A 44,001-nucleotide genomic window follows, 5' to 3' on the forward strand; every position below is an offset into this window, starting at 1 on the left:
AAACCCCTTCCGCATCGGCCGCTGCCAGCACGGCGCGCGTCAGCGCGGCCGCCGGCGCGCTCATGGCGGCCAACGGGTCGGGACGTTTCGACCGGCTCATCGCGAGCGCCCCGATCCCCGGGGATGCTTCGCCTCGACCGTTTCCCGCAGGCGCGCCCGGCTCACGTGGGTGTAGATCTGGGTCGTCGAGAGATCCGCATGGCCGAGCAGCGTCTGCACGGCGCGCAGATCGGCGCCGCCCTCGAGCAGGTCGGTCGCGAAGGCGTGTCGCAGGACGTGGGGAGACACGCGGTCGGTGGGAATCCCCGCGCGACGGGCGATCCCGCGCAGGCGCGTGAAGAAGTTCTGGCGGGTCATCGCCTTTGCGCGCTGGGTCAGGAAGAGCGCATCGGGATCGCGGGGCGCGCGCTTCGCGAGCGCGGGGCGCGCCGTTTCGAGATAGGCATCGAGGGCCTCGAGGGCGAGCTCACCCAGCGGCACGACCCGCTCGACGTTCCCCTTCCCCACCACGCGCAGCCAGCCTGCGCGGCGGTCCAGGGCCGAGGTGGGCAGCCCCACCAGCTCGCTCACCCGGAGACCCGCCCCGTAGAGCACTTCGAGCATGGCGCGATCGCGCAGACCCAGCGGGCCTTCGGGCGCTCCGGCGGCCTCGATCAGTGCCTGGGTCTCGTCGTCGCGCAGCACCTTCGGAAGCGGCGCGTCGAGCTTCGGCGAAGCGACGCCGCGAACCGGATCCTCGGCGAAGGCCGCTTCGGCCCCGGCGTGGCGCAGGAAGCGGCGGACCGCGACGAGCGCGCGTGCGCGCGAGCGCGGCGCCAATCCCTGGGCCTGCAACGAGGCGGAGTAGGCCTGCAGCGCCGCGGGCGTCACCGCATCGGTGTGCGCGATACCCGCCCCGGCCAGGAAACCGAGGAAGCGGCGCAGATCGCGACCGTAGGCCTCGATGGTGCGGGGCGAGAGTCCGCGCTCGAGGGCCGCATGACGTAGGTACGCCTCGACCCCTACCTCGAGCTCCGCTGCCGGGCGCCGCTTGCCAGACCGGGAAGCGCTCATGACGCGCTTCCCAGGACCTCCAGCAGATCCCGCTCGAGTGCCGCGAGCGCCGCGTCGTCCTGGATCTTGCCGCCGTCGGCGTTCTTCAGGTAGAAGGCGTCGGTGACCTGGTCGAGCACCTTTCCGGCCTTGGAGATGTAGACCTCATAGCCGTGCGCGGTGATCACCCGTGTGAGGTCGTGCAGCAGGCCGAGTCGGTCGTTCGCTGCGACGTCGACGATCGTGTAGAAATCGGATTCGTCGTTGGTGACCGAGACGGTCTCGACGCTCTTGACCGGCGTGGTGGTGACGCCCACCGGACGCCCGCGTCGCTTCAAGAGTGCGGCCACGTCCTCCTCTCCGCCGAGCACGCGGCGCAGAGAGGTCAGCAGATCGTTCCAGACTTCCTGGCGGGCGGTCGGGTCCCCCTTCGGCGTCGCGATCCGGTAGACCTCGAGCGCCATGCCCGCCTTCGTCGTGTACGCATGGGCGCCCAGAATGTTGATGTGGTGGGCCGTCAGCACCCCGGCCACGTTCGTGAACAGGCCCGGTGCGTCCTGCATGCACAGGATGAACTCGGTGAAGTCGCCGCGCATCTCGCGCACGCCATGGTGGAAGGGAGACTCCCGGTCCCAATCGAGGGCCACGCGCGCATGCCGCGCGATCTGGGACGGGGTGTGCGCCGTGAAGTAGCGACGCGGCAGCATCCCGAAGTAGTCCTCGATGATCACGTCCTCGACGCCCTGCTTGCGCAGCTCCTCACCGGCGGCAGCCCGACGCTTCTCGACGCGACGCTCGATCAGCTCCATCGCGCGCTTCGGATCGTCCGCGCCCGTCTCGAGCAGCTCGCTCGTGCGGGTGAAGAGTTCGAGGAGCAGGCGGCCCTTCCAATCGGTCCAGGCCTTCTTCGACGACGCGCGGATGTCGACGACCGTGAGCAGCAGCAGCAGGCGCAATCGCTCGCGGGTCTTGACTGTGCGCGAGAACTCGAGGATGAGCTGCGGGTCCGAGAGATCGCGGCGCTGGGCGATGTGGGACATCACGAGATGCTCGTCCACCAGGAAGACGACCAGATCGATGAGTTCAGGGTCGGCCCCCATCCGCTCCAGACACGCCCGCGCGCGCACCGCACCCTTCGGCGAGTGGTCGCCCCCGAGGCCCTTGCCGATGTCGTGCATCAGGCAGCCGAGGATCAGCGGCAGCAGATCGCCGGTGTCGCGCACGAGAGCCGTGGCGACCGGAAGCTCCTTCTCGAGGTCGCCCTTCCACAGCCGACGCAGCTCCTCGACCAGGAAGATCGAGTGCACGTCGACGGTGTAGGTGTGATACATGACGTGCTGCCAGCGACAGACGATGTGGTCCCACTCGGGCAGATACGCACCCAGCAACCCGACCTCGTTCATCGTCGTCAGCGAACGCGTCACCCGGCGCTGATCGCGCAGGATCTTGAAGAAGGCCTCGCGCGCTTCGGGAAGCTGCCGAAATTCGTCGTCGACGAGGTCGAGATTCTCGCGAATCAGCCGGCGGGCCTTGCGGGTGATCGGGACATCGTAGTCCTGCGCCACCTGGAAGGTCCGCAAGAGCAGCAGCGGATCCTCTCGCAGCTGGCGCGAGTGGGGGATCTCGAGCTGACCGTCGGCGATCCGCAGCCCCTCCTCGACGTACTGGACGCGGCGCCGGCGCGGGCGCCGGCGCACCCGTGCGAGGGACTGCTCCATCACCAGCGAGGCGCAGTTCAGGACGTTGCGCGCGTGGCGGTAGTACTCGCCCATCAGCTGTTCGACCGGCAGCTGGTGGCCGTGCTCCTGGAAGGAGAGCGCCTGGGCAACGTGTTCCTGCAGGTCGAAGCTCATCTGGTCGTGCTTGCGGCCGACCTGGAGGTGCAGCTCGTTGCGAATGCCCCAGAGGAAGTCGAGGGCCGTGTTGAGATCGCGGGTCTCCGTGTGGGTGAGCAAGCCCTGATGCAGGAAATCCTCGCGACTGCGCGCGCCCGGCACCGCCGCCTGCATCGCCCAGTAGGCCGCGTGGTAGTCGCGCAGCCCCCCCGCCCCTTCTTTCACGTTCGGTTGGAGCAGGTAGAGCGAATCCCCGAACTCGGTGTGTCGCTCGTGGGTCGCGACGATCTGCTGGGAGATGAAGCCCTCGGGACGGTTCAACAGCTTCGACTGCACCAGCCGCGCGAACTCGTGGAAGAGGATCCCGCTACCCGCCAGGAAGCGTGGAGCCAGGAGCGCGGTGCGCACCGTCGTGTCGTCGCGCGCGAGCTTGATCGTTTCGGCGATCGTGCGCGTGGCGCCGCCGACGGTCACCTGGGAGTCCCAGAGCCACACCTGCAGGCGTTCGGCCACCGCCTTCACATAGGGGGTGACCTTGTCGCGGTAGAGGAAGAGTAGATCCACGTCCGAATGGATGTTCATCTCGCGGCGGGCGTAGCCCCCCACGGCCACCACGCAGAACTCGCTCGGCCCCTCGCCGCCTTCGTGGAAGTACTGGCCTTCGGAGAGATCGAAGAGTCGGCGAATCAGGGCATCGACCTGGTCGCTGTGGGCCTCGTTGACGGCCGTACCGCCCGCGCCGCCGGCGTGGAGATCGCGCAGGTGGTCCTTCGATTTCGCCAGGAACTCGCGCGCGGCGATCGGCACCTCCTGCGGTGCGATGGCGATCGGGAGCCAGTCGTGGACGTCAGGCGAACTCACCACGAACTCCTCACCGCGAGCGCGGCCGTGTCGTCGCGGTACTCGACCAGGGCATCGGCGATGCCCTCCGCGACGGCGTCGATGTAGCCCGGGTCGCGCAGCCGTTTCGACTCCCCGCGGTGGGTGACGAAACCCGACTCGACGAGCACCGCCGGCATCCCGGAAAGGAACAGCACATAGAACGGGCCCTTCTTGACCCCGAGATCTTCGACCGGGCGGTACTGCTTCGGCAACCCGGTGATCAGCTCGTTCTGCACGTGCTCGGCCAGCCGCTTCGAATGTGGCGACACCTCGGATACCCGCAGGCGCGCGAGGGTGCGCTGCAGATCGTTCACCTCGGATCGCGGTACGCCGTTCTCGCGCGCCGCCACCGTCACGCTGTGACGCTCGTAGTTCTGGTCGAGGTAGTAGGTCTCGATGCCGTTCGCCGACCGCCGCCGCGAGGCGTTCGCGTGCAGCGACACGAAGAGGTCGCCGCCAGCGCCCTCGGCGATCGCCGTGCGCTCCTCCAGGCTGAGCGCCTTGTCGCTGTCGCGGGTGTTCACCACCCGAAAGCCGCGCTCTTCGAGCTTCGGCTGCAGGGCCCGGGCGAGCTTCAGGGTGACGTCCTTCTCGCGCAGGCCCCCGATCCCGATCGCGCCGGGATCGCGTCCGCCGTGGCCCGCATCGAGCACGATGGTGCGCACCTGGCGCAGATCGGTCGGGAGCCGCAGCCCTTCGTCGCGCAGCGATGCGTCACCCTTGCCGCGCCGTCCGTAGACGTCGATCACCAGTCGATCGGGGTGGCTCAGGAGGAGCACGCGGTGGCGCGCGTGGGTCTCGAGGTCGAGCACGACGCGAATCGCTGTCTTCGTGTTCTGACCGATCCGGATCCCTTCGAGGAGCCCATCGCCGACGGGCCGCGCGTTCTCGTAGTCGCGTCCGACCCACACGCCCTCGAGGTCCATGTAGAGGCGCTCGGGTCGACCGTCCGCCGGCGGTAGCAGCCGGGCGTTTCGCTTGATCCGCACCTCGTCAGTGAGCTCGACGACGACGCGCGTGTAGTCCGGGTAGGACCAGTGTCGGAGCTCCGCCACGTCCGAGAGCCCGGGCGGCCGCTCGACGCCCAGACACAGGAGCGCCGCGAAGGTCAGGAGCGCGAGCCGCCCGGCCCTCACGACGGTTCCTCCTCGGACAGCTGTTCGCGCCAGCGTGCCAGGAGCGTCAGCGCCTCGACGGGCGTGGTCTCGTCGACCGCGAGCGCGCGCAGCTCCTCGAGGACCGCGTCGGCCTTCGGGTCCGGGGCCGCCTCCTGGAAGAGTCCCAGCTGCGCGTCGGCCGATTTCGGCTCGGGGGCCAGGCGCGCGCGACCCGAGTTCTCGACGCCCGTCGACTCGAGCTGCCCGAGGATCTCTCGCGCGCGCTCGAGCACGCGGCCAGGCAACCCGGCCAGGCGCGCGACCTGGATCCCGTAGGAACGACTCGCCCCGCCTTCGACCAGGCGGCGCAAGAACACCACCTCGTCGTTCCACTCACGCGCGGCGAAGTGGGCGTTCACGACGCGGGGGTGACTGGCAGGGAGATCGGTGAGCTCGTGGTAGTGGGTCGCGAAGAGTGTGCGGGCACCGACGCCCGGGGCGTCGTGCAAGTATTCGGCGACGGCCCAGGCGATCGACAGGCCGTCGTAGGTGCTGGTGCCGCGGCCGATCTCGTCGAGGATCAGCAAGCTGCGCGGCGACGCGTGCGCCAGGATCTCGGCGGTCTCGCGCATCTCGACCATGAAGGTCGACTCGCCCCGGGCCAGCCGGTCGCTTGCGCCGACGCGCGTGAAGACGCGATCGACCACGCCGATCCGCGCCGACTCGGCGGGAACGTAGGACCCGAGCTGAGCGAGCAAGACGATCAGCGCCACCTGGCGCAGGTAGGTGCTCTTGCCCGACATGTTGGGGCCGGTGAGAACCACGATCTGGCGCGTCTCCGGGTCGAGCTCGGTGTCGTTGGGGACGAAGGCCTCGTCGCCACGCGCCACCAGGAGCGGCTCGATCACCGGGTGACGACCGCCGTGGATCTCGAGCTGGGTCGTCTCGTCCACTTCGGGCCGCGTCCAGCCATCGCGCCGGGCCACCTCCGCCAGTGAGGCCAATGCGTCGAGCTCGGCGACGGCGTCGGCCGCGCGCCCGATCTCGTCCGAGGCCACCAGCACCGTCTGGCGCAGCTCCTCGAAGAGCTCGCGCTCGAGGGCGGCCGCGCGCTCGGTGCCGCCCCGCACCTCTTGCTCGATCTCGCGCAGGGCCGGTGTCGTGAAGCGTTCCGCGTTCGCCAGGGTCTGCTTGCGCTCGTAGTCGTCGGGCACGCGATCGAGGTTCGTCTTCGTGACCTCGATCGAGTAGCCGTGCACCGGGTGGAAGCGGATCTTCAAGTTGGCGATGCCCGTCCGATCGCGTTCGGCCGCCTCGTGCCCCGCGATCCAATCGCGTCCCTTGTGCACACCGCCGCGCAGGCCATCGAGCTCGGCTCGATAGCCGTCGCGGATGTACCCCGTCTCGAGCGCACCGCGAGAACCGCGCGGGAGCGGCGCGACTTCGTCGGCCAACGCAGAGCGCAAGAGCCCCGCCACCTCCGGAAGCGCACGCGGCACCGGGAGCGCCGCCGGCCGCTCTCCTTCGAGGAGCGCATCCCCTTCACCCGCGGTGTCGGAGACCGCCGCTTCGAGGGCCGGGAGCGCTTCGAGCGACGCGCGCAGCGCCACGGCGTCGCGCGGGGTCGCGCCGGGGCGCGCCACCTTCGAGAGCAGGCGCTCCAGATCGCGCACGCCAGCGAGCGCGTCTCGCACGCGACCGCGCAACCGATCGCGATCCGCGAGAAACGCCACCGCATCCTGCCGCGCGCGAATCCGCTCGGCGTTCACCAGTGGGTAGGCGAGCCAGCGGGCCAGACGACGCGCGCCCAGGGGCGTGCGTGTCTCGTCGATGCGGTCGAGGAGCGTGCGCGCACGCGTCCCGTCCTCGCTGTTCTGCAGCAGCTCGAGGTGCGCGCGGGTGGCCTCGTCGAGCACCATCGCGTCGGTCAGGGCGTAGCGCCGCAGCCGCGAGGTCTGGCCCAGCACGAAGGGCTGATGCCGACCGACGTAGTGCAGGAGCGCCGCCGCCGCGCGGGAGGCCGGGTCCTCGGCATCGGCTTCGAGCCCTTCGGGATGAGCGGGCGCCTGCGCCACCTCGTAGTCGACCGGCTCGCAGGGCGAGAAGGCCGCGTCGGGAAGCTCGCGGGCGAGCGCCGGTTCCACCTCGGGTCGGTCCGCCGGCACCAGCACCTCGCGGGGCCCGAGCCGGACGAGCTCTTCGCAGAGCGCCGCGGGGAGGGTCTCGCCGGAATCCGCCGCGACCTCGGTCGCCCGCAGGTCCCCGGTGGAGGCATCGAGCACGGCCAGGCCCGCCGGGTTGCCCGGCACGACCGCCGCCAGACACAGCTCCCGACTCGCTTCGATGCTCTGGGGGTCGCTCGAGAGGCCCGGCGTGACGACTTCGACGACGTCGCGCTTGACCAGCCGCTTCCCGCCCACCGACCGCGCGTCCTCGACCTGCTCGCAGATCGCCACCCGATAGCCCTTGGACGCGAGCTTCGCGAGGTGCTGCTCGGCCGCGTGCACCGGGATGCCGCACATGGGCACCGCGTCTTCCTTGTTCTTGTCCCGGGTGGTGAGCGCGATGTCGAGCAGCGGCGCCGCGATCTCGGCGTCCTTGAGGAACATCTCGTAGAAGTCGCCCATCCGGTAGAACAGGATCTCTTGGGGATAGCGCGCCTTGATCGCCAGGAACTGGCGCATCATCGGGGTGTCGAGCGCCGACTTCGCCTTGCTCACGACAGGAAGTCCCGCTGGAAGGTGCTCTTCTCACTCCGCAGGAGTCCGCGCCGCTCGAGCACGTCGAGGAGCTCGGCCGTAGCCTTCGAGCTCTCGCTATCGCGGCGTTCGCTGATGAGGAGCCGGCCGAGCGCCGCCCGGGTCTCGAGATCGTCGGGGCTGCGCTCGAGGACGCGACGCAGCTCGGCCAGCGCCTCTTCCGTCTCGCCGCGCGCCGCCAGCGTGCGCGCCAGGGCGAGGCGGGCGTGGACGTCATCGCCACGTTCTTCGATCAGGCCGCGCAGGTAGGCCTCGTAGTCGCGGGGCTTGTCGAGCGCGGCGTAGGCCGACTCGATCTGGGGGTAGACGAGTGCCGCGCTGCGCCGATCGATCGCCGGGACCTTCGACCAGGCGGCGAGCGCCGCCTTCGACTTGCCGCGCTCGGCCTCGAGCGAACCCAACACGATCCAGCCCCGCACCGACTGGGGGTTGGTGCGCAACGCGCGCCGCACCGCCTTGCGCGCGTCGTCGTTCCGGCCCTCGGCGAGCGCCGCCTCGGCCATGTCGACCCAGAGACGCGCGCGCTCGACCGCGGCGTTCGTCTTGTCGAGCTTCGCGAGCCGCTTCTGGGCGGCCAGGGCGCGCGGGTAGTCGCGCACCGCACCCGCCAACGACACCAGCGCACGCAGCGACTCGACGTGCTTCGGATCTCGCGCCAGCACCTCTTCGTAGGAAGCGATCGCCCGCTGCAGGAAGCCGCCCTGACGGAAGTCGGCGGCCAGGTCGGCCATCGCCGTGATCGTCTGCTCGGGCGTCAGATCCTGACGCAACAGCAGGTTCTGGTGGACGCGGATCGCGCGGCCGATCTCACCCCGCATCCGATAGAAGCGCGCGAGCGCCAGGTAGGGCTCGACTCCCGTGGAGTCGAGTTCGACCACCTGGGTGAGCAGCTCCTCAGCGCGCTCGTGATCGCGATCGAGCACGGCGAGCAGCGCAGCTCGCGCCGCTTCGTCCGCGTCGCGCGGGAGACGCCGCCGGGGGCGCCTGCGAAACCAGTCCCGGACGGAAATCAGCGACTCCCGTCGCCGGCGGCCGCGTCGGGCGCCGCCGGGGCACCAGAGCTGTCCTCGGCGAGGGGGAGGTTGCGCAGCTGGTGGATCTCGGACTCGAGCCCGCCCACGGTCTTGCGGTAGCGACGCTGGACCATGCCGGCGCGAACGCCGAAGAAGAACCAGCCGAGCCCCGCGAAAGCGAAGCCGAGCCCGAAGGCGCCGATCAGCGCCTGCCAGATCGGGATCTCGAGGATGCCCCAGAGGTAGTGCACCGCGACCCGGTTGGCGTTCTCCGAAGCGAACTGCCAGCCGAGCACCATCACGGCGCCGATCAGGCCAAGACCGATCAGACGACGCACCCAGCGCATGGAAACGGTCACTCCCGGGGGGCGGAAGCGGAGAGCGGAACTAGGAAGTGGGCGACTCCGGAGAAGAATGGCGCCCCACGTCCACCATCTCCTTCAGCTCCTTGCCCACTTTGAAGAACGGAGTCCGCTTGGCGGAGATGTGTACGGGCTCGCCCGTCTTCGGGTTCCGGCCCTCACGGGCCTCCCGCACCTTCACCTGGAAGCTCCCGAAACCGCGGATCTCGATGCGCTCGCCCTCCTTGAGAGCACTCGCCATCGAATCGAAGATCGTGTTGACGACGATCTCCGTGTCTTTCTTCGAGATGTGCGGCGTCCGTTCGGCCACCGCCTCGATCAGTCCGCTCTTCGTCATGTCGCTCTATTCCTCTCCGTCTGTGCCCTCGGTTCCATCGGTCTTCTGGGCAAGCTTTTCGGCGAGGAGGTCCCCCAGCGTGGTCGTCTGCGTCGCAGACTGCTGGGCCGCCAGCTTCTTCAAGGACTCTCGCTGTTCCTTATCGGTCAGCGCCTTGATCGACAGAGAGATCTTCTGCTCCATCGGGTCGACGCGGGTGACGAGCGCCGTCACCTCCTGACCTTCGGAGACCACATCTGACGGGTTTTCCACCCGCTCCTGGGCCAGCTCCGAGCTGTAGATCAGCCCTTCGATGCCGTCCTCGAGTCGGACGAAGGCACCGAAGTCCGCCACGTTGGTGACGGCGCCGTTGATCTCACTGCCGACCGGGTACTTCTGCAGGATCTCGTTCCAGGGGTTGTCCTGGAGCTGCTTGATGCCCAGAGAGAACTTCTCGTTCTCCTTGTCGATCTTCAGCACGGTCGCTTCGACCATGTCGCCCTTGTTGAACTTCTCGCTGGGGTGCTTGATCTGCTCCGTCCAGGAGATGTCCGACACGTGCACCAGACCGTCGATGCCCTCTTCGAGGCCGATGAAGACGCCGAAGTTGGTGACGTTGCGGACCGCGCCCGAGACCTTGGTGCCGACCGGGTACTTCTCCTCGATCACGCTCCAGGGGTTGGGCTCGATCTGCTTCATGCCCAGCGAGATCTTGCGATCGCGCTCGTCCACGTCGAGCACCACGGCTTCGACGCTGTCGCCCACGGCCACGACCTTCGACGGGTGCTTGATGCGCTTCGTCCAGGACATCTCCGAGACGTGGATCAGGCCCTCGATGCCCGGCTCGAGCTCGATGAAGGCACCGTACTCGGCGAGCGAGACGACCTTCCCTTCGATGCGCTTGCCGATCGGGTAACGCATCGACGCGTCGATCCACGGATCGGGCTGGATCTGCTTGAGGCCCAGCGAAACCCGCTCGTTCTCCGAATCGAACTTGAGGACCTTGACCTTGATCTCGTCGCCGACGTGGAAGAGCTCGCTCGGGTGGTTGACCCGGCCCCACGACATGTCCGTCACGTGGAGCAGGCCGTCGATGCCACCGAGGTCGATGAACGCGCCGTAGTCGGTGAGGTTCTTGATCACACCGTCGACGATCTGACCGGGGGCCAGCGTCTGCAGCGTGGTCTCGCGCATCTTCTTGCGCTCGCTCTCGAGGAGCGCGCGGCGCGACAGCACGATGTTGGCGCGTCGCTTGTTGAACTTGATGATCTTGAACTGGAGCTTCTGCCCGACCACGTGCTCGAGGTTGCGCACGGGTCGCAGGTCGACCTGGGAGCCGGGCAGGAACGCCTTGACGCCGATGTCGACGGCCAGGCCGCCCTTCACGCGCGATAGCACCGTGCCTTCGACGGGCTCGTCGGCCTTGTAGGCCTTGCTGATGTCGTCCCAGACCTTCAGCCGGTCGGCCTTCTCCTTCGAGATCACCACGCGACCGTCGTCGCCCTCGGCCTGCTCGAGCAGCACGTCCACTTCATCGCCGGGGCCGACGAGGACGGTGCCGTCGTCGTCCATGAACTCCCAGGCGGCGACCAACCCCTCGGACTTGAAGCCGATGTCGATCTGCACGTGGTCGTCGTCGATCGACAAGACGGTGCCCTTCACCACCTCGCCTTCCTTGATCGCTCGAATGCTGCTTTCGAACAGGTCGGCGAAGGACTCGCCGGTACTCAGGTTACTCATAAGCGTTTACTTGGGTGTCTCCGTAGAGTCGCCGCGCGCCCGCGCGGCGTTGGGTACGTCGGAACCAGCGGCCGGCTCCTCGAGGAGCGGCGCCGGGAACAGATGGGAACGGGCGGCGGAGAGTAGCCGGAAAAGTGCCTCCGCGTCGCCTGCTTCCAGCGCTCGGGCCAGGTCCTCGAGGGCCTGGCCGGTAGCGGCCACCGGGGCCGCCAGCGCCTTGTGATTCTGGGACAGGATATCGGCCCACAGGCCGGGATCGCTGCGGGCGATCCGGCTGAAATCCCGGAAGCCGGCCCCCGCCACCTCGGCGGCGGCGCCCGGTGCCTTCTCCAGGCTGGCCGCGTAGGCGTAGGCCAGCAGATGGGGCAGATGGCTGATCCAGGCCACCTCGGCGTCGTGGGCGGCGGGCCCGCGGCGCACCACCTGGGCGCCCAGGGCCTCCCAGAAACCCGCCACGCGCGCCGTTGCCTCCCCATCGGCCTCGGTGACGACGCACACGGCCCCGTCCAGGAGGTCGGGCCGCGCGTGCTCCATCCCGGTTTCGTGCCCACCGGCCATCGGGTGGGATCCGACGAACTGGGCACCCGGGGGGAGGATCCCAGGCAGGGTCTCGACGAGCGGGCCCTTCACGCTGCCGACGTCAGTGACCAGGCAGCCGGCGCCGAGGCTCGGCGCGAGGGACTCGAGGACCCGCGGCATTGCGCCCACGGGCGTCGCCAACACGACCAGGTCTGCGTCGCGGCCGGCGACGTCGAGCTCTGCGATCGCATCGACCGCGCCGAAGCGCAGGGCCTGGGCGCGGGCGTTCGGGCTTCGCGTGGCGCCCACGACGTGGTTCGCCACCTCGCGCTGCTTCGCGGCCCAGGCGACCGAGCCCCCGAGGAGGCCCAGCCCGACCACGAGCAGTCGCTCGAAGGGCGCCGTCACGCTCCCTCCTCGCGCAAGCGAGCCAGGGTCTTCACCAGGCGCTCGTTCTCTTCGGGCAGCCCGATGCTCACCCGGATGTGGTTCGGCATGCCGAAGCCGGCGAGGGGACGCACGATCACGCCCTCACGCTGCAGCCGCTCGAAGGCGTCGGCGCCGGCCTCGACGAGCACGAAGTTCGCGTCGCTCGGCCAGACCCGACAGCCCAACGCGCCCAGCTCGCGGGTGAGGTAGGCGATGCCTTCGTCGTTCAGCGCGCGCGTGCGCTCGGCGTGGTCCTCGTCGTCGAGGGCCGCCACGGCGGCCGCTTCGGCGAGGCGGTTCACATTGAACGGGTGACGCGCGCGGTTGAGGTAGTCGATCAGCTCCGGACCCCCGAGGCCGTAGCCCACACGCAGACCGGCGAGTCCGTAGATCTTCGAGAAGGTCCGCATCACGAGGGTTCCCGGCCGGCGCGCCACCCAGGACAGGGCGTCGGGGAAATCCTCGCGGCGCACGAACTCGCGATACGCCTCGTCGACGAAGAGCACCACGTCTTCGGGCAGCGAGGCGACGAAGGCGTCGAAGGCCTCTGCCCCCATGCTCGTGCCGGTGGGGTTGTTCGGGTTGCAGACGAACACCACGCGGGTGCGCTCGGTGATCGCCGCGCGCATGGCGTCGAGATCGTGGGCGAAGTCGCCGTCGAGGGGCACGGCTACCGGCGTCGCGCCCATACCCTGGATCACGATCGGGTACATCGCGAACGACGGCCAGGCGTAGACGGCCTCGTCCCCGGGTCCGAGGAAGGACTTCGCGACGAGCTCGAGCACTTCGTCGCCACCGCAGCCGAATACGAACTGGTTCTGCGCCACACCGAAGTGCGCGGCCAGGCGCGCGCGCAGCTCGAAGCAGGCACCGTCGGGATAGCGGTGCGACTCCTCCAGGGCCTCACGGACGGCGGCGATCGCCTTCGGGGACGGTCCGAGCGGGCTCTCGTTCGACGCGAGCTTGATCGCGCCCTCGATCCCGAGCTCGCGCTCGAGCTCTTCGGGCGGCTTCCCCGGCTCGTAGGGCGCGAGCGCGCGGATGTGGGGCTTCACGACACGTTCGAGGGTCATGCGACGCTCCCGGCGAGGGGGGTCCGAGCGCGCGGAAACGACCCGAGCACCCGTGACGTGTGGGCCACCTGCGACGCCACGTCCAGCGCGCGCTGGACGGCCGGATCGGATTGATGTCCCGCCCAATCGATGAAGAAGTAGTACTCCCAAGGCCTCCCCTTGATCGGCCGGAGCTGGATGGACGTGAGGCTCACGCCCTCCTGCGCCATCGGCTCGATCAAGCGGAGGAGCCCTCCTGCTTCGTCGCGGCGGATCGTGAACACCGCCGAGGTGAGGTCGTGACCACTGGCCGCCGGCGGATCGCCGCCGATCACCAGAAACCGGGTGGTGTTGTCGTGTCGATCCTCGATGCCTCGCGAGATCACCTCGAGGCCGTAGGTCTCGGCGGCCAGGGCAGTGCCGATCGCGGCGACGCTGCCGTCCTCGGCGGCCAGCCGGGCGGCGGCCGCGGTGCTCGCGGCCTCGACCCGCTCGGCGTCGGGCAGCGCCTCCTCGAGCCACCGCCGCGACTGGGCGAGGGGCTGCGGGTGCGACACCACCCGGCGTACGTCTTCGAGACGCCCGCTCTTCGAGACCAGCGTCAGCGACACGCGCACGACGCGCTCGGCGCACACCGGCACCTCGTGCTCGGTGAGCGCATCGAGGGTCTGGGTGACGACGCCCTCGGTGCTGTTCTCGACGGGCGCCATGCCGTGATCGACCCGCCCGCTCTCGACGGCGCGAAACACGTCGCCGATCGTCGGTACCGGGTGGTAGTCGACCATCGCGCCGAATTGTTCGCGCGCCGCGAGGTGAGAGAACGTGCCCTCCGGGCCCAGGAAGGCGACGCCGACCCGGGTCTCGAGGGAGCGGGTCCCAGAGATGATCTCGCGGAAGACGGGGCCGATCCCATCCGACGGAAACGGACCGGGGTTGCGCGACTCGAGGGCTTCGACGATGCGGCGCTCGCGGCTCGGTTCGTAGACCCCGGTGTTGTGGTTCTGCTTGAACTCGCCGACGCGCCCGACGAGGGTCGCTCGATCGTTCAACAGCGCGAGAATCGCGTCGTCCACGGCGTCGATGCGCGCGCGCAGGTCGGCGAGCGCCGACGCGGCGGGCGCGTCAGAGGCAGTGGGGGCAGTGGACTCTGCTGAAACCGGGTCTCGTCGAGACATGGAGCCATCCGAGATCGCCAAGCGGAGACGACATGCCGCCGGGCCGCGACGGTCCAGGAGCCGAGCGCCCTGGCAAATGGAGGGCCGAGCCGCATCCGAAACGCCGATCGGGGCGCTAACCCCTTGAAAAACCAGGCGGGAAGGTAGTCGAGGCCCCTCCCCCTCGCAAACCGGGCTGCGTCGATTCCCGTTGCGTGTCAGGGACTTGGAGGCGTGTGCCGGCTCGCTCCCCGGGTCCGGAGTCGCCGGGGTGACTTCCCCTCGACTTTGGCGCCTCGTTGCACCTCGAGAACCCGGAAATCCGAGGCGGCAACGCGATCAAGGGCCGCTTCTGCCGGGTCGATAGGAGACCTGCGTGGAAGGCGAGTCCGAGCCGGAAATCACCGAGAGCCAGCGCGAGGGCCGCCCGGCGGCGTTCGCGAGTCTGGCGCATCAGATCGTGGTGTTCGTGTTCACCGCGACGTTCGTCACCGCCATGCTCGCGAGCTGGGTCGCGATCCAGTCGAGCCGCAGCTCGCTCCGCGAGACCGCGGACCGGCTCTACGGCGTCTCGCTGCGACAGGCGAGCGAGCGAGTCGAGCCGTGGCTCGTCGCGATGCGTGCCGATCTGCGTTGTCCGCCGGCGGGCCAGAGCGCAACCCCGCAAGCACCGTGGGTGGGGCAGGCCTCGTTCTACACGGAACCGACGCCGACCGATGCCTGGGGCGAAGTGCCGCAAGGTGCGCAGGCGGCGCTCCGGGCCGACACGGGCATCGCGCTCGTGACGCTCGCCGACGGGCGCCTCGGCGTCGCCCTCGCGACGTTGCCCGCTTCCCGTGAACCGGGCTGCGTCGGGATCGCCCGCTTCGATGCGCTCGCCCCGGTGCTGGCCCTCGCCCTGCCGAGCGACGACGCCGCCTTCGTCCTCACCGACGCGAGCGGCCGCGCGCTCCTCCAGACCGGCGACACTTCATTCCTCGGCAACGCCGAGCGACTCCCGATCGAGAACTGGGGCCAGGAGCGTCTCCGCGAGACGCGATTCGGTAGCGAGGAGATCCTCGCCGCCACGCGCAGTCTGGCGCCCTGGGGCTGGCGCATCGCCATCGTCGCTTCGACGCGTTCGCTCTACGCGCCCCTGGTGGCGTCGATCCAGCGCGTGCTCCTGATCGACGCGGTGGTCATCGCCTTGTTCTGCGTCTTCGCCTACCGGGTGACGTCGCGCGTGACCGGTCCGATCGGGCAGCTGTCGGCGGTGGCCCGTCGGGTCGCAGACGGCGAGACCGCCCTCGAGATCCCCGAACCGCCGCAGCGCGACGAGATCGGGATCCTCACCCGCGCCTTCAACGCGATGCTGCGTCGCCAGCGCGAGTACCAGACCGAGATCGAGTCGACGAACCGGCGCCTCCAGGACCGCTACGCGGCCCTCCAGCAAGCGACCGAGGTGTTGAACCAGCTGTCCATCACCGACGGCCTGACCAAGCTCCACAACCACCGCTTCTTCCAGGATCATCTGACCCGGGAGATCCGACGCGTCGAGCGCGCCCGAGAAGACCTCGCGATGTTGATCATCGACATCGACGACTTCAAGAAGCTCAACGACCAGTACGGCCACGCGGGCGGTGACGAGGTGCTCGCGCGAATCGCGGGCATCCTGAACGCCGCCGTGCGCGGTGGCGACCTCTGCGCCCGCTACGGCGGCGAGGAGTTCGTGATCCTCGCCCCGAACACGGACATCGAAGGCGGCTACGCCCTCGCCGAGAAGACCCGCATGGCGATCGAAGAGACCGACTTCCTGATCGACGAGGCCTTCGAGGCGCTCAAGGTCACGGTGTCGATCGGCGTGGCCGCCTACCGGGGCGACCGCAAGGCGTTCTTCGGCAAAGCCGACCAGGCGCTCTACCAGGCGAAGGCCAACGGCAAGAACTGCGTCGTCGTTCACCCGGACGACCTCGCCTAGCGCAAGGGCGCGCGAACAGCGCGACGCCGAGGGGACGCGGGCTATGCTCGTCCGCGTGAGCGTGGTCGTGGGATTGACGGGTGGGATCGGTTCCGGGAAGAGCACCGTGGCGCGGATGTTGGCCGCGCTCGGCGCCACCGTGATCGATGCCGACGCGATCGTCCACGAGCTCCAGGCGCCGGGCATGCCGATGGTCGCCGAGCTCGCCGAAGCCTTCGGGCCCGGCATCCTCGACTCCGAAGGGGCCCTCGACCGCAAGGCTCTCGGCGACATCGTGTTTCGCGACGAGGCGGCGCGCGAACGCCTCGGGCAACTCGTCCACCCGAAGGTCGGCCAGGAGTTCGCACGACGGCTGCAGGCGGCGCTCTCCGAGGGCGTGCCGCTCGTGGTGCTCGACATCCCGCTGCTCTACGAAGGGCGCGAATCAGGCCGCGGCAGTGGCGCCGCCTCGAGCGCCGAAGCGGTGATCGTCGTCTGGATCCCCGAATCGGTGCAGATCGAGCGCCAGATGAAACGCGACGGCTGTGATCGCGCCGAAGCCGAACGCCGGGTCGCGTCCCAACTCTCGCTCGAGCGCAAACGCGAACTCGCCGACCACGTGATCGACAACTCTGGCAGTCTCGAGGCCACCGAAGCGCAGGTGAAGGCGCTCTACGCGCGGCTTACCGGAGCGGCGCCTTCAGCTCGCTGACGAAGGCCGCAGCCGCGTGCACCGCGGCGTCCGGACTGCTGGCCCGCTCGATGCGATCGACGATGGCGCTGCCCACGACGACCCCGTCGGCGAAGCGCGCGACGTCGGCGGCGTGCTCGGGGGTCGACACCCCGAAGCCGACGCAGACCGGGATGTCGCTGTAGGCGCGCACCGCCTTCACCTCGCCCTCGAGGGACTGGGACATCGCGCCGCGCGCCCCCGTCACGCCGGTGAGGGAGACGAAGTAGAGGAAGCCACCGCTCTCGGTCGCCAGCTTCTCGAGCCGGTCCGGCTCGGTGGTGGGCGACGCGAGCAGGATCGGGTCGACGTCTCGCGCCCGAAGCGCCGCGTGGAAGCTCTCGCCCTCTTCCGGCGGCAGGTCGACGATGATCAGGCCATCCACGCCTGCCCCGTGGGCCGCTTCGGCGAACGCCTCTTCCCCCATCGAGACCAGATTGTTCGCGTAGCCCATCAACACGAGAGGGATCTCGAGATGCGGACGCACGCGCGCGACCAGCTCGAGCACCTTGCGCAGGGTGGTCCCGCCGGCGAGCGCGCGCTCGCTCGCGCGCTGGATCGTCGGTCCCTCGGCCATCGGGTCGGAGAACGGCACGCCCAGTTCGATCGCGTCGGCACCGGCCTCCGCCATCGCGACGATCAGGGCCCCCGTGGTCGCGAGGTCCGGATCGCCCGCGGTCACGAACGGCACCAGGGCCTTTTCGCCCCGTGCACGTAGCGTCGCGAAGCGTTCGGAGAGACGGCTCATCGCACGCCCCGCATCACGACACGCTCGCGTCGCGCTGCCGCAGCAGATCGCGCACCTGGGGCGCGTCCTTGTCGCCACGACCGGACAGGTTGATGAGGATCTGCTGCTCGGGGCCGAGCTGCGGGGCGAGCTTGCGCGCGTAGGCGACCGCGTGGGACGACTCGAGCGCCGGGATCAACCCTTCCGTACGCGACAGGTAAAGGAAGGAGTCGAGCGCCTCCTCGTCGGTCGCGGTCACGTACTCGGCGCGACCGCTGTCGCGGAGGTGAGCGTGCTCCGGGCCGACGCCCGGGTAGTCGAGACCCGCCGAGATCGAATGGGCGGGAAATACCTGCCCGTCGTCGTCGAACAGCAGCAGGCTCTTCATCCCGTGCAGGACCCCCGGCTGACCGGCCTGGAGCGCCGCGCCGTGTCGCCCGGAAGAGAGGCCCTCCCCCGCCGCCTCGACGCCGATCAACCGCACGTCGGTGTCTGCCAGGAACGGATGGAAGATGCCCATCGCGTTCGACCCCCCACCGATGCAGGCCAGGATGACGTCGGGCAGGCGCCCGGTGATCTCGACCATCTGCGCGCGCGCCTCGATGCCGATCACGCGCTGGAAGTCGCGCACGATCGTCGGGTACGGGTGCGGTCCCATCACCGAACCGATGCAGTAGTAGGTGTCGCGTACGTTCGTCACCCAGTCGCGCAGGGCTTCGTTCGTGGCGTCCTTGAGGGTCTGGGAACCGCTCGTCACCGGCCGCACCTCGGCGCCCAGCAGCTCCATGCGGAAGACGTTGAGTGCCTGGCGCTCGACGTCTTCCGCGCCCATGTAGACGACGCATTCCTGACCCAGCAGCGCGGCCGCGGTGGCCGTCGCCACCCCGTGCTGGCCGGCCCCGGTCTCGGCGATCACGCGCGACTTGCCCATGTAGCGGGCGAGCAGGCACTGGCCGAGCACGTTGTTGATCTTGTGCGCTCCCGTGTGGGCGAGATCCTCACGCTTCAGGTAGATGCGCGCGCCACCGAGGTCCGCGGTCATGCGCTCGGCGAAGCTGATCGGCGTCGGCCGTCCCGCATAGCTGGACAGCAGGGAATCGAGCTCGGACGTGAAGGCCTCGGTCGCCGTGATCCGGGGGTAGGCCTCGGTGAGTTCGTCGAGTGCGGCGATCAGCGTCTCGGGAACGAAACGCCCGCCGTAGTCTCCGAAGCGCCCGCGCGCATCCGCCTGACTGTCGAAACCCGGGTCCTTGCCGCTCATTCTGCCTCGGGGGCCTCCGCAGTTCGCACCGCCTTCACGAAGCGGGCCAGCTTGTCGGGATCCTTGCGGTGCTCGGCGCCTTCGACCCCGGACGCCACGTCGACGCCCCAGGGCAGCAGGTCCCCGAGATCCCCCAAGGCCCCTCCCACGTTATCCGCGTCGAGGCCACCGGCCAGGATGACGTCGTGACCGCTCTCGAGCAGCGCCGAAGCGTCGGCCCAGTTCCAGGCCTTCCCCTGGCCTCCGCCTTGGGTCGGGTGGTCGAGCAGGAGCATGGTGCCCGGGAACTCGTCGGCCGCCTCGACATCGGCGCCGCGGATCGCCTTGATCACCGGCAGGTCGACGCCCTCCACTTCTTCTTCCGTCTCTTCGCCGTGAAACTGCAGGCGGTCCAGGTCGACCCGCCGCAGTACCCGATCGATCTCTTCGACCGGCGCGTTCTGGAAGACGCCCACCAGCTCCGCGCGGCCATCGACCCGGTCGGCGATCGCCGCCGCCGTGTTGAGGTCGAGGCAGCGCGGCGATTGAGGCACGAAGTTCAGACCGATCAGGTCCGCACCGGCCGCCACCGCCGCTTCGGCATCGTCCGGGTGCACCACGCCGCAGATCTTGATTCGAACGTTCACGGGGTCCTCCGAAGCCGACGCAGCGCTTCCGCCACGTCGTCTTGACGCATCAGTGATTCTCCCACGAGAAACGCATGGGCACCGGCCGCCGCGAGCCGATCCCGGTCAGCGACGCTGGCGATCCCACTCTCGGCCACCAGCACGACGTCCGACGGCACCTTCGGAGCCAGCCGCTCGGTCACGGCGAGGTCGGTCACGAAGGTCCGCAGATCGCGGTTGTTGATGCCCACGATCGTCGCGCCCGCCTCGAGCGCCACGTCGAGCTCGGCCTCATCGTGCACTTCGACGAGCGCGGCGAGCCCCAGCGCATGGGCCCGCTTCTGCAACGCCACCAGCTCCGCGGGTGTCAGAGCCGCGACGATCAGGAGCACCGCGTCCGCACCGGCGACGCGCGCCTCGTCGATCTGGTAGGCGTCGATCGTGAAGTCCTTGCGCAGCAGCGGGCACGGTGCCTCGGCGCGTACCTGGGCCAGGTAGTCGAGGTGTCCGCCGAAGTACGGCTCGTCGGTCAGGACCGAGATCGCGGCGGCGCCACCCTCGGCATAGGCGCGAGCGCAGGCGGCCGGATCGAAGTCGGGGCGGATCTCGCCCTTGCTCGGCGAGCGGCGCTTCACCTCCGCGATCACGCGAGGTGTGGGCCCAGCCGCGAGGGCTTCCCGGAACGGGCGCGTCGGCTCGTCCATCGCCTCGGCGCGGGCCGCCAACGCATCGCGCGACTCGCGCGCCAGCGCCGCGTCCAGCTCGACCCGCTTCGTGGCCAGGATCTCATCGAGGATCACGCCCGGCCCTCCGCGGTCGCCGCGACGAGCGCATCGAGCTTGGCGGCGGCGGCTCCCGAATCGATCGCGGACCCCGCGCTCGCGAAGCCTGCGGCCAGGTCCGACGCCACCCCCGCCACCCACAGCGCAGCCGCCGCGTTCAGCTGGACGATGTCGCGGGTGGGTCCCTGCTCCCCGGCCAGCACGGCCCGGGTGATCCCCGCGTTCTCCTGGGCGTCGCCGCCCCGCAGCGCGTCGGCCGAGACGAGAGAGAGCCCGAGTTCGGTCGGGTCGATCTCGAAGCGGCGCACCTGGCCGTTCTCGAGCAGTGCCGCGTGGGTCTTGTCGGTGAGGGTCACTTCGTCGAGACCGTCCGCGCCGTGGACGACGAGCGCGCGCTCGGATCCGAGCGCCCCGAGGGCCTCGGCGAGCTTCGGCACGAGCGCCGCGTCATAGACGCCGATCAGCTGGTGCTTCACGCCCAGCGGATTCAGCAGCGGCCCCATGCAGTTCATCAGGGTGCGGATCCCGAGCTCGGCGCGCACCGGCGCGACGTGGCGCATCGCCGGGTGCGCCCGACGCGCGAAGAAAGGCGCCAAGCCGACCTTCTCGAGGACGGCGGCAGCCTGCTCGACGTCGAGTTCGATGCCGACGCCCAGCGCCTCGAGCACGTCGATGCTGCCCGAGCGGCTCGAGGCCGCGCGGTTGCCGTGCTTCGCGACCGGAACGCCGGCTGCCGCGACCACGAAGGCCGCGGTCGTCGAGATGTTGAAGGTGTCGGCGCCATCCCCGCCGGTGCCGCAGGTGTCGACGGTCCGTGGGTCGAGACACGGCGCGGTGACGGCCGCGGCGCGCAGTGCACGCGCGGCCCCCACGATCTCGCCGACCGTCTCGCCCTTGGTGCGCAGGGCGACCAGCAGCGCGGCCACGCTCACCGGCGTCGCCTCGCCCGCCGTGATCTCGGCGAACGCGGCTTCGAGCACCTCCGACGCCAGCTCCTGGCCGGCCACCGCCGTCTCGATCGCGGCGCGCACGCTCACGACGCCGCCTCCACGCCGCAGCGATCCAGGAAGTTGCGCAGCAGGCGCTTCCCACTCTTCGTCAGGATCGACTCGGGGTGGAACTGGACCCCCTCGATGGGGAGCGTCTGATGACGCAGCCCCATGATCTCCTGGTCGGCCGTCCGCGCGGTGATCACCAGCGCGTCGGGGAGGCTCGCCTCGTCGACCACCAACGAGTGGTAGCGCGTTGCCTCGAGAGGCGACGGCAGGCCTTCGAACACCCCACTGCCATCGTGGGAGATCTCCGAGACCTTGCCGTGCATGATCGAGCGCGCCCGGCGGACCCGACCGCCGAAGGCCTCGCCGATCGACTGGTGCCCGAGACACACGCCGAGCAGCGGCAGCGACGCCTTCGCGCAGGCGTGCACCGTGTCGAGCGAAATCCCCGCGCCCCCGGGCTCCCCGGGCCCCGGCGAGATCACCACGCCGGCCGGCCCTTCCTCGAGCAGGGTGTCGACGCTGACCGCATCGTTGCGGACGACCCGAACCTCGGCCCCGAGCTCCGAGAGGTACTGCACGAGGTTGTAGGTAAAGGAGTCGTAGTTATCGATCATCGCGATGTGCATGACGCGCTCGCTCAGTCGACCCCCTCGCGCGCCATGTCGATCGCCTCGACCAGCGCGCGCCCCTTGTTGATGGTCTCCTGCCACTCGGCTTCCGGATCCGAGTCGGCCACGACGCCCGCGCCGGCGCGCAGGTAGATCTCGCCGTCCTTCACGAGCAGCGTGCGGATCGCGATCGCCGTATCCATGTTTCCCGAGTAGTCGATGTAGCCAACGCAGCCGCCGTAGGGCCCGCGCCGCAGCGTCTCGAGCTCGTCGATGATCTCCATCGCGCGGACCTTCGGCGCGCCCGAGAGCGTGCCCGCTGGGAAGGTGGCGCGGAGCAGGTCCAGCCAATCGAGCCCCTCGCGCAGCTTCGCCTGGACGTTCGACACGATGTGCATCACGTGGGAGTAGCGCTCGATGATGGCGTACTGGTTCACGTGGACGCTGCCGGTCTCAGCAACGCGCCCGACGTCGTTGCGGCCGAGGTCGACCAGCATCACGTGCTCGGCGAGCTCCTTCGGATCGGCCAGCAGCTCTTCTTCGAGAGCGAGGTCCTCTTCCGGCGTGCGTCCCCGCGGCCGCGTGCCCGCGATCGGGCGCACGTCGATGCGTCCGTCCTCGAGCCGCACCAGGATCTCGGGCGACGAGCCGATCAGTACGGGACCTTCACAGCGTACGAAGAAGAGATAGGGACTCGGGTTGATCACGCGTAGGTGGCGGTAGATCGTGAAGGGGTCGACCTGGAGCGGGATCCGGAACTGCTGGGACAGGACGACCTGGAAGATATCGCCCGCCTCGATGTACTCCTTCGCCCGCTTGACGGCGTCGTGGTACTCCTCGCGCTCCATGCTGCGGTGCACGTCCATGGGCGCGCGCACGGGCCCGGTCCGCGGCTGGGCCGGCAGCGGTTCCCGCAGCGTGTCGACGACGGCGTCGAGCGCCGCGGTCACCTCCCGGTAGGCGGCGTCGCGGTCGGTGTCCGGGCCGACGGCCACCCAGCGCACGAGGGATGCCGTCTTGCGGACGTTGTCGACCACGACGACGGTCTCGGGCAGCACGAACCAGAGGTCGGGCATCTCGACTTCGTCGGGGTTCTCGTCTGGCACGGACTCGACGTGCCGGACCCAGTCGTAGCCCACCATGCCGACCGCACCGCCGAGGAAGCGCGGCAGCGGCGTGCCCTCGATGTGAGCGGGCTCCATCGCCGCGAGCTTCTCGCGCAGCACTTCGAGCGGGTCGCCGGGCGCCGTCACGCGCTCGATGCCGTCGTCGGTTTCCCACTCCACGTCGTGCCCGCGCGCGCGGAAGATGGCGCGCGCGCCGGTGCCGATGAAGCTGAAGCGTCCCCACTTCTCACCGCCTTCGACCGACTCGAAGAGGAAGCTCGTGCGGCCGTCATCCAGGCGACGGAACAGGGACAGCGGGGTGTCCATGTCGGCGAGAATCTCGCGCACGACCGGAACCCAATTCCCCCTCTTCGCGAGTTCCTCGAAGGATTCTCTGGAGGGGCGAAGCACGGAGGGGCCTCTGGGAGGGGCCGCGAGGGCCTGGGGGAGGAGAGCGCAAAACCCGCGTTCTTTCGAACGGTTACCAAAGGCCCCCAAAGCCGTCAAGCAAGCCTTCGCTGCGACGCACCGGGGTGTCACCGAAGCCCACCAGGCGGTAGACGAACTTCACGTCGACCCCGCGGGTGCGGTCCTCGGAGACCACGATGCCCGCCGCCCAGCACTCGCAGCGGGACAGGTATTCGAGGACGCCCCGGTTGGTCAGCACCAGGTCGCCCTCGATCGAGTACGCCATCTGGTACCGGAGGTTCCAGCGCGCCGTGAGGTCCAGCGAGACTCCGGCCTCGAGCTGCTGGATGTGGTCGATCCGGGAACGCTCGTCGAAACGGTCCCCGGCGCCAAACGCCTCGAACACCTCGGGGATGTCGCGCGCCCAGCGGTACTCGCCCTGCAGCGAGACCCCCACCGGATGGCTCCAGGTGGCCGAAGCCAGGGCCTCGTCCACGCGCCCTTCGTCGGGATCGAGGTCGCCGTGGAAGCGCAGGTCGAGCCCCTGCAGCGGGAACGCGCGGCCCTCGAGGATCAGGGCATCGAAGACTTCCTCCTCGATGTCGAAGAGCCCCTGCAGCGTGACGTCGGCGAGCAGGGACGAGCCGTCGCTGTCGTTCCTGTAGAAGCGGTTGTCGAACCCGAGCGTCGCGCGCTGGGCGCGCCGCACCCGGTCGGCGTCGTCGCGGACCACGGCGTCGAGGTCGAGGCCGCGCACCCGATCGAGGGGCACGGCGGTCGCGGGTCGGAACAGGGGATCGCGGCGCTGGGAGCTGCTCGCCACCAGCGCGTAGCCGGCGCGGGGCTCGAGCACGTGGCGCCAGCCACCGAAGTCGCGACTGAGACGGGTGGTCGCGTCGACGCGAGCGGTCGCGTAGCCGCGCTCCTGGAAGCCGCGCAGCCGACTGTCGTAGAGGCTCTGCCGCCAGCCCACCTCGGGCACGACCTGGATCCCGCGCCAGTCGAGGGGCGCGGCGATGCGCGGGTGCACGATCACGCGGTGCCCCCGGTCGGTGAGAGGTTCGCCTTCCTGGAAGCGACCATCGCCCTCCGAGCCACCCGTGGTCGCGAAGTCGTCGGTGTGATTGTCGGGCAGGCCACCCGGCTCGCGTGCGCCGGTGAGGCCAGCGATCCCGTTGGGCAGCGCGTCGATACCGGTGTCGAGGAAGAGCCCGCCCGGTCCGAGCACGGCGCTCGGCAGCTCGCCCTCGGCCCGCTCGCGGGCCTCGAACCACGCGTAGTCGACGTCGACGGAAGGCACCAGGAAGGGCGCACCGGGCAGCGCCACCGGCAAGAGGTCGACGCGAGCGGTGGGCCAGCGCTGCAACACGAAGCGATCGCGATCCAGGTCGTCGGGGCTCTGCAGGTCGTCGACGAACTGGGCGCCGACCGAGACCCCGAGCGCGTCGAGTTCCCCGAACCCCCGACCGAGCCGCGCTTCGGAACGCAGGTAGCGGTCCGAGCGGCGGCTGTTCAACTCGTCGAAATCGAAGGGCACCTGGTTGTCCGACGCGAAGCCGAAGTCGGTCTCGAAGCGAAGGTCGCCGGGCAGCTTCCAGTCGTGCTCGCCCGACAGGCTCCAGCGGTTGCGGCCGAAGGGCTGCGCCGCCGTCTTGGCGTCGATGTCCTGGTCGCGGGTGAAGGCGGCGAGCACCTCGCCGCTCGACTCCTGACTCCAGGCGTAGTCGAAGAAGGCCGCCCCGCCGGCGCCCCGCTCGGTCGAGTAACGCGGGGTCAGGATGAGACCTGCCTCGTCGGCGATCGCCCAGAAGAAGGGCAGTCCGGCCGAGAAGCCGTTGAAGCTGCTGAAGGAGAACTCCGGGAAGAGCAGGCCCGACTGGCGCTCGGTCTTCACCGGGAACGCCAACCACGGGATCCAGGCCACGGGCACGCCGAGGATCTCGACGCTCGCGTTCTTCGCCGTGGCGTAGCCCTCGATCTGGAGGTCGGCCTCTTCCGCCGAGATCTCCCAGGGCACCCGCTCCTCCGGATCGGGACAACGACAGGTGGTGAAGCGGCCCTCGCGGAACCGGTAGGTGTCCGGTCCGGTCTTCTCGATCTCGGCGGCACCGGCGCGGAAGGGGGTGCTCTCGGCCTCCAAGGCGCCGCCGTAGAGGGTACCCGCGACCGTATCGAGTTCGAAGGCGACGAAGTCGGCGGTGACCACGTCTTCGCCATCGGCGAGCGACACGTTTCCGCTCGCCACGCCAAGGCCGGTGGTGCGGTTGAAGGCCGCCCAATCCGCTCGCAGGGTGCGCCCGTGCTGCACGATCTTCACGCGGCCACGCGCCACGTAGAGCTCGCGCTCCATCTCGTAGGAGAGCGCGTCGGCGGTCAGCTCGAAGGGCTCGTTGCGGAGCTCTTCCGGGAGGTCTGCGACCGGCTGGGCACCCGCCGGGACCGCCGCCAGGGCCGCGATCCAAACACCCACGGCGCAGACTCCCGCGATCCAGACACGCACTTGCCGCGGCATGCGGGCGGCAGCCTAGCCCGAATCCCCCCTCCCCCGCCGCCGCAACGCGTCACGGGCCGGTTCGGGCCGTACGGCGAAAGAAAGCGCCCTAGGCCGCGTCCGACATCTCGAGGAACTGGTTCAGCGCCTCGGTGTCGGGCACCAGCAGCACGTCGTCCTCGAGCAGCGCCAGCTTGCGATCGAAGAGCTGATGCAGCGCGCGGTGGGCTTCGAGCATCGACAGGCCCGCCGACTGGGCGAGCTGGGCCAGCCGTGCATCGATGCGCACGCCGTGGTCGCCGTGGGCTTCCCCGTGGCGCATCAGGGCCCGGACCACCGGGCGCATCAGGTCGTCGACCCCGAGCGCCGCGAGCCGGCGCTCGGCCTCGATCAGCCGCGAAACCAGCACGCGAATCATGCGGATCGCGATCACGGGCTCTTCCAGGCACATGCCCTCGAGCGTGTCCCGATCGAGGGCGATCACCCGGGTCGTGTTCACGGCGATGGCCCGCGCGTTACGGCGCTCGCCGAGCACCACGCCCAGCTCCCCGAAGAAGTCGCCGGGCCCCAGGCGCGCCACGACGCGCTCGCGGGCTTCGGTCTCGCGGATGAGCTCCACTTCCCCCGACTGGATCACGTAGAGCTGATCGCCGGGGTCACCGGTCTCGAAGACCGTCTCGCCCGGTGACAGCGTGCGCTGGTAGTAGCGGCGTCCGCCCACGGACACGTTCTGCGCGGCCACGACCTGCCCTCCTCGGTTCGACGCCACGAGGCGACGCTCCAAGGACGCTTGTCGTCGGTCCCGCGGGCAGGCTTGAGGCCCCGCGCGTCGCGGGGCGGCCCGAGGTCGCTAGGAACCGATCAGGTGGGCGATCGACTCCTCGACCTCCTGGGCGGTCTTCAGGCCCACGGTCACCGAGTCGACGTTGCCCTCGGGGCTGACGACGACCATCGCCGGGAACCCGAGGGCCCCGAAGCGGCGGGCGAGATCTTCGTCGGCGCCGGTCAACACCGGGTAGTCCGCGACCGCCTCGTTCTCCAAGCCCCACTCGCGCACTTCTTGCGGTGTGGCGCCGCCGATCTCGACCCCGACCACGACCAGGTCACCGCGCTCCCGGTGACTCTCGAAGACCTGGTTGAGCTCGGCCGGCTGGAACACGCACGGCGCGCACCAGGTGGCCCAGAAGTCGATCACGACCGTTCGGCCGCGGTGATCGGCGAGGCGGAAGGGCTCGCCCCTCAGATCGGGATGGGTGAAGTCCGGCGCGTCGCCGGCCGGCGCCGCCGCGTCGGGCGCACCCGAATCCGCTGCAGACGGTGCCTCGGCCTCCGGTGCGCAGCCGGCCAGAACCCCGAAAAGCGCCGCCAGAGCCAGGGCCCCGCTGGCAGCAGGTGCGCGTCGGTGTGCTCGGTTCGTCATTGGATGGCCTTCTCCGCGGCGTTGATGAAATCGTTCAAGAAACTGAAGTAGCGATTGAGGGCCGTGAACTGATCCGTCACCAGCAGGAAGCCGACGCCCACGAGCACGAAGCCCGACGCCAACTCCAGCTTGTGGAAATGGTCCTTGATCTTCGCGAAGGCGCGGAAGAACCATTCGATGCTCCAGCCGGCCAGCAGAAACGGAATCGCCAGACCCGCCGAATAGACCAGCAGGAGCCCCACTCCCTGGAGCGCGGTTTCGCGTGCGCCCGCCACGGTGAGGATCGTCGCGAGGATCGGACCGATGCACGGCGACCAACCGAGGGCGAACCCCGAGCCGATCACCGCGGAACTCCAGAAGCTCCGCTTGCGCACGGAGAAGTTCATGCGCGTGTCTCGATACAGGGCCTGGATCGGCGACAGCCCCATCATGTGGAGCCCGAAGACGATCACGACGATGCCTGCGATCTGGCTCACGCCGATCTCGAGCCCGAAGAGTTCGAGGCGCCACGTGCGCACCACGTGACCGACGGCGACGGCGCCGACGCCCATCAACACGAACACGAACGAGAAGCCGGTCACGAACCCGAAACACGCCCGCATGACCCGCTTGCGCAGGTCCGCGTCCTCACTGCCGGCGCGCATCTCGTCGACGGAAATGCCCGAGATGAGCGACAGGTAGGCAGGCATCAGGGGCAAGACGCAAGGCGAGAGCACCGAGAGGAGCCCCGCCGCGAAGGCCAGGAAGATGTCCGGGCTTGCCGACGCCGCCATAGTCGATGAGGAAAGCACCTGGCCCCAGCCAATGCCAACCACGCGGGGACCCTACCGGGCGGGCCTGTTCGCGCTTCGGGCCCCAGGACGAAGCCGAAACGAAGACGGGCGACGAAGAGCCTCGAGAGCTCTCCGCCGCCCGTTCTCGGAGGCGTATCCCGATCGACCGGGAAGCGCTTCCAGCGCGCCTCACCGACCCGGGAGCCGGTGAGAAGCGCCGAGACCGTCACCGGCCTAGTAGTCTTCCTCGTAGAAGGTCGACTCGTCGACGGCCGCATGCTGGATCTCGCGGTAGCGCGGATCCTGACCGTAGAACTCGAGCCCTTCTTCCATGCGCAGGTGCGAGGGCGTGACCACGTAGTCACCGCGCACCGACGCCGTCACGACGGCATCGAGCACTTCCTGATCGCCGCCCGCGAGGCCCCAGGCGATCCCGCCGAAGACCAGGCCGAGCGTGGCGTAGGTGAGCTTTGCCGGGCCGTAGATCAGCGTGCTGAGTGCGGAGAGCGCACCGAGGCCCGCCTCGTTGCCCAGGCTCGTGTCCTCTTCCGACCAGGCTGCCGTCGGTGCCGCGATCACGGCCAACGCCAGCGCGCCCGACAGCGCCCAACTTCGCGTTCGATTCATTCGTCCAACCTCCCGATCGTCCCCGATCGTCTGGTGTTGTGCGGAACCGACGACCCCCCGCCGACGGTTCCCGGGTGGGCCCGAAACGATCCGCGCCGCGCAGCAGCCCGGAATCGCTTCCGATGCTCTCGCGCGGCTCCCGACGAAACCTGCCCCCCAGCAGGCGACCCGTCGGTGACGGCTCTCACGGGCCCTCACACGTCTTTCAACGTCGTCCCAGCGCGGTCTCCGACCCCCGTCCGGCCGAAATCAAACGCTGGTACCCCCCGCTGGGGAGAATGACTTCGCGCCTTCCCAAGTCAAGTGGGAATCGACGTTTTCCGCAGGGTTAGAAGCGTCTCTGCCGGCGCCGAAGCGCCGGGTGCGCGTCAGAAGCGTCGCTGGGTATCGAGGAGCAGCGTCACCGGCCCGTCGTTGGTGAGGTGGACCTCCATGTGCGCGCGGAAGCGCCCGGTGACGACGTCCACCCCGGCCTCACGCGCCGCCTGAGCGACCGCCTCGACCAGGGGGGCGGCCAGTTCGGGTGCGGCCGCTTCGCCGAAGGACGGCCGGCGCCCCTGCCGCGCGTCGCCGAGCAGGGTGAACTGGGAGACCACGCCGAGCGTGCCGCCCGTGTCGGCCAGGGACCGGTTCATGCGGCCGTCCGGGTCGGGAAAGATCCGCAATCCCACGAGCTTGCGCGCCAGAGTTCGTGCGTCGCCCTCGTCATCGCCTGCCGCGACGCCCACCAGGGCGAGGAGCCCCTCGCCCATGCGCGCCACCTCGTCCCCCTCCACGACGACGGCGGCCCGAGACACCCGCTGTACGACCGCGCGCACGGGGGCTAGATCTGGTCCTGCCGGGCGAAGCGCCCCTCGTAGCGCGCCTCGCCATCCGTGTGCATCAAGACCAGCTGGCACAGGCGCACGCCGGCGTGGATGCGCAGCGGGTGACCCGCCACGTTGCTCATCTCGAGCACCTGCCGGTTGTCGACACCGGGCTGCACGAACGCCGAGGTGACGTGGATCATCAGCCCGAGCCTTGCGAAGCGGCTGCGCCCTTCGAGAAATCCGCACAGGTTCCCGGGCAGCCGGATGCGCTCTCGGGTGATGCCGTGAATCGTGGAGCCGGGCTCGAGGACGTAGGGCTCGGCGAGAGTCCGGACCTCGGTGTGGTCGCGATAGTCCGTGTCCGCCAACAGATCGATGGGCCGTTCCGGATGCGCGAACACCCGGATCTCGTCGCCGAGCATCAGGTCGATCGACGCCGCACCGAGCTGATCCGCTTCGAACGGCGTGATCACCAGACGCCCACTGTCGAGCTCGGCGCGAATCGCATCGCGCGTCAACACACTCATGTCGCGCTCCCACCCCCGGAACTGTCGAGCGCGCGCATGATACCGTACGGCCATGCCGCATCCGTTCTTCGACCTGCCGGGTCCGTTGGCGATCGGGCACCGCGGCTGTGCGGGCGAGCGTCCCGAGAACACGCTGGTCTCGTTTGCGAAGGCCTGTGAAGACGGAGCCCAGATCCTCGAGTCCGACGTCCACGTCACCCGCGATGGCGTGCCGGTGCTGCTCCACGACGACGATGTGTCACGGGTCAGCGACGGGACGGGTCAGGTGCGCGACCTCTCGCTCGCCGAGCTGCAGCGCCTCGACGCCGGCCACCACTTCACCGCGCCCGATGGCACGCATCCCTTCCGCGGTCAGGGTGTGCAGGTTCCGGCCCTCGCGGAAGCCCTCGCCGCGCTGCCCGGCATGCGGTTCAACCTCGAGCTGAAGGAAGACCTGCCCGACCTGATCGAAGCCACGGTCGAGGTCGTGCGCGACGCCGACCGCGAAGCGCTCACCCTGCTGACCGCCGCGGAAGATCCGCTGATGGCGCGACTGCGGAAGCACGTGGAGAGCGTCGGCAGCAGCGTTGCCCTCGGCGCCTGCACGGGAGAGGTGGCGGGCTTCGCTCTGGCCGCGCGGGATGGAACACCGCCGCCGGACGGACCGATGGCCCTGCAGATTCCCACCCACTTCGTGGGTCAGCCGCTGGTGACCCCGGCACTCCTCGATGCGGCCCATGCCGCCGGCGTCCAGGTCCACGTCTGGACGATCAACGAGCCCGACGAGATCGCGGCGCTGCTCGCGCTCGGGGTCGACGGGATCGTCTCCGACCATCCGGCGCGGGTCGTGGCGGCGCGCGCGGGAGCGTGAGCGAGCCGTCGGCCTTCGTCTGGGACGCGCGCGAAGCGCTCGCCGCCGCGGCCAACCGGGGCCCGGTCGTCGACCTCGCCTGCGGGCGTGGTCGCAACGCGCTGCCCCTCGCGAGGCATGGTGTCCGGATCGTGGGCTTCGACCGAAACGGGGACCATCTGGGGGAGCTCGCGGCCGCGGCGAAGGCGGAGGGCCTCCCGATCGAACTCGCCCAGGCCGACTTCGAGAACCCGACGTCGCTGCCGCTGGGGGCCGGGAGCTGCGCGGCGCTGATCGTCTGCCGCTACCTGCATCGGCCCCTGTGCCCAGCCCTGGTCGAAGCGCTCCAGCCCGGCGGCTGGCTGCTCTACGAAACCTTCACGCGGGACCAACCCAAACTCGGCTATGGGCCCAAGAACGAAGCCTTTTTGCTGGAGGCCGGCGAGCTCCCGCGACTCTTCTCGGGGTTGGAGATGGCCCACCACTGGGAAGGCGTGACGGACGAGGCGAAACCCGCGGCCGTGGCCCAGCTGTGGGCGCGGAAACCCGAGCGGGGAGGCGCGTGAGCTAGAAGCGCGAGACCGGGTCCACCAGGTCGACCGTGCCCAGGTAGCCACCTCCGACCGCGATCGCGTCGTGAGCGACGTAGCCCAGCAGCGCCTGGGAGCGCTCGGGCATGGCCTTCACCGCCTCGATCGGAACGCTCAAGTACTGGTTCTCTTCTGTCCGCAACCACCCGGCGCAGAAGGAGACGTGCATCCCGCGCCGGCCCCGTTCGGCCGACGTGTTCGCGCCACCCGCGTGGATCGTCGAGCCCAGGTAGAGCACCGCGCTGCCCGCCTCCATCTCGGCGACGGCGATCTCGTCTTCGGTGGGCTGGCGGTCGCGCGGCCACCGGTGGCTGCCGGGGACCACGCAGGTGCCGCCGTTCTCGCGGTCGAAGCGTTCGAGGGCGATCACCGAGGCGAGCTGCAGCTCGGGGTGCGGCTGGGGCACATGGGGCCAGACCTGCTCGTCACGGTGCAAGAGCTGTCGCTCGGCGCCCGGTCCGCGATCCATCACGTGGGCGGTGTTCAGGATCACCGAGCAGGCGCCCTCGCCGAGGATCTCCTCGCTGACTTCCGCGAAGAGATCGTCGGGCAGGATCTCGTGGGCGAAGACCTGGGAGTGGGCGGCGACCGCGGTCAGATGGCGGGTCTTCGCCCCGAAGAAGAAGGAGACGCCCGGGTTCACGAATTCCCGAGCCGGATCGAGACTTTCCATCACCGGGTCGAGTTCCTGGTTGAAGCGCTGCAGGCAGTCCGCATCCAGGAACCCCTCGACGATCACCGCACCGGATTCCCGAAGCGCAGGCACGACCTGGGACGCGTCGCGAGACGCGATGCGCGGAACCGATTCGGCCATCGAGCCTTCCTCCTCGCCGCGCGCCCGGAGAAGCGAGCGCCGGCGCGCGCATCTTCCCATACCCGAGGAGCCGCGTGAACGGGGCCGTCCGCGAAACCGGACCCGACCGACTCAGCCCGACAGCTGGCCCAGGGCCCAACGCGCGTGCTCGGCGAGAACCGCATCGTCGCTCTGCAGATGGCGCTCGATCCACGGTCGCAGCTCCGGATCACGCGTGTTCCCGGCCGCGACCAGCGCGTTGCGCACGAGCCCCTGATAGCGGGTGCGGCGGAGCGCCGTCTTGCGGGTCGCCTCGCGCCAGCGCTCCTCGTCGAGTCCGAGCACCCAGGCCAGGGTGGGCGCCTGCCAGTCGGGACGCGGTGCGATCCGCGCGCGCAGTCCGTGGGGGTCCGGGGGAATCGGCCGTCGCTCGCGCTGGTTCCACGGACACACCTCCTGGCAGAGGTCGCAGCCGAAGCCCCAGTCGCCCTGCCCTGCGCGCATCGTTTCGGGGATCGGACCGCGCAATTCGATCGTGGTGTACGAGATGCAGCGCGTGGCATCGAGGACGTAGGGCTCGGGAAAGGCGTCGGTGGGACACGCATCGAGACACGCCCGACAGCTGCCGCAGTGGTCGGGCTCCGGCTCGCCGGCGGGCAGCCACCAATCGGTGAGGATCGCTCCCAGGAAGAGGTACGAACCGAGGCGCGGATGGATCAGGCAGGTGTTCTTGCCGACCCAACCCAGCCCTGCCGCCGCCGCATGGGCCCGCTCCTGCACCGGCCCCGTGTCGACGTAGCCGCGCGTGCGCACCGGCCGATCGGCGAGCGTCGGCAAGCCGGCCTCGAACGCCCGCAGGCGATCCACGAGCACGTCGTGGTAGTCGTCGCCGCCCGCGTAGCGCGCCACGCGAAACGGCGCGGCGTCGGCCGACGGACGCTCGCCCGGGTCGTATACGAAGCCCACGGCGATGACGCTCTGGGCCCGTTCGAGCAGTCGCCGCGGATCCTCGCGCTCCTCCACCCGGCGCCCGATGTAGTGCATCTCGCCGGCGTAGCCGCGCGCGAGCCACTCGCGAAGGAAGCGGGTCTGATCCGTGGGCTCGGCGGCTGCGATGCCGACCAGATCGAACCCGAGCGAGAGCCCGAGAGCTTCGACGCGGGCGGCGTCGGCGGGAGTGCCTCGGGGCGCTTCGCTCACGGGGCCACGCTGGGCCAGACCGTGGGGAGGGTCAAGCGGTGGCGGGCGGTGGCGCGATCGGGTCGCCGTCTTCGGTGAGCCGACGCAGCAGGCTGCCGAAGGCGATCACCAGCACCACGGCGAAGGCCGAAGTGAGCAGCCCCGCCATGTCGTGGAGCGTCCCGGTGGTGGCCCGCTCGATCCCCACCGCATTGGCTGCGTAGACCGTCACGATCACGCGGATCGCGTTGCCGAGCAGCGCTGCCGGGACCACCGCGAGCACGATCGCCGCGCGACGCCAGAACACCTCGTCGGTGAAGCGCGCCAACAGGAACCCGATCGGGATCAAGCTGATCAGCGACGTGATCCCACTGCACGCCTCGGCCACGAAGAGCGAGCCGCCACCCGGCAGCCGGATGACGTTGCCGTCGCGCAGCACGGGCACGTCGAAGGCGTGGAGCACCGCCACCGCAGCCTGACTGGCGATCGTCTGCAGACTCACGATCAGCGGCGTCACCCAGCTGGTGGGCAGCGGGATCATGAACAGCAGGAAGCCGAGCGGGAAGGCGAAGGTGCGCAGGACACCCGGGCCGCCGCGGAACATCACGAGACAAGTCACCGCCGCCACGAGCGCGAGGCCCTGGAGGCTCACCTGGCCGATCAAGAGGCCGAAGGCGTAGAGCCCGAGCGACAACCCGAGCCCAGCCAGGGCCGGCAGATAGCGCTGACTCGGCCCGAGCTTCTTCCAGAGCGGCTGCCCCGAGGCCAAGGCGACCAAGGGCACCAGGAAGCCGTGGTTGTAGTAGTCGTGGGCCTGCCAGTGTTCGGCCAGGCCCATGACGGCCGGGGCGAAGATGACCGCCAGCCCGATCCAGAGGACCGTCTCGAGTGTGAAGCGCTGCATGGGTGCCTGTGTGGGTAGGCGCTCGGGCCGCCGAAAGGTACATCGGTCTCGCGCTCGGCCCGCGGGAGCGGTAAAGGCGCGGGCGAAACAGGCCCGACGGGAGTTCCGGCCACCCCACCTCACCCCCCTCGCCCCGGCGCCCCGCGAAGTGCTAATTTTCCGGCCATGGCAGCTTCCGACCCGACTCTCGACTCGATCGCTCAGCCCGAACCGGCACCGGCCGAAGCGCGCTACGAGCCGCCGCGCTTCGACGTGATCTGCCTGGCCTGCGAGATCTCGGCCTACGCGCCCGACGGCGACCCGCTCTTCTAGCGGCGTACCGCGACGCGCATCCGATGTGCCGCCCGGCTCCCTCCCCGGTCCGAGCGGCGGGTAGCGACGTGGGTCTGGCTGAGGGGCCCTCCCCCCAAACCCGAGCCGCCGTTCGGTCGATGAGACACCCGGGTGGCACTCGCGCGGAACACCGCATCGGGACGCCGGCCCGGAAGGGGTGACCCAGGTGGCGGAACGCCAGGCCGGATTCTGGAAGACGCTGCGCGAAGCGCTGCGGCGCTACTTCGTCGCCGGCATCCTCGCCTTCGCGCCGCTCGCCATCACGATCTGGGCAATCGCCTGGATCATCCAGCGTCTCGACAATTTGCTGCTCCCCACCGTGCTCTCCTGGGTCTTCCCGAACCTGGAGGATCCGCCGCGCATTCCGCTGGTGGGCGCCCTCTTCACGCTCGTCGTGATCCTGTTGATGGGCGTGGTGGCCCGGCACCTGTTCGGCGGTGAGTTCATCCGCGCCTGGGAGCGCCTGCTCTCGCGCGTCCCGGTGGCGCGGAACATCTATGCCGGGGTGAAGCAGCTCTTCGAAGCGATCTTCCAGCGCAACGAGTCGCGCTTCAACCGCGTCGTGCTGATCGAGTACCCGCGCCGCGGCATCTACGCCATCGCCTTCACCACCGGCGACGCGCGGGGCACCGTCCAGGAGATCACCGAAGAGCGCGTCATCAACTGCTTCCTGCCGACGACACCGAACCCGACCTCCGGGTTCTACCTGCTGGTGCCCGAGTCACAGGTGCGAGACGTGGACCTGACCGTCGAGGACGCCTTCAAGCTCGTGATGTCGGCAGGCCTGGTGACGCCCGAGAACGCCAATCAGATCCCGCTCCCGCTTTCGGACGCGGGATCGGAGCCGGCTATCGAGGCAACGGTGCCGACGTCACCCGCGTCACCAGCGCGCGAAGGCCGGGGTGGCTGAGCAGCCCGACCGTATCGCCGTTCTGCACCATCGCGACGACCTGCGGGTCCTGAAGTAGCGCCTGGACCTCGGGATCGTTCTTCAGCCCGCGGAGCCGCGGAGACACCTGGTGCATCACGTCGGCGACGGCATCGTGGAACACCTGCCGGTTGCCGGCCGCTTCGGCGGGCACGAAGCCCAGGTTCGCGAAGCGCTGACGTAGGGCCTCGTCGCCGGAGAGCTTCTGGAAGCTGCCGCGGTTGAGGGCGGTGTCGACGTTGCCGTGCTCGATGTAGGTCCAGAACATCGTGTCGTTCTGGATCGACGCGATCGCCGGCGACTCGACCACGCTCTGCAGCTCCTCGAGCGCCATCGCCGGTCGCGCGGTGAAGCGCGCCGCCACCCGCGCCGACGGATCATCGCCGAGCGCCTGGGTGAGACCGCTCTCGACGACCTCGGCGGTCATCTCGGCCACCACCGAATCGCCCACCTCGGGCAGGGGCGGCTCGATGCCGGCCAGGCGCAGGCTATCCACCCAGCTCGCCAGGATCACGAGCAGCACCGACACCAGCGCGCCGCGCACGGCGCCGAAGCTGCCGCCCACGAAGCGGTCGCGCACGCTCCGGGCCGCATTCTTGCCCCCCAGGAACTTCTTCAGGATGGCGGAGGCGATCCCCAGAACCACGTAGGTGCCGAAGAAGACGATCGTGCCGGCCACGGGCATCGCCCAGAGCGCGGGGACATCGAGGCGCTCGCCCAGAAGGGGCGCGAGCCCTGGAGCCAGCGTGAAGGCCGCGAGATAGGCGACGACGAGCGTGGCGAGGCCCAGGCCCGTGGCGAGGGCACCCCGCCAGGCCCCGAGGGCCACGAAGATCCCCATCACCACGGCGACGAGCCCGTTCAGCCACATGGCCGCTGCATCGGAGGGACGGTTCGGGGGCTAAAGCCGGCCGGAATCGGCCCCGATCCAAGCAGTGCCGCCCCCTCCACTCGCGAGGGACGACATCCTGGGGTACTGAGTCGGCGGCCCCCCGAACAGCCAACCCACCGCTCGAGCTGGGAGCCGACATGCGCACGCGACCCGTCCGCAAGACCAAGCTGATCGCCACCATCGGACCGGCCTGCGAGAGCCTCGACACCGTCAAGGCCATGATCCACGCCGGCATGAACGTCGCGCGCCTGAACTTCTCGCATGGCACCCATGCTACCCATCGCGAGCACGTCGAGCGGGTGCGGAAGGCCGCCACCGAGCTCGGCGCGAACGTCGCGATCATGCTCGACACGAAAGGCCTGCAGGTCCGTACGGGCCGCCTCCGGGAAGGCCCGGTCGAGCTCGAGACCGGCCAGACCTTCACGCTCCACACGGACGACCGCGACGGCGACGCCAGCGGCACCTCGATCTCCTACGCCGAGCTTCCCCACGAGGTGAGCGTCGGGGCGAAGGTCCTGATCGACGACGGCAAGCTCGAACTGCAAGTCGAGGACGTCACGCCGAGCGAGATCCAGTGCCGGGTCACTCGCGGCGGGACGCTCAAGGAGCGCAAGGGCGTCAACGTCCCCGACACCGTGCTCCAGATGCCGGCGATGAACGCCGAGAACCGCGCCGACATCGTGTTCGCGATCGAGAACCAGCTCGACTACATCGCGGCGTCCTTCGTGCGCGGCGCGCAGGACGTGCGCGAGATCCGCCAGATCCTCGACGAACACGGCGCGAGCATTCCGATCGTCGCGAAGATCGAGGCCGCGATCGGCGTGCAGAACCTCGAGGAGATCGTCGCCACCGCCGACGGCACGATGGTCGCACGCGGCGACCTCGGCGTGGAGCTCTCGGTCCAGGAAGTGCCGATGGTCCAGAAGAAGATCATCCGCACCACCGTCATGAACGGGAAGCCGGTCATCACCGCGACCCAGATGCTCGACTCGATGACCGAGACGCCGCTGCCCAGCCGCGCCGAGGTGAGCGACGTCGCCAACGCGATCCTCGACGGCACCTCGGCGGTCATGCTCTCGAACGAGACCGCAGCCGGGAAGTATCCCGTCGAAGCCGTGCGCACGATGGCCTCGATCGCCTTCGAAGCCGAGTCGGGTCTGCGGGAGTACGGACATCTCCAACACATCCTGTCGGGGCCGTCGCACGAGGTCACCGACGCGGTGAGCCAGGCGGCGATCACCATGGCCAACCACCTGAAGGCGTCGGCGATCATTGCGCTCACCGAGAGTGGCCGGACCGCCCGCTCGATCTCGAAGTACCGGCCGCGCTGCCCGATCCTCGGTGTGAGCAGCTGGCCCGAGGTGGTGCGCGCCTTCGCCATGAACTGGGGCGTGACCGGCATCTGCGTGGACTCGGACGACGCGTCCGGGAACGACGCGGTGGTCTCCTTCGCCCTGCGCCGCGCCAAAGAGCTCGGGATCGTGGAACGCGGCAGCCTCTGCGTGGTCACCGCCGGCACCAGCCGCGAGAGCGGCAGCACCAACATGATCCGGGTGGTGACGGCGGACTAGGTCCGTCTCGGCCCGCGCGTTTCGAACCGCGCCTCACTCCATGTCCGATGCTCCAGGGCGATCGCGGTCGGCGTCGAGTTCGGTGCGGAGGCGGTCGAGCAACCGATGCAGCTCGGCGACGTCGCTGCGCTTCCAGCCGGAGAAGATCGTTTTCTGATCCGGGGCCAGCCGACCGCTCATCCGATCACGCAGCCTCACCCCCGCTCGGTTCACCCGGAGCCAGCGAACCCGGCCGTCTCGAGGATCGGGGCGACTCTCGAGCAGCCCCAGGTCGAGTAGCTTCTTCACCTTCTTCGTCATGCCCGGCTGGCCGGTCTCGAAGGCGCGCGTGAGCTGGCCGACGGTCCACTCGCGATCGGGGTCGTGGCAAAAGTGACGTAGCAGCACGAAGAGGGGGTACGGCAACGGCTCGTCGGCAAGGATGCGATTGGCGCGTGTGCGGTTCAGCTGCGCCACCACCCCGCACCAGACCAGGATCTGCTCCTCTTGCGGGCGCTTCGGCCGCATGGCCTAGCGCCGCGGATCCAGCCGAAACACCCACGCCCCTTCCGAGTGCGCATCGCGATCGATCTCGTACTTCGCGATGAGCGCATCGCGGGCGGCCTCGCGTTCGGCCGGATCTTCGACGCGAACCGCCAGGAGTTCGAAGACCGTATCGCCCGCACGCAGTCGGACCCGCGGATCCCGTCCGACGTTCTCCACCCAGGTGCGCTCGGCCGGCACGTCGGTGCCGAGGATCAGCGACGTCGGGATGTAGAACTGGCTCTCGACAACGACCCCCCAGATGTTGATCGAGTGCGGGTCTTCGGGGTTGGTCTCGAGCTGGTAGTTCTCGATGTTGGCCCAGTTCGTCCAGGCACTCGGGAAGGGCTGCACGTCGCCGGCGAGGCGCCCGCCTGGAAACGGGCCGATCGGGCCGCAGCCGATCGCGCATGCCACGAGACCGAGCGCGAGACCGAGGCGAAGACGGAGGAGACGAGAATCAGCCGCGAAGCATCTCATGGGGGACCCCTTCTTTGTATTCCCAGGAATCTTATTACATTCCTAGGAATGCACAAGCCGCGCGCTGCTAGAACCGTCGAGGTCCCTGCCTCATGATCTCCTGCCGATGCACCCGAGCGAAGCAGGAACCCTCGAGCGAGAAGCGGCAGCGCTTCTCGGTGAAGCCCTGGAGAAGACTCCTGTCCTCCACCTGCCCGGCGTGCGCGACCGCCATCGGCAGCAGCTCGCGCAGGCCATCGAGTGTGCGGAGGCGGCCCTCGCTGGGGCGGACGGAACCCCCGGGACCACCGCGCTCGCCCGCGTCACGCTGGTGAGAGCCCACGCCGCTCGCGCGAAGGACGCGCGGCATGGCGCAGGACAGCTGTCGCGCAGCGCCCAGCGTGCTCCCACGCGAGCGGCGTGCGACGACGGCTGGAGGCGCGTCGAGGGGATCGTGGCGGGTGCGGAGGCGTCGGCGCGCGAGGCCACGCGCTCGGCGCGAGAGCTGGGAGACCCCTCTTCTCTCGAAGCGGCGTCCATCGCGCGCGAGGCGGCGCAGGCCGCGCGCCGGATCGTCGATGCGCGCAACCACGCCTACACGTTTCACGCCGATCCCGGTTTCTCGTTCGGGGAGGGCTGGTACCTGGCAGCCGCGGCGGTGCTGGCGAACGTCGCGATCCAGGTGGAGCCCGATCAGGCGCAGACACCCCAGGTCGAACGCTTCCTTCGAGATGCCGGTCTCTGGGAACGGGTCGTGCCCTACCGATCGCGCCCCCGCGCCAACAAGCAGCTCCCCGACCTCGTCGCCCACGCGTTTCGGGTCGATCCGCTCGCAGCCCAGGACGCACTCCGGTCGGCTTTCCTCGGTGAGGCGTCGACGCCGCAGCCGATCGCCGATTGGGCCGATCGCTCGCTGGCAGGCGCTTCCACCGGCAAGAAGGTCCTGCTCTGGGTGCGCAGCGGCGCCTATCACCCGCAGCGCAACACGAAGCCCGACGAGCTTCGGGAGCTGACCGAGCGATCCCGCGCGGCAGGGCTCCTACCGGTGTTCGTCGGCGACGCCCTCCCCGATGATCCCGCGCTGTCCGCGGGTGTCGACCTCACTCTCTTCTGGAAGCACCCTCTGTTCCAGGGGCCCGACATGCGCCGCGCCCAGCTCCAGCTCTTCGAGTACTGGAAACGCGCCCACGGCCTGGTCGGTCAGCTCGGCGTCACCACTGCCGGGATGGACGGCCCCGCCCTCGTCGGCCTCCCGACCGCCTACCTGACTGACGAACCCAACGTCCGCCTGGGCGCCTGGGTCGGCGCCGTCCCCGGCTATCGCGAACTCGTGCGCCGCGAGGGCTACCTCGAACGCCTCAGCGAGACACTCGTCGCGTGGGCGGCGGACGATCCGAATCGCCACGGCGCTTGACCGACTTCTCCAGCGCAGGGCTCGGGGGCGACGCCAGACTATGTCATCCTTCCACTCGACGACGGGGTAAGAGGCCTGGGCCAGTCGAGCCCGACGACAGCGATCCATGCAACGCGCTCCTTCGCGCGGGCGTGTGGTCCGCCGACGATCGGGAGCCATTCGGGGGTATCATGAAGGAGACGTTCCACCAGCAACAGCTGCTGACCTCCGGCGAGTGCGATGAGCTGATCTCGCTGTGGGGTCTCGATCAGGGACACGGCGGCGAGTACCACGAGAGCGAAGAGTACATCTCGAAGCGCACCTCGATCATCGAGTACCCGCCGACGATCTACGAGAAGCTGCGCGATGCGGTCGACCGCGCCAATCGCGACAACTGGGGCTACGAAGGGGAGCTCTGCCGATCGGGCGAGCTCTACCGCTACGAACCCGGCGACTTCTTCGATTGGCACATGGACCTGGGCGACGGGCGCATCTCGAAGCGGAAGCTCTCCACGCTGATCCAGCTCTCACGACCGAGCGAGTACGAAGGGGGTCGACTCGAGATCTTCGGCAACGATGAGCACACGGCGAGCACCCGACGCGGCATGCTGATGATCTACCCCTCCTACATCATGCACCGGGTCACCGAGGTGACTCATGGCCTTCGCTTCTCGGTCGGCGGCGAAGTCCTCGGCGAACCGTTCCGGTAGCCGCTCTGACTAGGTGCAAGGAGACCGGCCGCGGGGAAAGACCTAGTGGGACTCACCTCGCTTTCGGCGGCCTTGCGACCCGCGGGGCAGAGGACGCGGGCTCCTGCAGAGTGTCAGTACGGCCGATCTGTCTAGGGTCGTGTTTCGAAGGGCTCTTCTGGCGCTCCTGTTCTCTATTGCACTACCCGTGGTGGCGCTTCCGTGCTGGATCGCCCTCAACAGCGGCGATCTGGACCACCTCGATGACGCCGACCTGGAGTTGACGCGCCCGCCTATCTCGCCGGCGGAGAACGGCTTCACACTCTTGAAGACAGCTACGGCCCAGAGCGCCTCCCCCCTCGACGAGGTGGCTCAGGGTCGACTCGCGGCGATTCTGGCCCGAAGGGCGGCCGATCCAGACTGGATCGACCAGCTCGCCAGCAAGAACGCCGGTGCCTTCGATCTGCTGGATGCCGCATTGGCGACCGAACGATTCCAGATTCCGGTCTTCGAAGCGCGAGCCAAGGACGCGTTCGACCCGTTCCTGCACGTCCAACACCTCGTCCGGGTCGCCGCCGCCCGCGCCCAGACCTTCGGCCAGCAGGGAATGACGGCGCCCGCACTACGGCATGCAACGCTCGGCATGCGAATGAGTCGGAAGCTCAGCGAGGCCACGGGAACCCACATCCTGGCACTGACCTTCGCCTGGGCGAGCCAGTCGATCAGTCTCGTCGCGATCGAGGAGTTGCTTCGAAGCGACCTCGAGCTCAGCCCAGCCGAATCACGCCAGTTCGCGCTCGAGCTCGAAGCGTATCGGAGTCGAGACAGCGACTGGGTGCGCGCGTGGGCGACGGAGTATCAGTGGACGAAGACGAACCTCCTCGCGGAAGCCCCCGAGGTGGAGGTCGACGATCGGACGAAGGAACTGTGGCGGGAGCTCGACGCGCACGCGCCTCCATCGGACTGGGTGATTCGCCACCTTCCCCAGGAGTATCTGTTTCATCCCAAGCGCACATTGGCGCGCTTCGCGGACATGTATCGACGACTGTCGCGTCGGAGCCAGCAGACATGCCTCGAGTGGAGGAACACGGCGGCTTCAGAAGCGAAGATCGAGGAGCCCACCGAGTGGGAGACCTTCCGAGACCTTTTGCGCCCCAACTACGTGGGCTGGACCACCCTAGAACTGATCGAGCCGACGAACGGGCGCTTCCTCGTGCGACGCTGCGTGATGGACACTCGCATCTCGCTGGTTCAAGCGCTCGCGGGGCTCAACGCTCATCTACACGCGACCGGTAGACTGCCCGACTCGCTCGAGGATCTCGTCCCCAGGTACCTGCCAGCGACGCCGAAGGATCACTTCGACGGGAGACCGCTCCGCTACTCGGCGGGATCAAGGACGGTCTATTCGATCGGAGACGACTTCATCGACGATGGTCCCCCGACGGCCCCTTCGCAGATCGCCAGCGACGAACCCGCGATCCGCCTCTAGACAGCTCTGGCGTTCGTGAAGCGAACGCAGAAGAGCCCCGGAGCATCCGCTCCGGGGCTCTCTCTTTCTCGCGGCCCGAGAGCTGGGCCGGTGCGATCGAGCACCGCATCCCAGCCGAGCAAGCCGGACCCGGGCGGCGCGGCCTCGGGCTTCCCCGTGTGACCGCCACCGCCCGCTCGGCGCGCAGCGTTCGCGAAGCGAACGCGGAGCCGAAGGCAGGCCTTCCTACATCATCCCGCCCATGCCCCCCATGTCGGGCATGCCGCCGGGCATACCGCCACCGGCACCACGTAGTTGTTACAAGCGGTGTACCACATGGTGGTGTATTAGGCCCGTTACTTTTCCTAATATGCTTTGGAAGTGTTGAGCTTCCTAATAATAGTAGTTTAAAGTTTGCTGATGACTAAAAAATTTGTATCAACACCAAGAGGAACCATTTCTAACTTACTTCAGTCCAATGTAATTGATTTTGTGCAAAGTTGTGCTAATATAGGTTTAGACGTTGCACCCCAGAAAACACAAGTGATGAAATTTTCTACAACCAAAAACGCATGTAACTCGAAATATACAGTAGGTGATATTCAAATAGACTGGTAAATAAGGTTACTGATTTAGGAATTAAGTTTGACACTGATTTAAATTTCAAATCACATTATCTTGAAAAATTGCAAAGGCGAATTCATTGAGTTTCAGGGTATTTAAAACATTTGCTTCGCGTGACCCCAGCCCAATGTTTAGCATATTTAAGCAGTATATACGTCCAGGCATGGAATATGGTTCCACAGTTTGGAATCCACATCATACACAGGACATTTTAAAAGTAGAGGGTCCGCAAAGAAGATTTACTAAGCGACTAGAAGGGCTGGCAGGATTGTCTTATCTCAAAAGACTTGAAATTCTTAATGCTGAAACGTTGTTAGTAAGAAGATTAAAACTTGATCTAACTATGGTGTATAAGATATTTCATAACTATTGTATTGGCTCGGAATCTCTGCTTAACAAGTACTCGGGGAGGAGAAACAGAGGTCATAACTATAAGTTAGTGAAAGAAATTACTAGAACGGACGCAAGATTATACTTTTTCTCCAACTGCGTAGTAAATGAATGGAACAATTTACGGGATTAGGTTGTTGAAGTTACCTCGTTGAAAATTTTTTTCCCGTGAGCTTGACAAGTTAGATTTCAACTGCGTTAATGATGAATATTTTGATTGAATTTTATCCTCATTGAGTTAAATACATTCTTCAAGACATTGAGTCACAATTTGAAAATCTCGGCTAAAAATATATTCAGTCGTAAAATTCTCACACTTGGTTTCCTCTTATTTCAACAGTCAATTAATGCATGTTTTGTGTTTGTGTTTGCAATGCATTACTATGTTTATGTGTATGGGTTTGGGGTATATATGATTTGCGGTTATGTGCATTGTACA

Annotated in this window: 41 protein-coding genes; 10 read left to right on the forward strand and 31 right to left on the reverse strand. The window is 68.5% G+C overall.

Features of this window, described 5'->3' with window-relative positions; genetic code table 11:
• Nucleotides 1-96 precede the first annotated feature (96 nt).
• From AAF430_25305 to pheA, 11 genes are all read right to left on the reverse strand, one after another.
• Nucleotides 97-1,053 (reverse strand): site-specific tyrosine recombinase XerD, encoded by a 957-nt coding sequence (locus AAF430_25305; protein MEM7413575.1) that lies wholly within the window; start codon nt 1,051-1,053, stop codon nt 97-99.
• The gene (gene glnD / locus AAF430_25310) at nt 1,050-3,728 is read right to left on the reverse strand and encodes a [protein-PII] uridylyltransferase (GenBank protein MEM7413576.1); all 2,679 of its coding nucleotides are present in this window, start codon (nt 3,726-3,728) and stop codon (nt 1,050-1,052) included. Before glnD ends, AAF430_25305 begins: the two co-directional genes overlap by 4 nt.
• Nucleotides 3,725-4,885 (reverse strand): N-acetylmuramoyl-L-alanine amidase, encoded by a 1,161-nt coding sequence (locus AAF430_25315; protein ID MEM7413577.1) that lies wholly within the window; start codon nt 4,883-4,885, stop codon nt 3,725-3,727. Before AAF430_25315 ends, glnD begins: the two co-directional genes overlap by 4 nt.
• Nucleotides 4,882-7,566, reverse strand: a complete 2,685-nt coding sequence (gene mutS / locus AAF430_25320; protein ID MEM7413578.1) for a DNA mismatch repair protein MutS — start codon at nt 7,564-7,566, stop codon at nt 4,882-4,884. Before mutS ends, AAF430_25315 begins: the two co-directional genes overlap by 4 nt.
• The gene (locus tag AAF430_25325) at nt 7,563-8,528 is read right to left on the reverse strand and encodes a tetratricopeptide repeat protein (protein MEM7413579.1); all 966 of its coding nucleotides are present in this window, start codon (nt 8,526-8,528) and stop codon (nt 7,563-7,565) included. Before AAF430_25325 ends, mutS begins: the two co-directional genes overlap by 4 nt.
• Before the next feature lie 86 nt (nt 8,529-8,614).
• Nucleotides 8,615-8,965 carry a LapA family protein gene (locus tag AAF430_25330; GenBank protein MEM7413580.1) on the reverse strand — a complete coding sequence of 117 codons (351 nt, stop codon included), beginning with the start codon at nt 8,963-8,965 and terminating at the stop codon, nt 8,615-8,617.
• Nucleotides 8,966-9,005: 40 nt separating this feature from the next.
• Nucleotides 9,006-9,317 carry an integration host factor subunit beta gene (locus AAF430_25335; GenBank protein ID MEM7413581.1) on the reverse strand — a complete coding sequence of 104 codons (312 nt, stop codon included), beginning with the start codon at nt 9,315-9,317 and terminating at the stop codon, nt 9,006-9,008.
• A gap of 6 nt (nt 9,318-9,323) precedes the next feature.
• Complete coding sequence (locus AAF430_25340; protein ID MEM7413582.1) at nt 9,324-11,036, reverse strand: 30S ribosomal protein S1; 1,713 nt, start codon at nt 11,034-11,036, stop codon at nt 9,324-9,326.
• Between the two features lie 6 nt (nt 11,037-11,042).
• Complete coding sequence (locus AAF430_25345; GenBank protein MEM7413583.1) at nt 11,043-11,963, reverse strand: prephenate dehydrogenase; 921 nt, start codon at nt 11,961-11,963, stop codon at nt 11,043-11,045.
• Nucleotides 11,960-13,057, reverse strand: coding sequence for a histidinol-phosphate transaminase (hisC, locus tag AAF430_25350; GenBank protein MEM7413584.1), 1,098 nt, complete (start codon nt 13,055-13,057; stop codon nt 11,960-11,962). Before hisC ends, AAF430_25345 begins: the two co-directional genes overlap by 4 nt.
• Nucleotides 13,054-14,211, reverse strand: a complete 1,158-nt coding sequence (pheA, locus tag AAF430_25355; protein ID MEM7413585.1) for a prephenate dehydratase — start codon at nt 14,209-14,211, stop codon at nt 13,054-13,056. Before pheA ends, hisC begins: the two co-directional genes overlap by 4 nt.
• 355 nt (nt 14,212-14,566) lie before the next feature.
• Between pheA and AAF430_25360 the strand changes: the two genes are divergently transcribed.
• Both AAF430_25360 and coaE read left to right on the forward strand, forming a co-directional pair.
• Nucleotides 14,567-16,147, forward strand: a complete 1,581-nt coding sequence (locus tag AAF430_25360) for a diguanylate cyclase (protein MEM7413586.1) — start codon at nt 14,567-14,569, stop codon at nt 16,145-16,147.
• 55 nt (nt 16,148-16,202) lie between these two features.
• Nucleotides 16,203-16,838 carry a dephospho-CoA kinase gene (coaE, locus tag AAF430_25365; GenBank protein MEM7413587.1) on the forward strand — a complete coding sequence of 212 codons (636 nt, stop codon included), beginning with the start codon at nt 16,203-16,205 and terminating at the stop codon, nt 16,836-16,838.
• On the opposite strand, the gene trpA is transcribed toward coaE, so the two are convergent.
• From trpA to dcd, 14 genes are all read right to left on the reverse strand, one after another.
• On the reverse strand, nt 16,810-17,604 hold the full coding sequence (gene trpA / locus AAF430_25370) for a tryptophan synthase subunit alpha (GenBank protein ID MEM7413588.1): 795 nt from the start codon (nt 17,602-17,604) through the stop codon (nt 16,810-16,812). The two genes, coaE and trpA, sit on opposite strands and share 29 nt — an antisense overlap.
• Nucleotides 17,605-17,617: 13 nt before the next feature.
• Nucleotides 17,618-18,844, reverse strand: coding sequence for a tryptophan synthase subunit beta (trpB, locus tag AAF430_25375; GenBank protein MEM7413589.1), 1,227 nt, complete (start codon nt 18,842-18,844; stop codon nt 17,618-17,620).
• Nucleotides 18,841-19,470: a phosphoribosylanthranilate isomerase gene (locus AAF430_25380; protein MEM7413590.1), complete on the reverse strand. Its 630-nt coding sequence runs from the start codon at nt 19,468-19,470 to the stop codon at nt 18,841-18,843. Before AAF430_25380 ends, trpB begins: the two co-directional genes overlap by 4 nt.
• Nucleotides 19,467-20,249, reverse strand: coding sequence for an indole-3-glycerol phosphate synthase TrpC (trpC, locus tag AAF430_25385; protein ID MEM7413591.1), 783 nt, complete (start codon nt 20,247-20,249; stop codon nt 19,467-19,469). The genes AAF430_25380 and trpC overlap by 4 nt, the downstream gene beginning before the upstream one ends.
• Nucleotides 20,246-21,268, reverse strand: a complete 1,023-nt coding sequence (gene trpD, locus AAF430_25390) for an anthranilate phosphoribosyltransferase (protein MEM7413592.1) — start codon at nt 21,266-21,268, stop codon at nt 20,246-20,248. The genes trpC and trpD overlap by 4 nt, the downstream gene beginning before the upstream one ends.
• Entirely contained in the window at nt 21,265-21,855 is a 591-nt protein-coding gene (locus tag AAF430_25395) for an aminodeoxychorismate/anthranilate synthase component II (GenBank protein ID MEM7413593.1), read from the reverse strand. The genes trpD and AAF430_25395 overlap by 4 nt, the downstream gene beginning before the upstream one ends.
• Nucleotides 21,856-21,866: 11 nt before the next feature.
• Entirely contained in the window at nt 21,867-23,270 is a 1,404-nt protein-coding gene (gene trpE / locus AAF430_25400) for an anthranilate synthase component I (GenBank protein ID MEM7413594.1), read from the reverse strand.
• Between the two features lie 154 nt (nt 23,271-23,424).
• Entirely contained in the window at nt 23,425-25,863 is a 2,439-nt protein-coding gene (lptD, locus tag AAF430_25405) for an LPS assembly protein LptD (protein ID MEM7413595.1), read from the reverse strand.
• An 88-nt stretch (nt 25,864-25,951) separates the two neighbouring features.
• On the reverse strand, nt 25,952-26,584 hold the full coding sequence (locus AAF430_25410) for a Crp/Fnr family transcriptional regulator (GenBank protein MEM7413596.1): 633 nt from the start codon (nt 26,582-26,584) through the stop codon (nt 25,952-25,954).
• A 108-nt stretch (nt 26,585-26,692) separates the two neighbouring features.
• A complete protein-coding gene (locus AAF430_25415; GenBank protein ID MEM7413597.1) occupies nt 26,693-27,262 on the reverse strand; it encodes a TlpA disulfide reductase family protein in 570 nt (189 codons plus the stop codon).
• Nucleotides 27,259-28,035: a cytochrome c biogenesis protein CcdA gene (locus tag AAF430_25420; GenBank protein MEM7413598.1), complete on the reverse strand. Its 777-nt coding sequence runs from the start codon at nt 28,033-28,035 to the stop codon at nt 27,259-27,261. The genes AAF430_25415 and AAF430_25420 overlap by 4 nt, the downstream gene beginning before the upstream one ends.
• A gap of 234 nt (nt 28,036-28,269) precedes the next feature.
• Entirely contained in the window at nt 28,270-28,662 is a 393-nt protein-coding gene (locus AAF430_25425) for a hypothetical protein (GenBank protein ID MEM7413599.1), read from the reverse strand.
• A 368-nt stretch (nt 28,663-29,030) separates the two neighbouring features.
• Entirely contained in the window at nt 29,031-29,480 is a 450-nt protein-coding gene (dtd, locus tag AAF430_25430; protein MEM7413600.1) for a D-aminoacyl-tRNA deacylase, read from the reverse strand.
• Between the two features lie 5 nt (nt 29,481-29,485).
• Nucleotides 29,486-29,998, reverse strand: a complete 513-nt coding sequence (gene dcd / locus AAF430_25435) for a dCTP deaminase (protein MEM7413601.1) — start codon at nt 29,996-29,998, stop codon at nt 29,486-29,488.
• A 52-nt stretch (nt 29,999-30,050) separates the two neighbouring features.
• Between dcd and AAF430_25440 the strand changes: the two genes are divergently transcribed.
• Nucleotides 30,051-30,848, forward strand: coding sequence for a glycerophosphodiester phosphodiesterase (locus AAF430_25440; GenBank protein ID MEM7413602.1), 798 nt, complete (start codon nt 30,051-30,053; stop codon nt 30,846-30,848).
• A complete protein-coding gene (locus tag AAF430_25445; GenBank protein ID MEM7413603.1) occupies nt 30,845-31,393 on the forward strand; it encodes a class I SAM-dependent methyltransferase in 549 nt (182 codons plus the stop codon). Before AAF430_25440 ends, AAF430_25445 begins: the two co-directional genes overlap by 4 nt.
• Before the next feature lies 1 nt (nt 31,394).
• Here the strand turns inward: AAF430_25445 and AAF430_25450 are convergent, their stop codons facing one another.
• The 3 genes from AAF430_25450 to AAF430_25460 form a co-directional block, all read right to left on the reverse strand.
• Nucleotides 31,395-32,231, reverse strand: coding sequence for a phytanoyl-CoA dioxygenase family protein (locus AAF430_25450; protein ID MEM7413604.1), 837 nt, complete (start codon nt 32,229-32,231; stop codon nt 31,395-31,397).
• 111 nt (nt 32,232-32,342) lie between these two features.
• The gene (queG, locus tag AAF430_25455; protein MEM7413605.1) at nt 32,343-33,410 is read right to left on the reverse strand and encodes a tRNA epoxyqueuosine(34) reductase QueG; all 1,068 of its coding nucleotides are present in this window, start codon (nt 33,408-33,410) and stop codon (nt 32,343-32,345) included.
• A 31-nt stretch (nt 33,411-33,441) separates the two neighbouring features.
• The gene (locus AAF430_25460) at nt 33,442-34,293 is read right to left on the reverse strand and encodes an exosortase/archaeosortase family protein (GenBank protein MEM7413606.1); all 852 of its coding nucleotides are present in this window, start codon (nt 34,291-34,293) and stop codon (nt 33,442-33,444) included.
• 165 nt (nt 34,294-34,458) lie between these two features.
• On the opposite strand from AAF430_25460, the gene AAF430_25465 reads away from it, so the two are divergent.
• Complete coding sequence (locus tag AAF430_25465; protein ID MEM7413607.1) at nt 34,459-34,605, forward strand: hypothetical protein; 147 nt, start codon at nt 34,459-34,461, stop codon at nt 34,603-34,605.
• Nucleotides 34,606-34,792: 187 nt separating this feature from the next.
• Nucleotides 34,793-35,536: a DUF502 domain-containing protein gene (locus tag AAF430_25470; GenBank protein MEM7413608.1), complete on the forward strand. Its 744-nt coding sequence runs from the start codon at nt 34,793-34,795 to the stop codon at nt 35,534-35,536.
• Here AAF430_25470 and AAF430_25475 read toward each other — a convergent pair.
• The gene (locus AAF430_25475) at nt 35,475-36,425 is read right to left on the reverse strand and encodes a CvpA family protein (protein ID MEM7413609.1); all 951 of its coding nucleotides are present in this window, start codon (nt 36,423-36,425) and stop codon (nt 35,475-35,477) included. The two genes, AAF430_25470 and AAF430_25475, sit on opposite strands and share 62 nt — an antisense overlap.
• Nucleotides 36,426-36,583: 158 nt before the next feature.
• Here AAF430_25475 and pyk point away from each other — a divergent pair, with 158 nt between their 5' ends.
• Nucleotides 36,584-38,017: a pyruvate kinase gene (pyk, locus tag AAF430_25480; GenBank protein MEM7413610.1), complete on the forward strand. Its 1,434-nt coding sequence runs from the start codon at nt 36,584-36,586 to the stop codon at nt 38,015-38,017.
• A gap of 33 nt (nt 38,018-38,050) precedes the next feature.
• Here the strand turns inward: pyk and AAF430_25485 are convergent, their stop codons facing one another.
• Entirely contained in the window at nt 38,051-38,524 is a 474-nt protein-coding gene (locus AAF430_25485) for a MarR family winged helix-turn-helix transcriptional regulator (GenBank protein MEM7413611.1), read from the reverse strand.
• 3 nt (nt 38,525-38,527) lie between these two features.
• Complete coding sequence (locus AAF430_25490; GenBank protein MEM7413612.1) at nt 38,528-39,019, reverse strand: hypothetical protein; 492 nt, start codon at nt 39,017-39,019, stop codon at nt 38,528-38,530.
• A 106-nt stretch (nt 39,020-39,125) separates the two neighbouring features.
• On the opposite strand from AAF430_25490, the gene AAF430_25495 reads away from it, so the two are divergent.
• The 3 genes from AAF430_25495 to AAF430_25505 all read left to right on the forward strand — a co-directional run bounded on the left by AAF430_25495 (nt 39,126) and on the right by AAF430_25505 (nt 42,569).
• A complete protein-coding gene (locus tag AAF430_25495) occupies nt 39,126-40,412 on the forward strand; it encodes a hypothetical protein (protein ID MEM7413613.1) in 1,287 nt (428 codons plus the stop codon).
• Between the two features lie 170 nt (nt 40,413-40,582).
• Entirely contained in the window at nt 40,583-41,101 is a 519-nt protein-coding gene (locus tag AAF430_25500; protein MEM7413614.1) for a 2OG-Fe(II) oxygenase, read from the forward strand.
• A 187-nt stretch (nt 41,102-41,288) separates the two neighbouring features.
• Nucleotides 41,289-42,569 (forward strand): hypothetical protein, encoded by a 1,281-nt coding sequence (locus AAF430_25505; protein MEM7413615.1) that lies wholly within the window; start codon nt 41,289-41,291, stop codon nt 42,567-42,569.
• Nucleotides 42,570-44,001: the final 1,432 nt, after the last annotated feature.

The organism is Myxococcota bacterium (assembly GCA_039030075.1).
Lineage (GTDB): Bacteria > Myxococcota_A > UBA9160 > UBA9160 > SMWR01 > JAHEJV01.

Coding starts and splice junctions, on each gene's coding strand:
- AAF430_25305 (MEM7413575.1), bottom strand. CDS start 1,053: ATGAGCGCTTCCCGGTCTGGCAAGCGGCGCCCGGCAGCGGAGCTCGAG.
- AAF430_25330 (MEM7413580.1), bottom strand. CDS start 8,965: ATGCGCTGGGTGCGTCGTCTGATCGGTCTTGGCCTGATCGGCGCCGTG.
- AAF430_25335 (MEM7413581.1), bottom strand. CDS start 9,317: ATGACGAAGAGCGGACTGATCGAGGCGGTGGCCGAACGGACGCCGCAC.
- AAF430_25340 (MEM7413582.1), bottom strand. CDS start 11,036: ATGAGTAACCTGAGTACCGGCGAGTCCTTCGCCGACCTGTTCGAAAGC.
- hisC (MEM7413584.1), bottom strand. CDS start 13,057: ATGACCCTCGAACGTGTCGTGAAGCCCCACATCCGCGCGCTCGCGCCC.
- pheA (MEM7413585.1), bottom strand. CDS start 14,211: ATGTCTCGACGAGACCCGGTTTCAGCAGAGTCCACTGCCCCCACTGCC.
- trpA (MEM7413588.1), bottom strand. CDS start 17,604: ATGAGCCGTCTCTCCGAACGCTTCGCGACGCTACGTGCACGGGGCGAA.
- trpB (MEM7413589.1), bottom strand. CDS start 18,844: ATGAGCGGCAAGGACCCGGGTTTCGACAGTCAGGCGGATGCGCGCGGG.
- AAF430_25395 (MEM7413593.1), bottom strand. CDS start 21,855: ATGCACATCGCGATGATCGATAACTACGACTCCTTTACCTACAACCTC.
- trpE (MEM7413594.1), bottom strand. CDS start 23,270: ATGGACACCCCGCTGTCCCTGTTCCGTCGCCTGGATGACGGCCGCACG.
- lptD (MEM7413595.1), bottom strand. CDS start 25,863: ATGCCGCGGCAAGTGCGTGTCTGGATCGCGGGAGTCTGCGCCGTGGGT.
- AAF430_25415 (MEM7413597.1), bottom strand. CDS start 27,262: ATGACGAACCGAGCACACCGACGCGCACCTGCTGCCAGCGGGGCCCTG.
- AAF430_25420 (MEM7413598.1), bottom strand. CDS start 28,035: ATGGCGGCGTCGGCAAGCCCGGACATCTTCCTGGCCTTCGCGGCGGGG.
- AAF430_25425 (MEM7413599.1), bottom strand. CDS start 28,662: ATGAATCGAACGCGAAGTTGGGCGCTGTCGGGCGCGCTGGCGTTGGCC.
- dcd (MEM7413601.1), bottom strand. CDS start 29,998: ATGAGTGTGTTGACGCGCGATGCGATTCGCGCCGAGCTCGACAGTGGG.
- AAF430_25440 (MEM7413602.1), top strand. CDS start 30,051: ATGCCGCATCCGTTCTTCGACCTGCCGGGTCCGTTGGCGATCGGGCAC.
- AAF430_25450 (MEM7413604.1), bottom strand. CDS start 32,231: ATGGCCGAATCGGTTCCGCGCATCGCGTCTCGCGACGCGTCCCAGGTC.
- AAF430_25460 (MEM7413606.1), bottom strand. CDS start 34,293: ATGCAGCGCTTCACACTCGAGACGGTCCTCTGGATCGGGCTGGCGGTC.
- AAF430_25465 (MEM7413607.1), top strand. CDS start 34,459: ATGGCAGCTTCCGACCCGACTCTCGACTCGATCGCTCAGCCCGAACCG.
- AAF430_25475 (MEM7413609.1), bottom strand. CDS start 36,425: ATGTGGCTGAACGGGCTCGTCGCCGTGGTGATGGGGATCTTCGTGGCC.
- pyk (MEM7413610.1), top strand. CDS start 36,584: ATGCGCACGCGACCCGTCCGCAAGACCAAGCTGATCGCCACCATCGGA.
- AAF430_25485 (MEM7413611.1), bottom strand. CDS start 38,524: ATGCGGCCGAAGCGCCCGCAAGAGGAGCAGATCCTGGTCTGGTGCGGG.
- AAF430_25490 (MEM7413612.1), bottom strand. CDS start 39,019: ATGAGATGCTTCGCGGCTGATTCTCGTCTCCTCCGTCTTCGCCTCGGT.
- AAF430_25495 (MEM7413613.1), top strand. CDS start 39,126: ATGCACCCGAGCGAAGCAGGAACCCTCGAGCGAGAAGCGGCAGCGCTT.
- AAF430_25500 (MEM7413614.1), top strand. CDS start 40,583: ATGAAGGAGACGTTCCACCAGCAACAGCTGCTGACCTCCGGCGAGTGC.